We start from the raw sequence: 55,728 nt of genomic DNA on the forward strand, positions 1-55,728 counted from the left end.
GCCTTGTGATTGTGCATACCACTGGGTCTTTGGATCGAACCAAATGGCAATATTCCCACGATTAATGAGAGCTCGGTTATATGCGGGCCAATTGGTTGTGCGGTAGATTTTGTGTGTAGGCTTCTTCATTTGAAAATTATATCGCTGAAGAAGCCCTTAAGAATAGCTTTGTGCAACAAAGCCGTATTACGCTGACCGCATGGATGTGTGGAGCAGTCTTTCAGGTCTTTGTGCTGGCAATTCGCAAAAAACAAAAGCAATTCGAATTCCAAAATCTGATCTCAAAATAAGATCAGATTTTGACAACAAGGCTATTCACGGTAACGGATCAATTTGGCAGGATTACCCGCGACAATCTGTCGTTCCGCTACCGATTTGGTCACCATGCTATTCATACCGACAATAGCTTGATCTGCAATGTTGACGCCATCTTTGACCCCCACATGTGCCCCAAGCCAAACATCTCGCCCAACCTGAATACCTTGCGAACGTACCGCTTGCTGATAAATCGGTTCAGCCAAGTCCATGCCATGATCAAATGCATACAAATGACAATACGCAGCCAAACGTGCCTGATCACCCAAAGTAATGCCCGCACGTCCACCATCTAAAATACAATGGTGATTAATCGCCACTTCATTGCCAATGGTTAAGGGGCCGTGCAAGGTACAATCCGCAGCAATAAAGGTATTGTCCCCAATCGTGATTTTTCGTCCTAGTTCGGCAAAAATATGCGCTTGTGGGGAAATAAAACAGTTCTGACCAATTTCAACAGTTTCCATATCCATCAGGTAAGCCTGATATTCACGCTGCCACTGCTCCGCCCATTCACGATGTTTCGGCTTTAAACGCCAGTACAACCACGGCATATAGTTGAGGCGCTGTTTATGCTGTTCACGATATTTGAGTAATGGATCATCAGCCTGCATCTTGCTGTTGCTCCTCTAAAATACGTAACTGTTCACGTCCACGGGTTACATCCTGAATTTTTTTGGCAAGCCCTTCAATTTGATGAACCTGTAACTTTGCTAAAATTGCAACACCTTCAGCGGTATAGTCTTCTTGAAACTCAATCTCTTGTTGTTGTAGCTCATATTGAAAGATTGCCCATTCACTAAATGAACAGGAAAATTTCACCTGTTTTTTTTCAATCAGTTCGATCTTCTCAGCCAAGAGTAAACATTGACCTGCTGCGCCGCCATAAGCACGAACCAAACCGCCTGTCCCAAGTTTAATTCCGCCATACCAGCGATTAACCAACACCAAAACATTGGTCAGTTCATTACCCTCAATGGTCGCTAAAATCGGTCGTCCTGCTGTGCCAGATGGCTCACCATCATCATTAAAACGGACATGATGCCCAATTTTCCATGCCCAACACTGGTGGGTGGTGGTAGTATCTTTATACAAAGCCAAAAAATCCTTCACATCCTGTTCGGATTCAACAGGTGTGGCAAATGCCTGAAAACGGCTTTTCTTAATGTCTTCTTCAAAACTCACCAATGCTGCAATGGTAAATGGCATAACCCTGTTTCTATTCCCAATCTTAGGAGGCATATCATAAAAGGTCTGATGGCATAAGCAAATGTGCTTTTGCAACTTTCCCTCAGTAAAGATTAAAGTAGTAGCTCTTGCCGTCCTGGGGTATTAGCAAAACCTAACCCACCAAGCGCTTGTAAATAAGGCTGGGTTAAATATTCAGCTTGACCATTTAACTGATGTAACAGCGTAATTGTTTCTTGGTTATCAGGCTGTTGTAAATATGCCGCTTCACACCAACGCACGGCTTGCACATAGTCAAAATATTGTGGACGATTAACCTGATCCAAGCATTGCCGCAACTTGACGCTGATTGGCAATCACCAATAAATACTCAATCACAACAGAGGCAATATCAGGATAATAGCTGTATTGAAATAATCGCTCTGTATAAATACGCCCAATATCATCGACTAAAAACTGATAACTGCCATAGCGTTTTTTTCAAGCGCTGCACAAATACCACGGCACTGTTCCAAATATTCAATATGTTTTTGCAAATACCATTTAGGTTGCTGTTCTTCAGGCTCTAGTGCTTTATTTAGAAAATACACCCCCATATTAAACAATGCTGAAGGATGTCGCTGCGCTACGGCACGTTTGGCATACAGAAGCTCTTTATCTGGATCAAAATATTCACTGTCTTGTTGAGCATAAATATAGCCTGCTAAAAAAGACGGATAGACATAGCCTAAATGACTGGCTGCGACAAGCAAATCTAAAATGATGGCATAATCCTGATGCTCACTAAATACTTCTGTGACTTGATAATATGCACAATGTGCCCCTTCAGGATAAGCTCGTGGAGGTTCTAATGGAATTGCATATTCATACCATGAGTAGGCAACCAACGGATTTTTCTCAACCCCTGACCAACCATGCTGACATAAAAAACCATACAGCACAGCCGCAGTCGCCTGATACTGTCGGGAATGGTAAGCAATTTTCCCTAAAAAATCTGGAGATCTGGCATGCAGATACCAATAGCTGATGGCTTGATTAATATGCTCAGCTTCAAAGACAGGAAATGCTGCTGCATGCTGATAACATGCCAAAATGTGTGGCTGATAATCTTCACCATCTTCAAGCAAACCATATAGATGAATCAAATATAGTCCAACACGTGCACGATCCTGCTCTCGGAGCGGACGCTAATATAAAGCTTGAGCTTTATGTAAACTACGGCGAATATCCGTTTGCTGCTCAGCCGTATAATACTGCTCGATCTCGGCAAACCATGCCACAAAAGCCAAAGTATTTTTTGCAAGTTCTGAGAAATCCTGACAATAATCCGAATCGCAGAATTCTATAATCTCAGTTAGGTCATGCCCCCATTGTGGCAGTAAAAACTGACAATAAATGCGACACAATCCCAAAGCATATTGGCGTGGCTGTGCATAAATTTTTAGCCAGAATAAAGGCGCTTCCACCTCGTCCCATTGCTGCTTATTTTGCAAATAACAAGGAATCTGCTCAGGTAAATCAATTTTCAAATGCGGATGTAAACTGCTACGCTGTGCCAAGCTCAGATCTTCACTACGAATTTTATGCTGTAAATGAAAAGAGCGTTGCTTGATATACCACTCACGCCACCAACTTGGCATATTGAGTTTAATCACGCTTTGCAGCAAATATACACAAACGACACTTGCCTGTTCCGAGCGCTGGAAGGCCTGCATAGCATGGGCAAATAGCTGTTTTTGAGTTTCCCGAGCACAACGCCAATGGCTGTCATCAACATCAACTGCCCATGCATTGCCCCGATATTGCTCACCCCACATAAACCAGTAAAAACAACTGATCCAGTGGGGGTAAAAACTTTCAGGATAAGCCCGTTGCCAAGCATCTAGACATTGCAATGCATGTTCAGGATTGTGTAAAAACTGATGACGGAACATCTGCTCAGGCGTGATTAAACACAACTCTTCCCATGCAAAGGCTGGAATCTGCTCACGGCGTTGCCACAGATCCGTAAAATATTGCTCTAATTCATCAAACTGATGCTGAGCTAATAGATCTTGTGGGAACTGGCGCTGTTTACGCAAAAATTCATGGACATATTCTGCATGGATCATTATTAGGCTGCCTGTTCAAGTTGTAATTCTTGCAAGAAAGACAGATCCCATGCCAAATAATCCCAGTTATTCTGATGATGTTGCAAATAACGTGATACATCAACGGTTGCTGAACGGTCAATATTTTCATCATGCGACGTTAAAATCAGTAAAATTAACTCGCGCCCCTTGACATAAGCATCCCCAAGAGATTCCCAGTTCGAACAACAATCCTGAATAATTTGAGCAGATGCAAAAATATATGACCACGCTACCTGTTCTGAAAACTGATAAAACTGAACCAATAAGCGCATTAAGAAAATCTTTTGAATATGGTCAAATACAATCATGTCACGTAAATGCTGATGGGCTTTGGCATAACTCAATTGATAGATCTGATCCAACTGATCCGTCACAAAGTAATCTTTAAGAAATTTTAAAAGCTGTCGTTCCTGATGAATCGGACTATTCGATTTGATTTCCAGCATTCGGTTTAAATGACTTAAATATTGTGTTTTATTCTGTTCAAATACCTCAGACTGCAATTTTTCAGAAGTGACTTCCTGCAATATGCCCTGACGATAATAAATTACATCGCCCGTTGCCAGTGCCCAACGCTGTGCTTCATAACCTGAATTCCGAAGGGATACCACCAAGCGATAACAATATTTGGTTATTCCATAAAAACAGCCTTTAATGATTGGAATACGGCTTAACATCGCCCAAAATAAAACCCAAAGCATCAGATACAGCATCAACATGCGTCTAGCAAAAGATGGAGCTTGCGTCGCTTTAAACTGAAATGGCAAATTAAAATAAGGAAATTGCTGCAAGCTGTTTAAATCTGAAGCTCTGACCTGTTTCTGATACTGGCGCACTGCCTGCACGATGCTATGCTCTGTTGGCTGCTGCGGTAGTTCAGTGTCTTGTGTTGCGCGACCTGCCAGTAAAATCCAGTTTAAACATGCAGTTTCTACAGGAAAACGTTGTAACAACCAAGGATGCTCAAAAACAATACTCTCTACGGCCTGTTCATGCTTGAGTTCATGAAAATAAAAATATAAATCGCCTGTTTCTTGCTGTAGCTGTTGATCTTGCTCAAGCTCAGGTCGGTACACAATCCCCATATTTAAACAGTCAGGATTAGATTCGGAACTCGGCGCAAGAAAATTGAGTAAACTCAGCACGTCATCGGCATATTTGGCAATTGGAACCGCATTTTGTTTGCCTTTAATTTGCTCAATTCGCCAGCCTGTGCCTGTCATATCTCGTTCTAGACTCAAAGTTACATGAGGCTTGTTATGGGCATCACGCAAGCTCAACAGGCGCAACATCCCCTCTTCTTTTTCAGTCGCGTAATATTCAGCATACCCGCCTGTTAAAACTTCAAGATCTTCAAACTGCCCTAGACAGTGCTGCATATGCCATGACTCATACGCTAGCTCCTGCCGCAATAACTGTCCTCGCGCTACGATTTTCAACAAACTGTCCAGTTTCAACCGAAAGTATCGGTTGAATGGCTTATAAGTTGCTTGCCCATTGCCCTTTTTCCAAGCGTTTTTTCATGCGCTCATGGTCTTTTTGCCACGCTTGCATGACTTGCTCATAGGTCATTTTCATAAATTTTCGGGCAAGTGGCGTATGCAAATGTGCATTAAAAAATTCTAATAATGGTTTTTCTAACTGAGTAATCTGCTGATGGTACGGATCGATATATAACATTTCAGCATGTTGATCATCCAGTTTAAGCCTAAACCACTGTGGGACAGGTTGCGGTAGCTGACACATTTGCCATGCTTGTAAGGAATTAATGCGTGCTACAGGCTGAAATTGCTGAATTAAATGCTCAAAGAATTTTTTCTCTAGCCATTGAGTAATTTCTGGAGCATCTTGGCGCTGTTGGCTACGTTGTACAATACTGTTTTTTAATTGTGGTGCATTGACAATATCACGGGTCATTTTCATTTTTAGATCAACTTGTTATTAATATATTGTTGTATTTTAGAAATATTCATTTTTGCTAAAAATAGGTCTGTTGAATCAACCAAAACCAACCGAAAAATTGCAAAATCAAAAAGGCAACCTGCCAACGTACCAGCATCAAACATCCCCGTAAACGCTGTGACCATGGGCGTCCTAATTTTTTCTGATCAGCTAAACCGAGTGCCGCAAGTGCTTGATCCATCTGCTCAGTTTGCCATGATAACTCCACCTCTGAAGATTGGGTCAGCTGATGCAACAATGCCGCATCAAATTGAACACGACTGTGCAGATAAATTTGTACCAGTAATAAAGATGAAATCCCCACCATATAAAAAATCAGACTCCATGCACGCAACCCCACAAAAAGTGCGATGAATAAACTCAAGGCAAAAATGGTATAACTGGCAAAAATAAGATGCCGACATGAACGCAACAACTGCGCCATGATTTGAATTTGCTGTAACATATTATTTTAACTCATGATTAAATTTTTTAAGTTCTAAAATTTGTTGTTGTTTCAGGACAATCCACGGTCGTGCCTGCTGAATCATGGCAATCGCTTGATCGGTCTGCTCTGCCCAACCTTTCTGCAAAATCCATGCCGCCAAAACTGTACTGCTGCGCGAGTAGCCCAAAGCACAGAACACCACAATATGCCGAATATGATGGTATTGGCTTTCTTGGTAAAGTTGCTCAAACACCTTAACCGCTTGCTGTAGTTGCTGCACTTCCAATACAGTCAAATCCAAACTGACATACTGTGCATAAACCATATGTGCAGCAACAGGCAACTCGGCACAACAGTCCATCCATGCTTGTGTGTTTGGTTGTGGTTGGCTCGGAATGCGCCCCAACTCTAGCATGATGCCATGCTGCGAAAGATGAAGTACCAATGAATTTTCAGGGTGTTTTTGTGTCCAAATTCGGCTATTGATCCATGCACAAAACAGATAAGGTAAAAATAATATCCATGCCGCAGGCGTTAAATTACCTTGTGGAGTCTTCTGCAACCAATGTACACGCACTAAGGCATAAGCCAAACTGAGTAAGGCAAAACTCAATGCAGGGTAAATTAACCAAAGTGCCCACGATCTAAGCCAACAGGCCAAAACCAATAAAATGATGGCTGGAATGGCATAAAGAATCGCCATTTTGATGTGTTTGCTTTGATGCTGCTGCAACGGCTCACTTGCAAATGGAGATTTGACCTGCAAGGGAAACAGCCACAGACACAATGCTCCCACCAGTAGACCTGTGGGCAGATCAATAAAATGATGTTGCCACGTGGTCAATACCGATATGCCGATTAACCCTGACCACAGATGCACCAACCAACGCCATGCTGTGGCGACATGTCTACGATAAAAATCCCAAAGAATCAGTAGTAAAACAATATGCAATGAAGGTGCCTGATTATAAGGACGATCAAAGCCCATCAACACATCAAAGCACCAGCCAAAGAAGCCATGCAGTTCAGGTCGTTGCTGACTAAACATCAGTGGAAATGCCAAAAAGCAGCCGATACTGATCAATTGCGCGGTCAGCAAACGTAAAGCATGTCGATTCAGTTCAAAACGATTCCAGCACAGCAGCAAGGACAAACCGTAAAACAAATCGATTGACCAGTACGGCACTATTGTCCACGGTAAAAGTGGAATATGCCGTTCCCATGCAAAGACAATACTGGGCACATGGGACAGACTTTCCGCATAATGATTGGCAAAACCATAGCTTAAAAAGAAAAACGGCGCGAGCAGGCACAAATACAGCACGCCATAACGCCATGTGCCTGCCTGTTTTTCAGTGAGTAAATCTCGCACCTTAAAGCTTTTTCGCAACAGACACGGTAAAAATACCGAATTCATCAATACATTGATCGACTTTACTAAAACCTGCCTGTTCAACCAAGGCATCCATTTCCGCTTGGCTACGCAGACGCATCACCCATGCTTGCCCTTCACGATGTGAGGTGAGCGCACGTGCAATAAATTCTTGTTGTGGATGCCAGATTTGCCCTGTGTAAATCAGATAACCGCCTTGTTCCATCGCCAAGTTTAGGCCTTGTAGCGATTGGCGCAGCGCATCATTATCGGCAAACAGTTCATATAAACCTGAAACCACAGCCAAATTGGCTTTTGGCTCAATCGCAGCCAGTTCATCTCGGTTAAAGGCATCGCCCAATTCAAACTTGGCGATTTTTTCTAAACCTCGCTGCTCAATCAATAACTCCCCTGCCGCGACATTCAAATCACTATAATCACGCAGTAAGGCTGAGCTTGGTGGTGTCTTCAGCTGAGCAATCGCATCTAAAATATAACGCCCATGACCTGCCGCAATATCCAGAATTTTCACGGATTGCTGATCATCTTGTAAACGCTTGGCATATTTGGCAAGTAACTGCTCAATATGCTGTTTACGCACACGGATCCCTTTCCAGCCAATCGCATTTAAATATTGATGATCAATCACTTTACCCAGTAAGTGCTGACTTTCTGTCTGATTGCGATAGACAAAATCGAGGGTACTACCCGAGTCATAACCTGTATCTTCGCCGATTTTTAAGGCTTCAGACCAGCGACTTCCCAGTTTCAGGTTGCCCTTGGTGAGTTTCCAGAACCAGTCTTTGACTGAATGTTTCGGCAAATCAGTTGAAAGTCGTTCCGCCTGCGCACAGCTTGCCCCGATTTTATCGGCATTTAAAAGTTGTGGCGCTTGATAAGGCTATGCAAAGCACTGCTGAATAAAACGACGAATTTTGGCAATTGCCAGTTCACGGTTTTTTTCGCCTAAAGTGTCATGAAAAAAACCTTCCAAAACATGAAACTCTTTTTGTGGATGTGCCAAGCGGGTATAAAATTGACGCTGTGGTGGTTGTTCCACCACAAAATCTGAACCTGAGCAAAGCACTTGCGTCGGCACATAAATATTTTTGGCATCATCAACGATGCGTTCCGCAGCAGTAGATAAGCCAAGTAACATACGCACAGAAATGGCTTTAGCAATCAGAGGATCACGCTCATAGCTTTTGGCGCGTTCTTCATCGTGGGTCAACATTTTGGCTTTGACATAACTTTGAATGAAAAAGTTACCGCGTACCTGACTCAGTAAATTCAAACCCGATTTGGCAAAAGGCACATATAACTTGATCTCAAATGCAGGTGATGCTAGACAAAGTGCCCGCAGTTTCGGCGCATAATCATGTACCCAAGTCGCAGCAATCACTGCACCAACACTCTGCCCAATCACAGCGATATTTTCGCTGGAAATCTCATATTTCTTTTGAATATGCTGTACAAAATACTGTAAGTCTTGCACACATGCTGAAAAACTCGGTGCATCACCACGTTGACCTGGCGATTTTCCATGTCCTCTTGCATCTAGAGCAAAAAAATCATAATCAGGTAAATCCAGCTCATTGACCAAATGTGACATTCGTCCCGAATGCTCATGCCCTCGATGCAGCAAAATAATCGCCTGTTTTACAGGTTGCTTGTGATTGCGCCAAGCCTGATAAAACAGAGAAGCACCATCATGGCTGTTAAAATATTGCTGCGTATTGTTATACATCGTTGTTACCCCAAAGTGTGCACTACAGTGCTTTTTTAATTCGATTAAAAATCGTGATAAATAAACAAAATAAGATAATGATTAAAATACTATTACAAGAAAATTGCACGATTTTTTCGGTCAACCAAGCTTGGCAAGCCACCACGAGTGCCAAAATACTAAAGGCAAATGCTCGGTCACTTTTCCCCATTGGTCCATCGTATCGGCGGTCGACTCCAACCAATGGCGCCATGACGCCTGCATATTCACTCAATATCGCCAGAAAAGTAACAAAAAGTAAAAGTTCAGTCTGAATTTGTGTGACTACGATAAAACAGACATATAAGGCACTATCTGCAACCACATCACACAATTCATTAAGATATGCACCAAGCTTAGATTGTTGTTTAAACTCACGTGCCAACATACCATCAATTGCGTTAAATGCCATCCGTAGCAGCATCCATACGGGAATGAATACAAAACTCCACGCATGGACTGTATTCAAGTTATAAAAATAAACTCCACAGGCAAGCAGTACAGACAACAACATAGCTACGAGTGTGACTTGATTGGCTGTGACACCATGTGCATATAAAAACCGAACACTTGGTCGTAAACATCGTTGAAAAGCTGGTTTTAATTGATAAATTGATGGCATTATTATCTAAAGTATTAAAATTATTGCGTAAACTCTAACAATATCACGGACAAGAAGAATATTGTTTTTTGTGAAATTATGATCAAAATCACGCAATTTTAAAGTTAAATTAAAATTACTATGCAACAATCCAGTCGAAATATACTACAGGATCTAAGACAGTGAGCATACATACTCAAGCTATTCAATATCAATACCAAAATCAACAATTAGAAGGTTATCTGATTTATCCATCACCTTATATTCAACCACTTTCTGGGCTATTAATGGCACCCAACTGGATGGGCATTAAAGATGGTGACATTGAAATGGCAAACGAAGTAGCAGCTCAAGGTTACTGTGTCTTTGTACTGGATTTATATGGTCAAGGTCGCCGCCCGAAAGATGCTGCCCAAGCAGGTGAATGGGTTTCTAAAATTAAAAATACCGAACACGAAGTGGGTTTACTCCGTGCAGCACATCAAGCATTCTTAGAACAAGAGTTTTGCAAAATTGATCCGAACCACATTGCAGCATTTGGACTCTGCTTAGGTGGACACAATGTCTTGGAATATGCGCGTAGTGGAGCAGACATTAAAGCAGCCGTTTCATTCCACGGCTCACTCGATCAATCGGGTTTATATAACATGCAGCAGTTTAAAGGCTCGGTTTTAGTGCTAGATGGTGCGTGTGATCCACTGGTTCCTCGCCAGCAATTACAAGATTTTAGCGAAGAAATGAAAAAAACTGAACTCGACTGGCAGTTAATCAGTTATGGTAATACCTGCCATTCTTTTACTGAAAAAACAGCAAACAATCCAGGCATCCAAGAATATAACGAAAAATCATCAAAACGTGGCTTTCAAGCCATGTATGAACTCTTAGAAGACGTTTTCCAATAACCCTGAAAAAAAACAGGATATTCATTCATGTACACCTTATGGATCGGCAATAAAAATTATTCATCATGGTCATTGCGGGCATGGCTCAGCCTACGTGCTCTAGAGATTCCTTTTGAAGAACAACTCAGTACATTGAATTTGGGGAGCAGCAGTTACCTCAAATTCAAAGCATTCTCACCTTCAGGTAAAGTACCTTGCTTAATTGATGGTGAGTAAGTGGTTTGGGATTCACTGGCGATTATTGAATATGTTGCTGAACAATATCCTGTTTTACTCCCTCAAGATAAAACTGCACGTGCATGGGCGCGTTGTGCGATGGCAGAAATGCACTCAGGCTTTATGGAGCTTCGCTCACGTTGTCCTATGAACTGCTCACTGACTGGCATTGAAATTGAACACACGCCTGCGCTCGCTCACGATATTCAACGACTGGATGAACTACTTCAACAAGGTCTAACTCAATTTGGCGGAGCTTAGTTAACAGGTGAAAAATTTACGGCTGTCGATGCTTTCTTTGCACCAGTCGCGTTACGTGCCCGCAGTTACAGTCTTAAATTTTCTGATAGCGTACAACAATGGATGCAGCAAATTTTGCAACATCCTGCTTTACAAGAATGGTGTCAGCAAGCTGAACAAGAAGACTTTTAAAGTTCTTTTCGCCAATAAAAAAGCCTGTGAAAACAGGCTTTTTTATTTTGATCTTTTAACAATTATGCTTCAGGTGCAGTCAATTCAGTCATTGGCCAACGTGGAGTTGTGGTCACAGACAATCCATCACACGCGCCTGCTTTTAAACGCTGATAACCTGCAAATGCAATCATCGCACCGTTATCTGTACACAGTGCTGGTTCAGCGTAATACACTTGTGCCTTAATTTTTGCGAGTTTCTGCTCCAAGCTCTCACGCAAACGCAGATTGGCACTGACACCACCCGCAATCACCAAACGTTTTAAACCAGTTTGCTTTAAAGCTTTCACTGATTTTTTCACCAAAGTATCGACAATCGCTTCTTGGAAAGATGCAGCAATATCGGCATCACGATTTTCCTCACCCAGTTTTTTCATTTGCACTGAAACCGCAGTTTTTAAACCACTAAATGAAAAATCCAGACCTTGATGCAACATTGGACGTGGAAATTCAAAGGCTTCAGGATTACCACTCAACGCCAACTTGGCAATATTCGGCCCACCTGGATAAGGTAAACCCATCATTTTGGCGACTTTATCAAATGCCTCACCCGCAGCATCGTCAATCGACTCACCGAGTAACTCATACTGACCAATGCCATAAGCTGCCATTAACTGAGTATGTCCACCAGACACAAGCAAGGCGACAAATGGAAATTCAGGCGGTGTTTTAGAAAGCAGTGGCGCAAGCATGTGCCCTTCCATATGGTGCACACCAATCGCAGGCTTATTTAAAGCAAATGCCAAAGTGCGACCAAACAATGCTCCTGTCATTAACGCACCCATTAAACCAGGCCCGCGGGTATAGGCAATCGCATCGATTTGGTTTTTCTGAACGCCACTTTGCTGTAACAGTTCATTTAATAAAGGAATCAGTTTACGCACATGGTCACGCGATGCCAGCTCAGGTACAACACCACCATATTCGGCATGTAGCTTAATTTGACTGTACAATACTTGACCTAAAAGACCCTGTTCACTGTCGTAAAGCGCCAGTCCTGTTTCGTCACAAGATGTTTCTAAGCCTAAAACAATCATTTAAATGCCTATTTTTCACTATCCAAATTACAGCCATCGCTATTATAGACTTGTGATATGAGATGTAAATGAGTAAAATACTGACCTTCACTTGTCAGCCATGCACAGTGCACGGCTGTTACCCATAACTTAATGAGGATTATTCATGCCACAAGTTAAATTGAAAGAAGGCGAACCAGTAGACGTAGCTATCCGTCGTTTCAAGCGTTCATGCGAAAAAGCGGGTGTTTTAGCTGACGTTCGTAAACGTGAATTTTACGAAAAACCAACTCAAGAACGTAAACGTAAAAAAGCTGCTGCTGTTAAACGCTATCAAAAGAAATTGACTCGCGAATCAGTACGTACTACTCGCCTTTACTAAGATTAATTTGTGATTGATTGACTCACCTGGACAAAATAAATGACTACTTTAAAAAACCAAATCACTGATGTTTTGAAAGCCGCAATGCGTGCTAAAGAAATGGACAAGTTGACGGTGATTCGTAGTCTACAGGCAGCAATCAAGCAAATCGAAGTCGATGAGCGCATAGAGCTTGACGATACTCAGGTTCTTGCGGTCATTGAAAAGCAAGTCAAACAACGTAAAGAATCGGTTAAAGCCTTTGAAAGTGCTGGCCGAGAAGATTTAGCTAGTAAGGAACAAGCCGAAATTGAGGTGTTATCCCAGTTTCTACCAGAAGCTATGACTGAGGAAGAGCTTGATTCCATCATTGCACAGACCATTACTGCGCAAGAAGCTACTAGCATGAAAGATATGGGTAAGGTGATGAACTCTCTACGTCCGCTCATAGCCGGGCGTGCCGATCCTGCACTTGCATCTGCAAAAGTAAAAGCAAAACTCGCTTAATACTGCAAAACTCCAAGTCAAAAACACACCCTCTCCAAAGTTTATTGCACAGCATCATCGATATACTGTGCAATCAGAAAATTTTTTATATCAAATTACAATTTAACTGTTTCAGACTCAAACCTGCTCTTGTCGAAATCATGGCTTTTAACTGCTCACGTGTAAATGTACGCTTGTCAGGTTTTAATAAATCACGATTTTGATCCATCAGATTATAAAGATTATTAAAATAAATCTGTGTAATATGGCAAGCTCTTTGGCTTTGTTGAGGCGTGATCTGTTTTGCAGAAGGATCGATTGTTTTAAGTAGCTCATCACGGCTTTGTATATATTGGCGCTTATATAGCTCCATTTTCTGATCCATTTCCGCCACATTGTGTACTTTCAATGAACTCGCCGCAAAGCAAGATAGACTCATTAAACATCCCAAAAGTAAAGTTACAATCATTTTCTTCATCAGTTCTTCACTCTAATTTTTTATTTATCGGTTATGATTTTAAATTTGGCATAATAATATCAACGCCCACATTATGCCAAAGCGTTAGTTTAACTTGCAGTTCACTCCCATTTTTTGCAGACTTTGATAATCAGGTGCTGCATAAACTGCCTGTTGAATAAATTCAGCCTTGGTTAAACTTCGATCTTCTGCTGCCAATACATCACGATTTCGGTCTAATACCGCATACATATCATTAATTAAACCTTGAGTAATCTGGCAAAAACGTTGCGACTGTTTTTTGGGTAAATTGAGTTGCTTTAGGATCAATTGATTTCAAAAAATCCTGCATTTCTTGATCATGTTTTTGTGTTGATTGATCAAGTTTTTGCTCTAATTCTTGTTGATTATTGACTTTCAAATCATCAGTCATTGCAGCAAAGCTTGAGCAACTTACCCATCCCAAAATAATAATACCAACCAATTTTTTCATATATTTCTCTAAATTTATGTCACTTTTATAAAGTAAATAGGCGCTCTGCCTGCATATATTTTAAACGCTGAGCAATCGTTGCAGATAATGATACATTATCTTTTGCTAAACGCTGTGCATGTAATAAGGATTTAATTCCCTCTTCTTCATGACCCGACCAAAACTCAGCTTCGGCACGATAACGGAGTACCTGTATTGCTTGCACAGGAGATGCTTCATCAAGCACTGCGGCACGCTGCATCAAATCCCACCCGAGCACATCTCTAGGATTATCACGCAATATTTTATTGACCAAATTAAAAACAGGTGCAGGCTGATTTTTACGAATCAAAACTTCAGCCAATTTATAGGTTAAAGCCCGATTTTCTGGCATGATTTGCTGCTGTGCCAAAATCGTCTGATATGCCTGTTCAAACTGATGCTTTAAAAGAAAAATATCTGTCTGCAATAATGTTGCCAATATATTTTGCTCAGTTTTCAGTTGAGCAGTATTCAGTGCTGTTTGTGCCTGCATAGCATCGCCTTGTTGCACATAAAATGCGGTCAGTGCCAAAATTGCAGCTTGATTATGCTGCGTTTGCAAGGCTTTGAGTTGCTGCTCGGTGACATCGTTAGATAACACTGCTGCATATAATTTCACCAACTCATAATCTGGATCACTGATATTGGATTTAACATTTGGATATTGCCTTGCTCTAAGGCGTGCTTCACTCATACGTGCTGTTGTCAGTGGATGTGTCATCCAAAATTCAGGCATAAAACTCAGTTGAACCGATGAACGTTGCATTCTCTCAAAAAAATCAGCCATTGCATTGGGATTGTAACCCGCTGCAACTAGATATTGCATCCCGATACGATCCGCCTCTCGTTCCTGATCACGACTATAACTGAGTTGTTGACTTACCAAGGCTGCCTGTGTACCAAGCATAACCGCCGAACCTGCTCCAGCATCAGACTGGGTTGCAATGGCAGCCCCAACCAAAATCCCCGCAAGTGCCAACAAACCTTGTCCTTTAAAGGCTTCTTGTGAACGGCTGTAATGTCGCTGAGTCACATGCGCCACTTCGTGCGCCATCACACTTGCCACTTCATCACGGTTTTTTGCCAATTCAATCAAGCCTGTATTTATCGCAAAAACACCACCTGGCACAGCAAAGGCATTGACTTGTTTATCTTTAAGAATGAATAAACCAATAGGCGCACCCAAATTGGTTTGGCTGACAATATTGTGAAAAATACGATTAAGCTGATCTTCCAACCACGGATCTTGAATAACATTCAGATGGGCATGAATCTCACGATAAACCTTTTCACCTAAAATCTTTTCATTTTGCTGATCAATCACCCCGACACTTACCCCACCAATATTAGGAACATCAAGGGCTTCAGGACGATAATGCTGCTGTGAAAAGTCATCATCTGCTGCATGACTCGCTGTCATTAAGCCCATGCAACAGATCAATGAATAAAAAAAAGATGCCCCCATCCGCATATCAAATGCACCTACGCAGGATTAGGAAAAATTAGGATTCACAGCATAACGAGGTTGATGCTGCTGCAATGCATCCACCAGATTTTGATAAGCAAGCTCAGCCATTTTTAGACGTGTTGCCTCAGTTGCAGAACCCAAATGTGGTAAGGTAACGACATTTTTCAGATGAAATAACTCAGACGCTTGTAGCGGCTCTTTATGGTAAACATCTAACCCTGCTGCAAAAATCTTTTGTGTTTTCAATGTTTCAATCAATGCTGTTTCATCAATCACGGAGCCACGGGAAATGTTCACCAAAACAGCATGCGGCTGCATTTGGTTCAACTCTGCTTGCCCGATCAGTGCTTTAGATTCGGCATTTAAATCTACTGCAATGACCACAAAATCAGAGCGTTGTAATAATTCATTTAAACCACAATATTCGGCATTTAAAGGTTGGGCTGCTTCAATTTTCTCACGGCGATTATGGTACAAAATATTCATGTTAAAACCATAAAAACCACGGCGTGCAATAGCTGCACCAATATGCCCGAGTCCAATAATTCCTAAAGTTTTCCCAAAAATATCCTGACCAAATTGTGCAGTCCCTACAGTACGTTGCCATTGTCCCTGCTTAGTCCACTGATCTAGCTCAGGCACGCGACGCGCTGCACTCATGAGTAAGGTAAATGCTAAATCTGCGGTGGTTTCTGTTAAAACATGTGGGGTATGGGCAAGCCAAATTTTCTTTTGATTTAAATAATTTATATCGTAATTATCATATCCCACGCTTACGCTCGAAATCACTTTTAAGCGCTGTGCAGGGGCTAAATTACTTTCATTGAGCAAACGACCCGCACCAATCATGCCATCTGCATCAACCACATGCTGCCTGATTTGTTCATTTATATCGCCCTGCTTCGGGTTAATCTGCACAACATCATAATCTTGCTGAAGTCGTTTCAAAATTTCTGGAGCGATTTGACTAAAAACCAGTACTTTTTTTGGCATGAAGTGATCCTAGAGTCTTAAAGGTTGAATCAGTTTCCATAATTGTTGTTTTAACAATGGCTGTTGTAGCATATCAGCTAAACTTGCAAGCTGTTGATGTTCAAGTGTCAAACCTGCTGGCAAGCTCCCAAAACAAAAAATTGTTTTTTCAGCAGCAACCACATCAAGAAACCCTTGTACATAATCGCCCAAACCTGCTGTATCTTGCAAGTTGGCTAAAGGAAACGGCCATTGCAATCCAGCATCCTGCAAAGATAATGCAGCCTGAATATTTCGCCAAAGCGTTAAAGTTTCCGTGTTTAAATTCAATTGGTCTGTGAACAGCACAAATTTCTCGGCAATCAATGCCTGTAGCTGAAAAGCTTGAACTGGCTGAGTTTGCGCCGTCACAACAACTGAAGTTGCTTGAGAAAGTACCTGTTTCTGAACAGGCTGCTGAATTTCTTGCTTGATGGGTTGAATGACTTTTGGATCTTTGATCTCAATCTTTGCTGTGACAGGTTGCACAGAAATTGAAGGCGTTTGATCCCTGCTAATATCTTGATCTCGCCAGCACGTTGCAGAACTTGGCAACGTACGCGCAGCCATCTGCCGAGGAATCCAGACATCAATTCCCATCATGGCAAGTTGTTGGCGCTGCTGCTGAATCATGTTCTCATCATCTTTCAAAAGTTGGAATAGTGTAGGCGATTTTCTCAGGAAACCGAACTATATTTGCCGATTTGCTACACGATCATAATGCTGTTTTTCTTCATCACCTGATCAACGATCTCATCTGTTTCAAAACCAAGACGCCAGTACAGCAATTGCAAGACATCCAGTTCATCTTGGGTAATGACTCGATCATTCCACAAACACTCTTCTGCAATACTCAAAATCCGCAAACGATCTCGCAGTAGCAAGCCTGAAATATCTTGCAAAATCTCACCTAAATCAATCGGTTCATCAGATAAATCTTGGTAATGCTGCCAGTCTTCAGGTCGTATCAATTTTCGGATTAGATTTTCTCGAATCTCCAATTGATTACTGGTATTGAGCTGTTGAACATGCAATAACGCATCCATTAAACGAATGATCTCAGGCAATACATCTTCAAATGCTGTCGGCATGTGTGTGGGTAATAAATTCAGTTGATATTTCACCCGCTCTATCAATAGACCATCGAGTAAGCCAATTTCACCATCTGCCTGTGCAATCAGCGCCAGTTTGGTTAAAAACTGCCGTGATGCGCTCAGTGGCATACGCTGAATGTTCTGACATGCCAAATAGAAAATCTGAACATGTTGCCGACCATCAATACTGAGCAAAGCATCAACAATCGCTCGACTGACCTCGGCATTTTTGGGCACAAACTCACGGTATTGACGAATCATTAAAATCGCAACAAGTACCTCGCGTGAGCCTGTTGCTGTTTGCAAAGCACGATCAATTTGTTCAGGGCGTGCCATTTTAACCCGTATTTTTGGATTAAGTGGCTTAATCGCATCTTTAATGGTAAAGCTAATCGGGGATAAGCGCAGCAAAGGTAAAGGCTGTGGCGCAGACCATGTAAAAGCAACCTCATGGGTTTCATCACCAAAAGGACGAAATAAACTAAAGAGTGGTTGAGTTTTGATTTTTCTCAGGTTTTCAAGACGAAGATCTTCAAGCAAGTTTGGATTGAGTTTATAAATTCGACGCTCAATATCGGGATGGATATTCAACCAACTCTGGCGACTTAAAGAATTTGCAAAACACATATGCGCAATCGATTCTGAGTAGGCACTATGAATCTGAGAGCCTGCATGATGCACATAAATCCGTAGCAAGGTTTGAATATTGGCATCATTAGCAACCAACTGTGTCGTCCTCACATCATTTTTGAAGGTACGTCCTGTTAAGGTAATAAATTTAATAAAACGCGAGATCAGCAAGCCAAGACTTCCCATCAGCCAAATCACACCGCCCACAGCCACCAAAATGGTCTCGAACTTATTTTGACGCTTACTGTGATAAGGCTTGAAACCATGCCGTGCCACTTTACTGCCTAACTGGCTAAATGTGGTTAAACTACTAAACAAGATTTTTAAACGGGTATTCTGATAGGTTTCCCCTGTTAAAATCTGATTAAAGGCATTTCCAAATAAACCATAAAGTTCAACTTCATCTAGGTTTTGCAAAGCCCCCCATGTAATCACGATCACAGTATCTTCAGGATGAACTCCTGCCGTTAATGCATTAACTCCAACCTCATCAGGAAGCACATATACCGCAGGAACATCGACCCCATATTGCTTGGCAAACTGCTGTGTAATTTTAATGGCGACTTTTTCTTCAGGGGTACTCTCTACAGGATTGAGAAATCGCGCTCGTAATTGTTTTGCTAATGAATGTCCACCTTCACGAAAAACATAGACCTCATAAAGCACCGAACCAAGCATGATCGCCAAGATCACCAAAAGCACAATTGGGCTATACTGATACCAAAACACGGATTGAGTTGGATCGATATAGTGCATCACTAGACCAAAGGATAGGTTAAGCACCACCAAAGTCAGCACAATTGCCAATGAACAAATGGTCGTTGACCAAAACAAACTTTTCTGATGTCCTGAAGATGAAGAAAGTGTTTCCATGACTCAATAACAGCCTCAATGCATACCTGCGCTTTCAATCATAAAATAAAAAAGCGGGGAAATCCCGCTTTTTCACTGCGCTGAGTAACAGGATTATTCTTCTCGAATACCCGTCAAATCAACCGATGCTGCATCGATATTCACATCAATGTAACCATCTTTTTTCTTTTTGGCATTGTCACTACGACTACGCTGCAAGTTATCCAAATAGGCTTCATCAATATCGCCAGTGACATAAACACCATCAAATACTGAACAGTCAAATTCACTCACTTCAGGCACTTTTGGAATACGAATGGCTTCTTTTAAATCTTCCAAGTCTTGGAAAACCAGACGATCTGCACCAATGATTTCACGAATTTCTTCAACGGTACGATCAGAAGCAATCAGCTCAGTTTTTGCAGGCATATCAATACCATACACGTTTGGATATTTCACCATCGGCGCTGCTGAAGCAAAGTAAACTTTCTTCGCACCAGAGTCACGTGCCATTTGAATGATTTCGTTACAGGTTGTGCCACGTACAATCGAGTCATCCACTAACAAAACGTTTTTGCCTTTAAACTCAAGCTCAACAGGATTCAGCTTTTGACGTACTGATTTTTTACGTTGTTGCTGACCTGGCATAATAAAGGTACGTCCCACGTAACGGTTTTTCATAAACCCTTCACGGAACTTAATCCCCAAAATATTTGCAAGCTCAAGTGCAGATGTACGGCTAGTATCTGGAATTGGAATAACCACATCAATACCGTGATCTGTACCCCAATCTTTTAAGATACGATGCGCCAGTTTTTCACCCATTTTTAAGCGGGCTTTATACACTGAAATCCCATCAATCGTTGCATCTGGACGTGCAAAATAGACATATTCAAAAATACATGGGAAGTATTTTGGATCTGTTGCACATTGTTTAGTAAACAATTCGCCTTCAGCATTGATATAAATTGCTTCACCTGGTGCAATATCACGCTCAACTTTAAAGCCGAGTGCGGTAATCGCAACCGATTCAGAGGCAATGATATATTCAGTTTTGCCTGCATCGTTGATACGTGAACCGTAAATCAATGGACGAATACCATTTGGATCACGGAAACCCACCAAGCCTTGACCAGTAATCATGGCAACAACACCGTAAGCACCGCGGCAACGCTGATGTACACGATGAACTGCATAAAAGATATCTTCTGGGGTCGGATGCAAGGTTCTGAGTTTTTGCAACTCATGTGCAAAGACGTTCAATAGAACTTCAGAGTCTGAATCCGTGTTCATGTGACGCAAGTCAGTTTCAAACAGGTCTTGACGAATGTCATCTGCGTTGGTCAAGTTACCATTGTGCGCCAATGTAATCCCGTAAGGTGAGTTTACATAAAATGGCTGCGCTTCTGCACTGCTTGATGAACCTGCTGTTGGATAACGAACGTGACCAATCCCGTAGTTCCCTTGCAAAGCACGCATGTGGCGAGTGTGGAATACATCACGTACCAAGCCATTGTCTTTACGCAAGAATAAACGCCCATTGTGACAAGTGACAATACCTGCCGCATCTTGTCCACGATGCTGCAACATCGTCAAAGCATCAAATAACAATTGGTTAACTGGCGAATGACCAGCAATCCCAACAACTCCACACATAGTAACCTCGCAGACAAGCTTGGATTAATTAAAAGGGTTTTTAGTCGAATGTTCTGAGCGATTCCCTAGAGAAGACTCGCGCTCAGATGCGTTATCTGAAGCTTGAACTTCAGTCTGACTCTGATGATGATTCATATGTTTAATTGTATCACTGGCAAGATCTTTCGATAGATCGGTTGCAAGCGGTGCATAAGGCAAAAGTGCCTGAACAAATAAGGAATGCTTCCATGAGTCGGCACGATGTAACCAAGGTGCCAAACTCTGCATAATAATGAGAACGATAAATAAGCTTTTCAGTGTACCAAAAGCCCCGCCCGCTAGGCGGTTCAAAGGATCAAGTTTTAAAGTCTTGACCATGCTATTGAGCACCCCTGTCACCAGCCATGTCAGCACAATGACCACCAATGCTACGCAGGCGAAGGCAGCCACTTTTTGTACCATGACACTATGACTGACCCCAGACATTAATGGTGCAAGCGTCGCAGAACAACGACTCGCAATAAACAAGGCCAAGATCCAGCCCAATAAATTCGCCAAAGCACTGAATAGTCCTTGTCGTAATCCATTGATACAGCTAAATGCCAAGATGACTAAAACAATAATGTCTAAGGTATTCATAAATTTATGTCATAGCATGAATACTATCTTGCACCAAGTCTGGACCTGTATAAATCAAACCACTGTAGATCTGAACCAAACTTGCACCTGCTTGTTGTTTGGCATGTGCATGCTCACCTGCCAAAATCCCACCAACACCAATCAGTGGAATCTGATTTTTTAACACAGCAGCAAAAGTTTTTAAACAGGCTGTACTTTTTTCAAACACTGGCGCACCCGACAAACCACCTGCTTCATCACCAAAAGGTAGATTTTCCACCCCTTCACGTGACAATGTCGTGTTGGTCACAATCAGTCCGTCAACTTTAAAGGCCAATAATTGCTTGGCAATAAAAGCAATATCATCTGTACTTAAATCAGGTGCAACTTTCAGTACCAAAGGCACGTAGTGACCGTACTGTTCAGCAAGCTCAGCTTGACGATTTTTTAAAGTTTCAAGCAAATGGGTCAATGCTTCGCCACTTTGCAGGCTACGGAGATTTTTTGTATTGGGTGATGAGATATTCACCGTCACATACGACGCATAATTGTAAACTTTTTCTAAACAGATCAAGTAATCATCTGCTGCTTTTTCAACAGGCGTATCAGCATTTTTGCCAATATTGATGCCTAAAACACCTTTGTATTTGGCTGCTTTGACATTTTCCACGAGTTTGTCTACGCCATCATTATTAAAACCCATACGGTTAATAATGGCTTGAGCTTTCGGCAAACGGAATAAACGAGGTTGCGGATTACCTGATTGAGGGCGTGGAGTAATTGTTCCAATTTCGATAAAACCGAAACCTAGTGCCGCCAAGGCATCAATGTAGTCACCATTTTTATCTAGACCCGCAGCTAAGCCAACAGGGTTTGGAAATTCGATTCCCATACAGGTGACAGGTTTAGCAACAAACTTTGCTTGCACCAACCCCATTTTATGCGCAGTTTTCAGCCATGATAATGTAAGTTCATGCGCACGCTCTGGTGCTAACGAAAACAACAAAGGGCGAGCCAGTGAATACATCATAAAATCATCAAGTGGGTAGTTTTAAAACGGGCTTATTATAGGCATGCATCCTCAAAAACGCCATGCTTCACAACGCTTTATTTATCATATTCGTAACAGGGGTGTTGTGATTTTCATCACTAATTCTTGAGAAATCATTGAATTGCTCATTTATTATAAACAATTCAATGACAAATTTATCTTAAGCCAATGGAATAAAGCTTGCAGTTTGTGTTGATAAACCTTCAGCAATCACAGCTTGTTCATAAATTCGAGCTTCAGCAAGTGCAAAAGGATGAAAGGCAAGTTGTGTTAAACGCTCCGCAATAAAAGCCACAACATTCATATGACAGACCACCACAATCGACTCATACGGCAGTTTTGATAACCAGTCCACAGCTAAATCAGGATCATCATCAGGTTTAATGTGATCGCATAACATGACAGGCACATTTGAGAAATAGTACTGAATATGTGCCAGTGTTTCTTGTGCCCGCAATAATGGGCTAACCACAAAAAGGTCTGGCTGAACCTTATGTCGCAGAAATTCCGCGGTTTGTTCAGCTTGTAAATGTCCACGTTCGGTCAGCGGGCGTTTGGTATCATTCCCATGGACTGGAGGTGCAGCCTCACCATGACGAACTAAAGTTAATTGCATAAAATTTCCTGAAAGTGCAATCTTGAGGCTTTATACCTCAATAAAATGAAGATTTTCTTACACCTGCTGGTGTGGCAAAACAAATTCCACGTCACTACGATGCCCATTTTTCATCAATGACAATGCAATCGAAAGTGGTGGTGCTTGTTCAAAGATCACATCATATAACGCATTGGTAATCGGCATATAAACGTCCAATTCTTTGGCACGAGTACGCACTTGTACAATGGTATTGATCCCTTCTGCTGTTTGTCCTAATTCTTCTGTTGCTTGCTGCAAGGTTTTTCCCTTTCCAAGTGCAAACCCAACCTGATAGTTCCGACTCAGTGGGCTATTACAGGTTGCAAATAAGTCACCAACACCAGACAACCCTAAGAAAGTTAAAGGATTTGCTCCTAATTTTACCGCAAAACGACTCATCTCCGCCAATGCACGAGTCAAAATCATACTACGGGTATTTTCCCCTACACCATGCGCAGCCGCCATTCCCATTGCAACTGCATAAATATTTTTCAATGCACCACCTAGCTCTACACCATGCACATCATCACTGGCAAAAACACGAAACAATGCACTATGCAAAGCTTGCTGGACTGCATAACGAACCTGTTCTGAATGGCTCGCAATAACAGTACCCGCGGGCATACCCGCCATAATTTCTTTGGCTAAGTTTGGTCCTGACAATACCCCATAAGGCACTTCTGGCAATTCTTCACGAATAATTTCACTCATAAAACTAAAGGTTTTTGCTTCAATCCCTTTGGTCAATGAAATAATGGCTTGTGCAGTAATAAAGGGTTTAATTTTTTGGATAATACTGCGAAATGAATGACTTGGAATCGTGACTAAAATTAAATCTCGCTCACGAACTGCATGCTCTAGATCGGCTGTCACTTGCAAACTATGTTCAAGTTCAAAATCAGGTAAATAGCGTTTATTGACATGTGTTTGATTCATTTGTGCGGCTGTATCAGCATCTCGAATCCACAGCATGGTATCGCAGCCATTACGCGCAGCTAAATTTGCCATGGCTGTCCCAAAACTACCACCACCTAGCACAGTCACACGTAACGCTGTTTTTTTATCTACAGGCACAGCATCTACCAAATCTGTAAATTTCACTTCAGACATTTTTCTTTCTCAACTTGATTACGGTGCTGACCAATAACTGACATAATTCGACAATGTCAGTTCAGCACGTGGTGCTAATGCTTTTGCGGCTGTCCCGACATAAATAATGCCTGAAATCAGATCATGTGCTTGTAAACCCAGCGCTTTTTTCAAACTCACTGATTCAACAATAGCACCTGTGCGCCACATAGTAGCAAAACCCTGACTCTCAAGTGATAAAAGAAGGTTTTGGACAGCCGCGCCTGAACTTAAAATTTGCTCAAACTCAGGTACTTTTGGATGCTCAACAATATGAGTTAATGCCAAAACCAGCAAAGGTGCGCGCATTGGATGATTTTTAATACGTTCAATTTGAACTGGATCTATTTCAGGAAAATCTTGCTGCATTGAATTGGCAACGAGCTCTCCAAATGCAATACGTTGATTCGTTTCAATCACCACAAAGCGGGTTGGTTTTAAACGATGATGGTCTGGTGCAGTGAGTGCTGCTGCAAATGCCAACTCAAGTTGCTGTGCAGTGGGTGCAGGTTCAACAAGAAGACCGACTGACTGGCGCTGTTGAATATTATCATGAACTGCTTGTACTGTTGTATTTGCCATGAAGACTGTGATCTTTTCATCTAAACAATATAATTTAGATTAACATACTCTAAAAAATGAACTCTAGTTTTAGCAATAAAAAATACAGCAACAAAAGATCAGCAAAAAACAGCAACATGCCTATGATCACCATACACACTGCACAATATTTCTAAGGCACACTATAACTACCTTCAATCAAGTTTCCAGAGGTCAAATGAAATATTTAACATTGATCAGTAGTTTTGGCATAGCAGTCGTTCTCAGTGCCTGTAGCTCTAATCCACCTGCGACATTGGTACTACAAAACGAAAACCATCAATTTGAAGTAACAGGTTTAGGTAAAACGGCTGTGATCGCCAAAAATAATGCCATTCTTGCTGCCAATAAAACCTGCTCACGACAAACACCAATTATTCGTAACGAATCCACAAACTACAACGGTATTTTTAAAAATGTAACCGATGAACAAACTGGTCAAAGCATCACAACAGCGACGGAAGTTATTGGTGGGATTTTAGGTTACAGTCCAAAATTACAACGGGATGATGACTATCAAACCACCTTGATTTTCACTTGTCAGAACAAATAAGTATAAAAAAAGGGATCAATCATGACCCCTTTTCATCTCAATATCTTAAATTAGCAATAACCATCTAAACGTGTAAGCGGTAATTTTTGTCCAATCGCTTTTTCAATATCAGACAAATAAAAGGCATCATCTTCTGACAAGAAGCTAATACTCACACCTTGTGAACCTGCACGGCCTGTACGTCCAATACGGTGAACATAATCGTCAGATTGCTCAGGCAAAGTAAAATTCACCACATGTGATACGCCATCGACATGGATACCACGACCCGCCACATCAGTTGCAATCATGATGTTGTGCTGACCATTTTTAAACTGATCAAGCATTTTTAAGCGCTTATCTTGAGCAATTTCACCCGACAACATGACGACCTTATAGCCATCTTTTTTCAAGCTGTCATATAAGCGACGCACCTGATCTCGGCGATTGGCAAAAATCATGACTTTTTCAATCGGCTCATTATGCAAAACGTCTTGCAATAACTTGTACTTGTCTCGATTAGAAACCACATACACACGCTGTTCAACATCTGCATTGGTTTTCTTTTCTGGCTCAATTTCGACTGTAACAGGCTCAAATAACCACTGACGAGCCAAGTTTAAAACGTCATAACTAAAAGTCGCCGAGAACATTAGAGTTTGACGCTGCTCTTTACGTGGTGAGAAACGCACAATTCGTTTTACAGCAGGAATAAAGCCCATATCCAACAAACGGTCAGCTTCATCAATCACTAAAAACTCAACTTGATCTAACCAAACTTCTTTTTGTTCAGTGAAATCAATCAGACGACCTGGCGTTGCAACCAAAATATCGACAAACCCCGCATCAAGCTGTTTTCTCTGTTTATCGAAATCAACACCGCCTAGCAATGTCACAACATTTAATGAAGTGCATTTGGTTAAGTCTTTGGCATCTTGCTCGATTTGTAAAGCCAACTCTCGAGTTGGTGCTAAAATCAATGCACGCGGTTCGCCACGATAACGCTGCTCTTGAATCGGATTATTCAACAAGTCATTAATAATACTAATTAAAAATGCTGCCGTTTTCCCTGTTCCTGTTTGCGCTCGACCAATCGCATCGTGACCTGCAAGCGTAAACTTTAAAACCTTTTCTTGAATTGGCGTCATGCTGGTAAAGCCCAACGCATCAATCGCCTGTTTTAACTGAGGATGTAAATTTAAGGTTTCGAAACCAGATGACATAAACCTGTTAATCCGTTATGCGCGTAAAATAAGTCGCCATTATAAACAAAAAACGCCCCAAATGTTATGGGGCGTTTTTTTTAAGGTTAAGCACCTAAAAAGATCAGTCTAATGGCTGAACTTCTTCTGCTTGGAAACCTTTTTGACCTTGTACAACGCTGAATTCAACGCGTTGACCGTCACGAAGTGAACGGTGACCTTCGCCTAGGATAGCGCGGAAGTGAACGAATACGTCATCGCCGCTGCTACGTTGAATAAAGCCGAAACCTTTAGTGTCGTTGAACCATTTAACTACGCCTTGTTCACGTACTGTCATTAGTTAATCCTCTGTGATTAAAAAAAAGGATCACCCGGTGTTGCAAACAGTAGAGCGACAAGGTTTAAAAATAGTTATTATTTTTAAGCTTGTGATCATTCTGTAAAACTATTAACAAAATCCGGTTATATCCACATTGTCATAGGTTTTTTGCGAAATTGCATCCTACATACGGTTCCGAGAGTAGCATGCCTTTCAGTGAATTGATACAAAAATTTTTCATAAATATAGCATTTTATCAGCGCATGATTTTTCTTACATTTAGATTGTTTTTTACCACACCTTTCCTCTTTTTAAGATCTAGGCTTTTTGTTAGTATCTAGGGCTTTATTGAGTTTAGAACCCAGCTTTATGTCCGATCCTAAGGCAACTTTCATTGAAATTGATGCGATAGGCAAACCTTGCCCTATGCCGCTATTGATGTTGAAACGCGCAATAAAATCTGCACCTGCTCAACAAAAATTCTGCTTAAAAGCATCCGACCCCAACAGCGAAATCGATATTTTACGTTATTGTCAGATGCAGCAACTGAACTGTCAAACGATCAGAATTACTGAACATGAACTACACTACATCATTGAATCTGAATGAATAACACATGTACAGAATTTGAAGACACTGGCATAAAAGTTTACATTTCGCTACCCTTTTTGCCTTAATTCTGCTTCTAAAGCAGATTAAGATAAACACATTGATTTTGACTAGCTCATCCCTATAAGGAGTTTTCATGACTGACAGCAGCAATCAATTGATGCCCCTGTCATTGTCTGCACCCGGTGTGAACCTAGGCGCATACATCAGTACTGTCAATCAGATTCCAATTTTAACTGCCGAACAAGAAAAAGAGTTGGCAGAACGCTATTACTACGACCAAGATCTTGATGCAGCAAAAATGCTGGTCATGTCTCATCTACGTTTCGTTGTACATATTGCACGCACTTATGCAGGCTATGGCTTGCCACAAGGCGACCTGATTCAAGAAGGCAACTTAGGCTTAATGAAAGCCGTAAAACGTTTTGACCCAAATATGGGCGTACGTTTAGTGTCTTTTGCAGTTCACTGGATTAAAGCAGAAATTCACGAATATGTGATTCGCAACTGGCGTATTGTCAAAATTGCCACAACCAAAGCTCAGCGTAAGTTATTCTTTAATTTACGTAGCTTAAAAAAATCCAGTAAAAAATTGACGCTTGAGGAAGCACAATCAATTGCCAATGACCTGAATGTCACGCCAGAACAAGTTCTGGAAATGGAAGGTCGTTTAACTGCATACGATGCAGCCTTTGAAGCACAAAATGATGACGACGAAGAAGGTTCAACCCATGTTGCACCTGCATTGTACTTAGAAGATAGCCGTTATGACCCTGCACGTTTGGTCGAAAATGAAGACTATGAAGAACAAAGTACCTCTGCACTGCACGATGCTATGAATCAGCTTGATGATCGCTCTCGTAATATTTTACAGCGTCGCTGGTTAGACGATGACAAATCAACCTTGCATGAGCTTGCAGCCGAATATAATGTTTCCGCGGAGCGTATTCGTCAGCTTGAAAAAAATGCGATGGAAAAAATTAAAGTTGCGATGTCATCCAACTAATTTTTTCGTTCATGAAAATGAATAAATTAGGCTGATTCTTCAGCCTTTTTTATTGCCCAAGTTTCGTGCAAATAATCTTAACCCTGCCAAAAATTATGTTATGGTATAGCGCAAATTCTTGACGGAATAGCACAATGTGGCTTGCAATCTCTGCGTTAAATCTTGCGCTTGCAGTGATTTTCGGTGCCTTTGGTGCACACGGTTTAAAAGCTCGGGCAACCATTGACCAACTTTCTTGGTGGCATACTGCAACCGATTACTTTTTTTATCATGCGCTTGGATTATTAGCCCTTGCGATTTTGGCAAAAGTGTCACCACAGTTTCCAATTAAAGTCAGCTTTATTTGCATTCAAATTGGGATTGTATTCTTCTGTGGTTCACTCTATGTCATGGGCTTAGGTTTACCCCGTATTTTAGGGGCAATTACTCCAGTTGGTGGAATCTTCATGATTATTGGCTGGTTAGTCTTGGCGTGGAATGCCATGAAATTTGCAAAATGAGGACAGCATGCAAATCTTTTTAAATGGCGTGGCGACTGAAACGTCCTGTGAAAATCTACTGGCATTGGTTCAATCTCTCGCTTTGGAGAATAAACGCTTTGCAGTTGAACTCAATGAAATGATTGTGCCGAAATCAAAATTAGAGCAAACACAGATTCAGGCACAAGACCATATTGAAATTATTCATGCCGTTGGTGGTGGTTAATAGGACATAATTATGCAAGACGCTCAATTTAAAGATTCCCCTTTAATTATTGGTTCACGTACTTTTCAATCCCGCCTATTGGTTGGCACAGGCAAGTACAAAGATCTCAATGAAACAGATTTAGCGATTCAAGCCAGTGGCGCAGAAATTGTGACTGTTGCAATTCGCCGTGTGAATATTGGTCAGCATCCAGATCAACCGAATTTACTTTCTGTTGTTCCGCCTGAGAAATATACAATTCTGCCAAATACAGCAGGCTGTTTCGATGCCAATAGCGCAGTTCGTACCTGTATGCTGGCGCGTGAACTGCTTGATGGTCACAATTTGGTGAAACTTGAAGTCTTGGGTGATGAAAAAACCTTGTACCCAAATATCACTGAAACGCTGAAAGCGGCACGGACCTTGATTGACGATGGTTTTGAAATCATGGTCTATACTTCAGATGACCCAATTGTGGCACAAGAGCTTGAGAGCATGGGCTGTGTCGCCATTATGCCTTTAGGCAGCTTGATTGGTTCAGGTTTGGGCATTTTAAATCCACATACCATTTCCATCATTAAAGAAAATGCAAAAGCTCCAGTGTTGGTTGATGCGGGTGTGGGTACAGCCAGTGATGCTGCGATTGCAATGGAATTGGGTTGTGATGGCGTGCTGATGAATACTGCGATTGCCAATGCACAACACCCGATTTTAATGGCATCTGCCATGAAAAAAGCAGTTGAAGCAGGTCGTGAAGCCTTCTTGGCAGGTCGTATGCCACGCAAGCGCATGGCAAATGCCAGTTCACCTGAAACGGGTTATTTCTTTAAATAATTCAAATGTATGCATAAAAAAGCCAAGTTAAACTTGGCTTTTTTATTACCAGCGAAACTTGTCCCAGTTGTCTGGGTTCGCCCAAAACTTCGAGTTAAACCAATCAGGCACATGTTTGTAGGTCAAAATATTAAACTGCCACAAGGTCAGACTGCCCTGTTGCTGGGTTTTATCTAACATTTGAGTTAAGCCCAAAGCGCGCATCAATTGCGTATCCTGATGTGGACACACCACTACCAAGCGTTTTGCCATGAGATCACGCAACTTCACCAAAAGTCGTGACTTCTCGGTATCGGTTAAATTTTGCATTTCTGGGGTGTCGAGCAAAATGAAACCCAAATCATAGCGACGGGTAAAAGGCAGACTTAAAAAATCAGATACGTTAAAATATTGCCAGTCAATTGAGTGTTGTAAGCCGTGTTGGCAAAGATCCTGTCCAATACACAATGCAGTTTCAATGGGCTGCTCCTGACATAAATCGTCTAGCATTGAAGTGATGACATTTTGTTCAGCCATAAACTGCACCTTTATCTGAGTTAGAGAGAAATTGATATGGAATTACAAGGCATTTGCCATAAAATGCATGCCGATTTAGCCAACCATAGTGTAACCGAACAGAACACTCAAAAAGCGCATGTTGAATACAGCTTTATTCTAGACCAATCTCAGATCAATTTACCCTTTACTTTAGGCCAAGAGCTTGAAATTGAATGGACTGGGAAGATTTTCTGCGTCTCTTGCGGTGCAAAAACACCTAAATCCTATTCACAAGGTCACTGTTTTAAATGTTTTAAAACTAAAGCGTCTTGTGACATGTGTATCATGAAGCCTGAAACCTGCCATTATCATCTTGGAACTTGCCGCGAAGATGAGTTTGCCCACAGTGTCTGCTTTCAACCGCATATTGTCTATTTAGCCAACTCAAGTGCCTTAAAAGTCGGCATTACCCGCATTAGCCAAATGCCAACACGTTGGTTAGATCAGGGTGCAACCCAAGCCTTGCCGATTATGCAAGTCGGTTCACGGCGCTTGTCAGGACAACTCGAAATCATGTTTGGCGAACAAGTCGCAGATAAAACTGACTGGCGTAAATTACTCAAAGGTGAAGCTGAACCGCTGAATCTGATTGAAGTTCGCGAACAACTGGTCGAAGAATTTGCACCTAAAATTCAGCGTATTCGTGAAGAATTCAGTCAAAATCTGGAGTTTGATGAAGGCATTCAACTGCTTGATGACGAAAAAATGCGGGAATTCATCTACCCAGTCGAGCAATATCCTGAAAAAATCAAATCGCATAATTTGGATAAAACCCCAACCATCCGTGGTGTTTTACAAGGCATCAAAGGTCAATATCTGATTTTAGATACGGGCGTGATCAATATTCGTAAATATACAGGTTACGAAATCATTATTCGCACCTAAATTTAAAATCATCAAAAAGGCAGGAAATTCCTGCCTTTTTCAATTTTAAAATAGACTTAACGTGCTGCCAATAATTGCAAAATCGCGTGTACAGGATCTTCAGTATCTCCTGAAATCAATTGCTTATGCATCGTCAAATGCTGCATCACTTGAATTTGTGCAGTTTCAACATTCATTAACTTTTCAATTTCCGTAGCCAATGCTTCAGGTGTTGCCTGATCCTGAATCAGCTCTTGAATGACTTTTTTACCCGCAATAATATTCGGCAAAGAATAATATGGAATTTTGACCATCAAACGCATAATACGATAGGTCAACCAATGTAACTTATAAAATGTCACCATTGGACGATGCAATAACATTGCTTCGAGTGTCGCTGTACCTGAAGCCAAGGCAATGATATTACTTGCGTTCATGACTAAACGTCCAATTTTCGACTCGGTATGCTGATTGTCAAGAACATGAATTTTGGCACGTAAACTTTCAGGATAATTTGCCAAAATCTGCTGGATTTGCGTTAAACGCTGCTCATTAATTGCAGGAACCAGATATTCATACTCAGGGTATTTGGCTTGTAAAATCTGTGCAGCGCCAAACACCAAGGGGGCTAGTCGTTCCACCTCACCACGGCGGCTGCCTGGCAATAAAGCAATGTATTTGGCTTGTTCAGGAAGATTAAGCGCCTGTCGTGCTTGCTGAATATGATTGTCTAATGGCAACTGTTTTGCCAGTGGATGCCCCACAAAAATCGCAGGAACTTGATATTTTTGATAAAACGCTTTTTCAAATGGAAATAGACACATCACCAAATCAATATTCTTTTTAATCCCAAAGACACGCTTTTGTCGCCATGCCCATACCGAAGGACTGACATATTGTACGGTCTTAATCGGTAACTGTTTTTGTTTGATGCGTTGAGATAAACGTAAATTAAAGTCAGGTGCGTCAATCCCAATAAAAATATCAACAGGCTTTTTCTGCCAACGTTCAACCAGCCCATCTCGTACTGCGAATAATTGTTTAAGCTCTTTTAAAACTTCAACTAGCCCCATCACGGACAAAGTTTCCATCGGATAAAAACTTTGGAAGCCTTCAGCAATCATTTGTGGGCCACCGATTCCCTCAAATTCAACATCAACACCTTGCGCTTTAAAGCAACGCATCAACTCAACACCAAGAGTATCTCCTGAAACCTCACCAACCACGATGCCTATTCTGAGTTTACGATTTTGCAAGAATGTCTTCCTTTGGGCTTTATCATCCACAATATTATAAGAGATTTTGTCGCTTTACTTCATGTAAGTCATACAAACAACGAGATTTTCTGTATTCAGCTTTGCATTTTCCTCACAAGACAAACCCAAGAATGATACTCATTCATGTAATTTTTTGTTGCATCAGACCTCATAATAGTTAATCATATTGCGAATCATTTTCATTATTTCTAATATTTGGAATAACGATGTTTAAGCCGAATGCTCTCTTCCTCGCCATCCTCAGCATCACTGCAACCTCAGTCTATGCGAAAGATGATCAAACACTCCCAACCATTACGGTTTCAGCCGACAAGACTGCAAGCAGTTCTGAAAAGACCAAAGCCTATACGGTCAAAGACAGTAGCAGTGCCACTAAACTCAATATTCCAGTCCAAGAAACACCTCAAACCGTCAATGTTGTGACGCGCCAACAAATGGATGACTTCAATCTGACCACGACCCGTGACATTTTGCGAAACACGCCTGGGGTTACAGTGACAGGTTTAGAAACCAACCGTACCACTTATACAGCGCGTGGGTTTGATATTTCCAATATTCTGGTGGATGGTGTCGGTATTCCCCAAGTCGATAGCTACAACTACAGCGGTAATGACCCCGATGGCTATTTCTATGATCGTGTGGAAGTGATCAAGGGTGCAGAGCCTTGACCAATGCTTTAGGTGACCCTGGAGCAACGATTAACTATGTGCGTAAACGCCCTACTCAAGAATTTCAGGCAAATGCAGGGATTAGTTATGGCTCTTGGGATACTCAACGTTATGAAGCCGATATTTCAGGTCCACTGACTCAAGATGGTCGAGTACGTGCTCGCTTAACTGGCTATGAAAAAGCAGGCAATTCTTATATTGATCGTTATTCTGAAGAGAAAAATGGTGTTCAAGCCATCATTGAAGCAGATTTAACAGATTCAACCACCGCATCTGTTGGTTATTCCAAAGTTCACCAATTTAGCAATGGCTCGCAGTGGGGTGCTTTACCCCTGATTAACCGTGCAGGACAACAACTGAGCTATTCGCGTAGTTATAACTATGCACCGCCGTGGACATATTATGACTGGTCGATTGATAACTACTTTGCCTATATTGAGCAGAAACTCGGTGGCGATTGGAAAGCCAAGCTGAGCTATGATGAAAAAGCATCTACCCTGAAAGATAAAATGCTTTATCTTGGTGGTGCACCTTCTGCAACAGATAACACTTCTGGCATTACCCTCTATCCAGAAATTTACAATCAGAAATTTCGTGAACGTACTATCAATTTGAATTTCAATGGGACTTATGGGCTATTTGGACAGCGTCATGAAGCTAACTTTGGCTACGCATGGTCAGATTATAATGTGAAAAGTTATTATGCATTAGGTGATAGCTATGGTGTGACCACAACAGATTTAGCCAGTTGGACACCAACAACTCAATCATGGGGCAGCACCTACTCTGTAGATGATGTAAATATCATGATTAAATCGCTATATGGTGCAACACGTTTGCATCTAACCGATGATTTAAAAATGATTTTAGGCGCAAACTACACCGAAATTGACAATAAAAATACTTATCAAAAAAATAAAGTATCGCCTTATGCAGGCCTGACCTATAACTTTACCCCAGATTACACAGGCTATGTCAGCTATACCTCAATCTTTAGACCTCAAACCATTATTAACAATGCCACAGGTAAAGTTTCTGATCCTGTTGAAGGCAAAAGTTATGAACTGGGTTTAAAAAGTGCATGGCTGAACAACCGTTTGACGGGTTCGATTGCTGTGTTTAGAACAGAGCAAAGTAACTTCCCACTTAACTCAACCTATAACGCAACCGATTTTAAATACTACTCGGATTTAGGCACAGTACGCTCACAAGGGATTGAATTGGGGCTTGCAGGTAAAGTCAGTCAAAATCTAGAAGTGTCGATGGGCTATAGTAAATTTAGCCTGAAAAATATGGAAACTGGTGTCAATCCTCGCCAATATAATCCGACCCAAACCTTTAATATTTTAACGACTTACACCGTTCCACAGTTACCAAAACTTAAAGTGGGTGCAAGTGTACAATGGCAAGATGCGATTAGTGATCCAGCGACCAGTAACGGTTATGGCTTGATTAAACAAGGTAGCTATGCCCTGCTCAACCTAATGGCAAGTTATACCTTAAATGATCACGTCAGCTTCCAAGTCAATGGTAACAACGTGACCGATAAGAAGTATCTAACTGGTTTATATCAGGGTCAAGGCTATTACGGCGCACCTGCCAACTATACGGTTGCGGTTAAATTTAAATACTAATTCATTCTCTAATATTTTCACCTTCCTCTTAAAGCCAATCCTTGTGATTGGCTTTTTTAATTATTTTAATAACAAAAATAAATACTTAAAAAATAATTAAGTTTTTATGTGTTTTCTGACTTGACGAAAAAATAATATAAGATGTATTTTAAATATATCTTACAAAGCCATGCGAGCAATCCATTATGTTAAGCCAGCATCAAATCGACCTCATCAAATCTACTGTTCCTGTTTTACGTGAAAATGGTGTTGCGCTAACAGATTATTTCTACAAGCGTATGCTGGGGAATAACCCAGAGTTAAAAGAAACATTTAACATGGGACATCAACGCAGTGGCGCACAGGCAAAAGCGCTGGCAGGCGCAGTATTGGCGTATGCTGAAAATATTGAAGATCCAAGTGTCCTCGCACCTGTTGTAGAACTCATCTGTCACAAACATGTCAGCCTGAATATTCAAGCACCTGAATATGACATTGTGGGTGAGAACCTGTTGCATTCCATTAGTGAAGTCTTAAATATTCCGATGGAACATGAATTGATTGAAGCATGGGGCTTGGCATACGGACAACTGGCTGATTTATTTATTCAAACCGAACAAAAAATTTATTTAGAGCATCAACAAACCCAAGGTAGTTGGCTTGGCTGGCGTGATTTTATTATTGCTAAAAAAGTCAAAGAAAGTGATGAAATCACCTCTTTTTATCTGGTTCCTAAAGATGGTGGTGCATTACCAAAATACAAAGCAGGTCAATATGTGACTGTACGTGTTCTCGTCCCTGAACTTGGCATTAAACAACCTCGCCAGTACAGCTTGTCTGATTGTGCTTCTGGTCAATATTTACGAATTTCAGTCAAACGTGAAGATGCCAAAGTTGAAGGACAAGATCCTGGCTATGTTTCATCGACTCTCCATCAATATTTAAATGAACATGATGTCGTTGAGTTATCTGCACCAACAGGTAATTTCTTCTTGGTCAATCCTGAAAAAACCAATGTACTCATCAGCGCAGGTGTGGGCTTAACCCCAATGGTTGCCATGCTCAACCAGTTGCTGACTGAAAATACAGATCCAAATGAAAAATTATCATTCTGGCAAAAAGTTAAAGCTCAGTTTAGCCATGCACCAGAAAAACCTGCGATTCATTTTATTCATGCTGCTCGTAACTCACGTGTGCATGCCATGAAAAATGCGATTCAGGGCTTGGCTCAACAACATGACAATTTAAATGTTTTTGTTGCTTATGAGCACCCAGAACAACAGGACAAATTAGGGCAAGATTATGACACTCAAGGTCGCTTAGACTTATCCAAACTTGATAAAAAATGGTTTCCTGAACATGCCGACTATTATTTGTGTGGCCCAATGCCATTTATGCAAGCGCAGCATCAAGCATTACTTGCACGTGGCATTCCACAAGAAAATATTCACAGTGAAGCATTTGGTACAGGTGGCGTTACACTTTAATCCCTAAAAGTTAGCTCAACCTCTAAAGCCATTCCTTTCAAGGAGTGGCTTTTTTATTGCTGCTTACAAAACAATTTAACTTGCATCTCTCAACACAATACGCAATCATATTGCGAATAATTTTCATTAGCATAAACTGGTCATATTCTATGCTTGCTTGGTCATATCGTTGGGCTGTTGCCTACCGCTTTTTAGTGGCGTTTGTCATGGGCTATGCTTGCACCAGTTTATTCATGTTAGTTCTTCTTAAAGTCTTTCAGCATTTCCTTGCCCAAGCTGAATCTGTGTATTTATCTGCCTTTATTGCCATCATTTTTTATGCCGTATTTGTTCTGAGCAGTTTCTGTATCCACTCATTGTTCAAGCTCAGTAGTGTTGCACTGATTCTATGTACCTCATTTTTTCTAGCTTCGAAATTTATAGGTTAAATGATGCATAAATCTATTCGACAATCGATGGCATGGCTGCATTCATGGCTTGGATTAATGCTTGGTTGGGTGCTGTTCTGTATTTTTTTACTTGGAGCAACATCCTACTACCGCCAAGAAATCAATGCGTGGATGCAGCCTCAGTTTAATCATACTGAAATTAATCAACAGCAAGCCATTCAAAATGCATGGGAATATTTAGAAGAAAATGCTCATGATGCCAAATCATGGTATATCAGCGTTGCCAATGCTCAACATCCCCCCAGCAATGTCTATTGGCAAAAGTCCGATGGTAGCTATGCCATTAAAAATTTAGACCCTGTTACAGGTCAGGAAATTCAGGCAGCGACAACGCAAGGCGGCGACTTTTTTTATAACTTCCATTTTCAGTTATTTGGTGTGCCCTACATGATCGGGCGACTGATTGTCAGTTTTGCTGCTTTTATTATGCTCATTGCGTTGATTTCAGGCGTGATTACCCATAAAAAAATCTTTACCGATTTTTTTACTTTCCGAACCTTTAAAGGGCAGCGTTCTTGGCTAGACTTTCATAATGTGGTTTCTGTGATTGCCCTGCCTTTTTTTCTGACCATCACCTTTACGGGGCTGACCATTTTCTTTAACTTGTATTTGCCTTATGGCATACAGCAAGTCTATTCACCCAAGCAAAGCTTACAATTTTTTGAAGAGATTAACTCGACTCAACCAATCAGTACAGCGCAAGGTCAATCCACAGCCATGCTCACGTTTGAGCAACTGAACCATAAAATACAACAACAATGGCCCAATCAGCCTGAGATCAATACGATTGAGATCAAAGCTCCCTATACATCTTTGGCACAAATTCAGATTAAACAGTTAGAAGATCATAGCATTAGCTTAAAACCTGAACAGCTTTCAATTGCAGGTTCAACAGGGCAGATTTTGCCTGACTTTCGTAATTACAGTCCTGTCGCTACGCTTTATTCAGGTGTTTATGGTTTACACATGGCACCATTTGCTCAACCACTATTACGTCTTGGATTATTTTTTAGCGGACTTTTGGGCTGTGCCATGATTGCTTCAGGACTACTGCTCTGGAGTCTCAAACGTCAATTACATGCAAAATCTCAAAGCTTTCATTTTGGGCATTATCTGGTAGATCGAGGGAACCTTGCTTGTTTTGTCGGATTACCCATCTCAATGCTGGTCTATTTCTATCTCAATCGACTCGTTACACCATACATACATGGCAATAATTATGAGATTCAGGGCTTTTTTCTGACATGGCTCATCAGCTTGGTTGCTGCTCTTTTCACAAAAAAAGCCTATCTCTGGCGTAGCCAATTGACCATATTGATTGCTTTAGCAACACTGTTGCCACTGGTCGATTACTATAGCCTCTATCAACAGCATCTTTTATTTAGCCAAAGTTATTGGACATATTTACGTGTTGATTTATTTTTCTGGTTATTTGCAGGTTTAGCTTTCTTGATCTATCGCAATATCCAACCCATTCAGCAACAGGCTCATCAACGTATACAGCGAAAATCATCCTTGAACTCAGAACTTGAGGCAAAATCATAATGCTTATTGTCATTTTATTTGTCCTGATTTTTACAGGCTTTTATCTCTTGTTCCTGCTGAGTGAAAAACAACTCAAAAAAACTGCTCAGTCGCGTTTTCAGATCATCTTAAAATATCGTAAATTGACACGTTTCAGTGCCTATCTTTGCTTTCTTTGTGGATTTTATCTGAGTATTTCCATGTATGGATTTTCCATTGGTTTTATTAGTAGCTGGATTTTCGCTTCGCCCATCATTTTTGCACTGATTTTATGCAACAACCGTTTAAAAAAACCTCTAAAACTATAAATTTCAAGATTTAAGGCGTTTATTCATTTTTAGAATAAGCAAATCATATTTTATGACTACATTTTTTCATAAAAACTCCTAAGATATGCACAAATTTATATAATGGCATACACTCATGATTGATGCAGTTCAGTTCATTTTAGCAGGCATGCTTGTTGGTTTTTGTGTGGGCATCACTGGTGTTGGCGGCGGCTCACTCATGACGCCTATATTGATCGGTTTATTTAAGATCGAACCCCACATTGCGATTGGTACTGACCTGATCTACGCCTCAATTTCTAAGCTTTGCGGCTCGGCAGTACATGCCAAAAAATTGAATATCGTTTGGCCAATCGTTATTTGGCTGTCTGTTGGCAGTATTCCTGCTTCCTTTGCGACGCATTGGGTTCTTGAGCATTATTTAAGTCAGTCCGCACAATACAAAGCCTTACTGACCATGGTGTTAGGTTTTATGTTAACCATCACAGGACTTTCTATTGTTTTTCGCTCACAAATCGAGAAATTCTTTAAGCGCTTCCGTGACCAACAATCTCCATCAGATGAACTATCTTTTACGGGGAAACGCCGTATTTATATCATCATCATGGGGGCAGTCTTAGGAATATTTGTAACCTTGTCTTCAGTCGGTGCAGGGGCTTTTGGGGTTATGGCGCTGATTCTACTGTTCCCAAATCTTCCAATGATTCGTATCATTGGTTCAGATGTTGCCCATGCCGTGTTACTGACTTTTGTTGCTGGTATGGCACATATGAGTTCGGGCAATGTCGATTTTCACCTTTTAGGTTGGTTACTCATCGGTTCGATTCCTGCAATTATTTTTGGCACACTCATCAGCTCGAAACTGCCAGAAAAAATGATTCGTAAAATTTTAGGCATTACCTTATTTTTATTGGGGATTAACTTCATCTTACATCCAAGCAAAGAAAAGCCAAAAGCCAAAGCTGAAACTGCAATGTTGATTCAGCCTGCAAATTCAACTCAACAGCATGTTTAATGCTGTTGAGCATTAGACTAATAGACGTTTTAAATCCAAAGTTTTAGTGCAATCACGCTCCTTTGTTTCATAAAGCATGCTATAGTCAGATTCATCCTGATGATCGTATTTTTTAACCAGTGAAGGCAATGAATAGTTTACAGTCCCATTCTATTACCTCAGCCGATATTGATGACATCAATATCCAAAGTATCCAACCGCTTGTTACTCCAGCACAATTAAAAGAAGAACTTCCTCTTTCTGAGCAAGCCTATCAAACTGTGCTCAAAGGACGTGACACGATTCGTAAGATTTTGGATGGTGAAGATAAACGTTTATTTGTGGTGATTGGCCCATGTTCAATCAATGATCCAAAAGCTGCACATGAATATGCTGAACGCCTTAAAGCACTCAGCGAAAAAGTCAAAGATACGCTTTACTTGGTTATGCGTGTCTACTTTGAAAAACCGCGTACCACGATTGGCTGGAAAGGTCTGATTAATGACCCAGACATGAATGACTCATTCAATATCGAAAAAGGTCTGCGTATTGGACGTAAATTATTACTCGAGTTGAATGAAGTCGGTTTGCCGTGTGCGACTGAAGCACTTGATCCAAACTCACCACAGTATTTACATGATTTAATTTCTTGGTCTGCAATTGGTGCACGTACTACAGAAAGCCAAACTCACCGTGAAATGTCTTCAGGTTTATCCTCTCCTGTAGGCTTTAAAAATGGTACAGATGGCGGTTTAACTGTTGCAACCAATGCGATGCAAGCTGTAAAACATGGACATAGCTTCTTGGGTCTCAATGAAGATGGTCAAGTTTCTGTGATTCGTACCAATGGCAACCCTTATGCCCACGTAGTACTCCGTGGCGGTAACGGCAAGCCAAACTACGATGCAACGTCTGTTGCAGAAGCAGAGCAAGCTTTGGCAAAAGCAAAAGTGAGCAATAAAATCATGATTGATGCTAGCCATGCCAACTCAAACAAAGATCCATACCTACAACCATTGGTTCTTAAAAATGTCACTGAGCAAATTCTCGATGGCAATAAGTCAATCGTTGGGTTAATGGTTGAAAGCCACCTTAAAGGCGGTCGCCAAGATATTCCAGACAACTTAGCTGATCTTGAATATGGTAAATCCGTGACTGATAGCTGTATCGATTGGGATACAACGGAAAAAACGCTACTTCAAATGCACGATGCATTAAAAGACGTCTTACCAAACCGTTAATTGTTTTACAATACGCCATCATGATGATGGCGTTTTTTATGATTGATCACACATGAACAATTTAGAACAAGCGCTTAGCCAGACCCTCAACTTTCAATATATTCATGAACGTCTTTTGAGTTCAGGGCAGCCAACCGTTGAAGAGCTTAAGCTCATCAAAGCCTATGGTATTAATACCGTCATTAATTTGGCATTGAGTGATGCCAGCAATGCGCTTGAACATGAAGATAAAATTTGCCTTGAATTGGGGCTAAACTATATTCAACTTCCCATTCACTGGGAACTTCCCGATCCAGAGCAAGCTCTCTTTGTTCTCGATACCCTGAACTTTCTAGTGAAAGAACAAAGTATCTGGATACATTGCTCTAAAAATTATCGGGTGAGTGCATTGATGTATTTATATCGCCAGTACTATATGAACAACGATATTGAACAGGCGCAGCATTATTTACACCAAATTTGGGAGCCTAATGATACGTGGACAGGTTTGATCCACAATGTTGCTTTACAACTTCAAGGACGTAAAGCAACATTAGAGCTTCAACAAGCCCTGATGGGAAAAGCATTTTCATAATGCCTGTTCTTAGCTTGCTGCCACCAACAATACGGTGGCAGTTGCCAAAATTCCTTCCTGACGTCCAGTAAAACCTAACTTTTCAGTAGTTGTCGCTTTAATACTAATCTGTGAGACATCTACATCAAGCACATCTGCAACACTTTGACGCATATCTAAGTTGTATTTTGCCAATTTTGGACGTTCACAAGCCACGGTCATATCAGCATTACCGAGCATATATCCCCGATCTAAAATCAATTGATAGACGTGTTGCAACAGTTTACGACTATCTGCTCCCTTAAATTCTGGATCAGTATCTGGAAAATGCTGCCCAATATCACCGAGTGCCAATGCACCTAGCAAAGCATCACACAGTGCATGCAAGACCACGTCACCATCGGAGTGTGCTTTTAATCCTTGTGTATGTGGAATTTGAACACCCGCCAATGTGACAAATTCACCATCTTCAAAAGCATGTACATCCATACCCTGCCCAATTCTAATTTTTGCAACCATGGTAAACTTCCTTCTAAGACTTGTGTTTGTTATTGCGGATTCGCTATAGTTAGCGCTAGCATCATATTGTCAAAGTATAAGCGATCATGTCGTTGAATTTTAATCTTTATAGCAATAAAGCATTCGGCTGTATGGTTATCCTCAGTGTATTTGTGTGTATCCAAAGTTCTGCTGAACAACCGCTATGTCATTCAAAGTTGCATCAATCTCGCCAACTCTACTGCCATACTCAATATCAATCCCAAGTGAATCAGATTAATCAGCTTTATCTCAATTCCAACTTAGTTACAAATGCCCCCTTACAACTTTTACACGACACACAAAATATGTGGCAAGCTCGCCTTGCTCAATGCAAAAATAAAAATTGTCTAGAACAACAATTTGATTTGCGTAGTGAAGACCTCAATGCTTATAGCTCACTCAATCAAAGTCTGACACAACATTTTATTAAATATCATCATGGTCAAATTGCTCAACCGCAGACCTATTTACAAATTCACCAATTAGAACAAGACAAAATTAAAATTGAAGGCTGGGTCTATCGCAATCCAAATACCAGTCTCGATAAACTTAGTTTTGCTTTTCTGGCATACTTGAATAATGCAGATAAAAGCAAGGTGACCAACAATGAAACTGCATGTCAATATCAGTTTAATTATCAAAAAGCAGTCTTGGTCGTAAGCAGTACTAATCACGTCAACAAGAAAAATTGCCAACGCTTTACAGGCACATATCGCTTATATGACTAATTCAAAGTACAGCTCAAGTTAATTTGCTAATTGTTGAGCAGTTAAAATAAGTTCAGCCAACTGTAAATCTTCAGGGTAAGTTATTTTAATATTGTCAGAACGCCCATGCACAACAATCACAGGCTGCTGGGAAAACTCCAATGCACTTGCTTCATCTGTAATATTGATTCCAGCAGCCAAAGCATGTTCTATGGCTGCTTTTAATACAGAGAATTTTGCGATTTGCGGTGTTTGCGCCTGCCATAAAGCTTCACGGCTCACCGTAGTTTCAATCTGATTCTGATCAACCACACGCTTTAAAGTATCACGCACAGGCGTTGCTAAAATCGCACTACTGTTATGCTGCTTTGCCTTTTCAACTAAATCTTGTAATGATTTCAATAAAATACAAGGGCGTGCTGCATCATGTACCAGCACATAATCATCATCTGCTGCAAATGCTTCTAAATACTTCAAGGCATTGAATACTGAGTCAACACGTTCAGCGCCACCCAAACAAAAATGAGCTTTATCAGGAAAAACTAAAGGGAGTTTTTGTGCTAGTTGATCTTCTGGACTAATCGCCAGAACATAACCTGCTAAAGGAAGTTGATTCAACCGTGCCACACTATGTTCAAGCACGGTCTGATCCAAGATGTTTTGATATTGTTTTAATTCATTTTGTGAAAATCTGCGGCCTGAACCCGCAGCAGGAATAATAGCCCAAAGCTTAGTGCATATCTGGGCTGTCTTCATCTTCATTCGTACCTACATCTTGTTGCTTATTCGGATCAACATAAGTCGATTGATACTGCGTTGTAATTGTACTCATCTGTACAAAAGTTTCATTCGGCTTAATTAAACCCAAGTCCAAACGCGCATGCTCTTCAATCGCTTCTGCACCATTTTTCAAATCATAAACTTCTGCACCCAAGATTCGGTTACGCTCTTTTAACTCTTGGTTAACTTCCGTTTGTTGCTGGATTTGTTGCATGAGTTTTTGATGATCATAATAACCACCCTCACCAAACCAGAACATATATTGAAACCCTGCGACCAAAATGATCGCAAGGCACAATATGATGCGACTTGAAAAAGAATTGAAGGTTTCTTTCCAAAACATCAACATAAAGCTTAGTTCAAACCTTTGAATTCAGCTTTACCGCGATAAATCGCTTGCGTCAATTCTTCAATACGAAGCAATTGGTTATATTTTGATACGCGGTCAGAACGGCACAGTGAACCTGTTTTGATTTGACCCGCAGCAGTACCAACTGCTAAATCAGCAATGGTTGAATCTTCTGTTTCGCCAGAACGATGTGAAATCACAGTCGTATAACCATTTGCTTTAGCAAGGTAAATTGCATCTAGAGTTTCAGTCAAGGTGCCGATTTGGTTGTACTTGATCAAAATTGAGTTTGCAACGTTTTGGTCAATACCACGTTGTAAAATCTTCGGATTGGTTACGAACAAGTCATCACCCACCAACTGGATTTTATCACCCAAGATTGAAGTCAAGTACGCCCAACCGTCCCAGTCAGATTCATCTAGACCATCTTCGATTGAGATAATTGGATATTGTTTTACCAAATCTGCAAGGTAGTCAGCAAACTGGTTGCTTGTGAATGCTTTATTGCCTTCACCTGCAAGGATGTACTGACCATTTTTGTAAAATTCTGAAGATGCACAGTCAAGTGCAAGCATAATGTCAGAACCTGCTTTATAGCCTGTTTGACCGATTGCTTCCAAAATAACCGTGATTGCTTCTTCGTTTGAACGCAAGTTTGGTGCAAAACCACCTTCATCACCAACAGCAGTGTTTAAACCTTTTTTGTTTAAAACTGATTTTAGGGAATGAAAGATTTCAGCACCCGCACGCAATGCTTCAGCGAATGAACCAAAACCTACAGGCTCGATCATAAACTCTTGAATATCAACATTATTATCTGCATGTGAACCACCATTTAAGATGTTCATCATTGGCACAGGCATAGACAATGTTGTTTGACCACGCAAATTTGCGATGTATTGGAACAAAGGAAGTTTTTGTTCAGTTGCTGCTGCACGCGCTGCTGCTAGAGATACAGCCAACGTTGCATTCGCACCCAATTTAGCTTTGTTTTCAGTTGCATCAAGCGCAATCATTTGTTCATCAAGTGATTTTTGCTCAAATACGCTTTGACCAACAAGCAAATTGCGAATATCGCTATTTACATTTTGAACTGCAGTACGTACGCCTTTACCTAAGTAACGTGATTTATCACCATCACGAAGTTCAAGTGCTTCACGAGAACCTGTTGAAGCACCTGACGGTGCACATGCACGACCAACAACCCCAGAATCTAAAATAACATCTGCTTCGATGGTTGGGTTACCACGAGAGTCCAAAATTTCGCGCGCACGAATGTCAACGATTTGGCTCATGAACAATTCCTCTGTTAATTAATAAGCTAATGCATTCAATGCATTAGTGTGTGTCTAATTTTTCAAATCCTTTGACCAACGTATCCAACTCTTTAAGCTGAGCCAAGAATGGTTCAAGTTGGGATAAACGTAAGGCACATGGACCGTCACATTTCGCTTCATCTGGATTTGGATGAGCTTCTAAAAATAAACCTGCCAGCCCTGTTGCCATACCTGAACGGGCAAGCGTGGTAATTTGAGCACGGCGACCACCTGCTGAGTCTGCTCGCCCACCTGGTGTTTGTAATGCGTGAGTCACATCAAAGAACACAGGAACATTCATCGCTTTCATGGTATCAAAACCTAGCATATCAACGACAAGGTTGTTATAACCAAATGCAGAACCACGCTCACATAAAATCAACTTGTCATTGCCCGCTTCCAGACATTTATTCAAGATATGACGCATTTCATGTGGCGCTAAAAACTGTGCTTTTTTGATATTAATAATGGCATTGGTTTTTGCCATTGCTTCAACAAGGTCAGTCTGACGACTTAAAAATGCAGGAAGCTGAATAATGTCTGCAACTTCAGCCACAGGAGCCGCCTGATACGGCTCATGCACATCGGTAATGATTGGCACATTAAACTGTTTCTTAATGTCAGCCAGCCATTCAATACCTTTTTCCAAACCTGGTCCACGGAACGAGTACAAACTCGAACGATTGGCTTTATCAAAGCTAGCTTTAAAGACATAAGGAATGTCTAAACGCTTACAAATATCGATATACGTTTCTGCAATCTCAAATGCAAGATCTTTAGACTCAAGTACATTCATTCCGCCGAATAGTACAAATGGCAAATGATTTGCCATTTGTATATCGCCTAAACGTACAATCTCTTGTGGTTTTAATTGTGACATTTAAACTTTCCAAAACTGGAGTAATTTAGTTTTTACCTTTTTGATACTGTTTTTTCGCAGCATCAATAAAGCTTGCAAACAACGGATGTCCATCACGTGGCGAGCTTGTAAACTCTGGGTGGAATTGAACTGCAATAAACCAAGGGTGCGCAGGAATTTCAACCGTTTCAACCAAATGTTGTGCAACAGAATAACCTGAAATTTTCATACCAGCTTCTTCAAGTGGTGCAATAAAACGGTCATTCATTTCATAACGATGGCGGTGACGTTCTGTAATTTCAGCTTTACCATACACTTCACGTGTTTTCGTGCCTGCAACCAATTCAGATTTTTGAGCACCCAAACGCATTGTGCCGCCCAAATCAGACTCAACACTACGTTGTTGTAATTCGCCGCGCTCATCTAACCATTCAGTAATCAAACCAATCAATGGATATTTTGTAGCACGATTGAATTCTGTTGAAGTCGCTTCTGGTAATCCTGCAACATGGCGAGCATATTCAATGACTGCAAGCTGCATACCCAAACAAATGCCCAAGAATGGAATTTCATTTTCACGAGCGAACTGAATGGCTTTCATTTTCCCTTCAGTACCACGTTCACCAAAACCACCTGGAACTAGAATTGCATCGGCATCTTTGAGTTCAGCCGCAACATCTTTTGATTCAAGTGCTTCTGCATCAACATAATCGATTTGCACTTTAACGCGGTTTTGAATACCCGCGTGCAATAACGCTTCGTTTACTGATTTATAAGCATCTGGAAGTTCAACATATTTACCCACCATTGCCACACGTACTGTGTACTCTGGATTAAATAATGCTTCACAGACCTGATCCCAGTCAGACAAGTCCGCTTCTGGTAAATCATTGTAACCAAAACGTTCACAGATCAAGTCATCCACGTTTTGTTCATAGAAATTACGCGGGATTTGATAAATGGTTTTTGCATCTTTACAAACAACAACTGCACGCGCTTCTACGTTAGTGAAGAGTGCGATTTTGCGTTTAGTGTCTGCATCAACATCATGTTCAGTACGGCAGATCAAAATATCTGGCTGAATACCAATCGAAAGCAATTCTTTTACAGAGTGCTGCGTTGGTTTAGTTTTGAGTTCAGCAGCAGATTTGATATATGGCAACAACGTCAAATGCATGAGCATGCTACGTTTGTGGCCAAGTTCAACCAATAACTGACGAACAGACTCCATAAATGGAAGTGACTCGATATCCCCAACTGTGCCACCGATTTCAACGATCGCAACATCGTAGCCTTCGCCAGCGCGAAGTACACGTTCTTTAATATTGTCCGTAATATGCGGGATAACTTGTACCGTACCACCAAGATAATCACCACGACGTTCTTTGTTCAGGACGTCTTGATATACTCGGCCACTGGTAAAGTTATTGAGCTTGGTCATTTTCGCACGACGTAAGAAACGTTCGTAATAACCCAAGTCTAAGTCTGTTTCGGCGCCATCTTCGGTTACGAAGACTTCACCGTGTTGAAAAGGACTCATTGTCCCTGGATCGACATTAATGTATGGATCCATTTTAACCATGGTTACTTTTAAACCACGAGCTTCTAAAAGTGCAGCAACTGAAGCAGCTGAAATACCTTTACCTAGTGATGATACAACACCACCAGTAACGAAAATAAAATGGGTCATTCGGTTTCTCGTACAATCAAGCCTAAATCGGCATGCAATGCTGGGCAATTTTACTTTACTCTGGCCCTATAAAGCAAAGTCATTCCACAGGTATTCACATAACAAATTACAATTGCCTATTTTACCACCATTTTTGATGCAATATGGTGACATATCTGTACATTTGCAATTGAATTTTTATTGCTATAATGTCGCATCTTTATTTAAATCAATTTTGTTACGCGATGAATAAGAAACTTCTGCTCTGCGGTGCGATCGCCGCTGGTCTACTTCTTGTAGCTTGCTCGAAAGAAAAAGAACCTTCTCAAGATAATCAACCTGCACAATCTGAGCAACCAACAAATCCTGCATCTGAGCAATTCCACTCTATTAATGAAACTACTGCTCCAGCAGCGTCTGAAGTTGCACCGCCTGCACCTCCAACCCCAAAGGTAGTGACCATTCAGCGTGAAGAAACTGAACATACCACCACAGAAATTCGTCGTGAAACGAAAGACGTAACTGCTGATACAGCAACTACGGACAATACCACAGCACCAGCAACCAATAGTTCAACTACTACAACAGAAAGTAGTGCAAATGCAAGTAATAGCCAAGCTGTTACCGAGAAAAAATCGACTCCAAGCAAAAAAGCACATTTAACTGAAGATGATGCTGTTGCTGCTGCAATTGCTGCCGCAAAACCTGCACTAAACAACTAAGATCGTCTGCTTAGCCATAAAAAAACCAGCACAATGCTGGTTTTTTTTATTTACAAAGAGTTAAATCGTTGCTGCGAGTTCAGCACCTTGGCGAATTGCTCGTTTAGCGTCGAGTTCACCTGCTTCTTTAGCGCCACCAATCAAATGAACAGACTTGCCTTGTGCCAGTAATTCATCATACATTGCTGTATACGATTCCTGCCCTGCACAAATCACAATATGGTCAACTTCCAGTAATTTATGCTGTTCATTCACAATAATATGTAAACCCTGATCATCAATTTTTTCATACGTAACGCCTGACAACATCTGTACATGGCGATGTTTAAGACTAAGTCGATGAATCCAACCTGTGGTTTTCCCTAGATGTGCGCCAACTGCACTATTTTTTCGCTGCAATAAAAATACTTCTCGGGCAGCCGATTCGGGGCGGGCTGCTTTTAGCCCCCCTGTATGTTCATAGGCTGGGTCAATCCCCCATTCATCATAAAATTTTTCTGGCACAATACTGGCGCTGGTTCCTGACTGGGTTAGAAATTCTGCAGTGTCAAAACCAATACCGCCCGCCCCAATAATCGCAACCCGTTGTCCTACAGGTTGTTTCTCCTTTAAAACCTGTAAATAATTGAGAACCTTTGGATGATCAATACCCTCTATATCGAGTTGTCTTGGGGTGACACCTGTCGCAATCACAATTTCATCGTAATCAGCTTGTTGCAAGCGATCACTATTCACGCGTTGATTTAATTTGAGTTGAATGTGTTCAGCATATAATTCAATTTGACGTTGAAAATAACGCAGTGTTTCATAAAATTCTTCTTTGCCCGGAATGGTTTTGGCAATATTAAATTGTCCACCTATTCGGCTTTCTGCATCAAATAAATCAATCTGATGCCCACGTTGTGCTGCATAAATCGCAAAGCTTAAACCTGCTGGCCCTGCGCCAACAACAGCAATTCGTTTTTTCTGAGTGGCTTCTTTAAAAATCAGCTCGGTTTCATAACATGCCCGTGGATTGACCAAGCAAGATGCAATTTGCATTGAAAAAATCTGATCTAAACAGGCTTGGTTACAGCCAATACAGGTGTTGATTTCATCAGAACGCCCTTCACTGGCTTTGAGTACAAACTCAGGATCAGCAAGCATCGGGCGTGCCATAGAAACCATATCCGCATGACCAGATGCCAAAACATGTTCTGCCATTTCTGGGGTATTGATACGGTTTGACGTAATCAATGGAATCTTGACCTGACCTTTGAGTTTTTGTGTGACCCACGTAAATGCAGCGCGAGGCACTTTGGTGGCAATCGTTGGAATACGCGCTTCATGCCAGCCAATGCCTGTATTTAAAATGGTTGCGCCAGCTTGTTCAATTTTTTTTGCCAGATCAATCACCTCAGCTAAGTTAGATCCACCTTCAACCAGATCTAACATCGACAGGCGATAAATAATAATAAAGTTTTTACCTACAGCTTCACGCGTACGACGGACAATCTCTAAGGCAAAACGAATACGGTTTTCATACGTACCGCCCCATTCATCATCCCGATGATTGGTGCGTGCAGCGATGAACTCATTAATCAGATAACCTTCAGACCCCATAATTTCCACGCCATCATAACCTGCATACTGAGCCATTTCGGCACAGTGAATAAAGTCATGAATGGTTTGCTCAATCTCCTCAGCACTTAATGCATGAGGTTTGACAGGGTTAATCGGCGCTTGTATTGCCGAAGGTGCAACAATGTTAGGTTGATAAGAATAACGCCCTGTATGCAGGATTTGCATGGCAATTTTACCACCTGCCTCATGTACAGCTTCAGTAATTTGGCGATGCTTTTCTGCATCTTCCTGATTATCGAGTTTTGAACCGCCCAAAAATGTCACGCCTGCTGCATTGGGGGCTATTCCTCCCGTGACAATTAAGCCTACACCACCACGCGCGCGCTCAGCATAAAAGGCTGCCATACGTGCATAGCCATTTTCTGCTTCTTCCAATCCCACATGCATTGAACCCATCAACACACGGTTTTTTAATGTAGTAAATCCCAAATCTAAAGGGGCAAATAAATGCGGATAAGTCGACATTTCGGACTCCTGCGAGCATCATGCTGGCGTTATTATGCAATTTGTTGCATTTAGTTATAGTCAAGTTTCTTTTTCAATGCAACTTGTTGCATAATCTATTCAGTCACTTTTTGTTATCCTGTCAAAATTATGTCTTTAGCCCATGTTTTACTCACCAGTTTATTGGAAAAGCCAAGTACAGGCTTTGAATTGGCACGGCGCTTTGACCGCTCTATGGGCTATTTTTGGAATGCAACTCATCAACAGATTTATCGCGAGCTAGGACATATGCTCAGCAAAGGCTGGATTTCCACCGTAGATGAGGCTCAATCTTCTCGTAAAAAAGTCTATCAAGTGGAACAGTCTGGTCGAATTGAACTGGCTGACTGGCTCAGTAAACAAAGCCCCCCCGCCCAACTTCGTGAAGATTTGATGGTACGCCTTCGCGCAGAGGCAAAATTGGGTGGAAATTTGATTTTGCCTGAGTTACAACGCCATTTAACCCTCCATCAGGAAACGCTCAACATTTATCAAAGCATTTATCAAAAAGATTTTGGGAATCATATTCCACTACAACGGACGTTATATATTCATAAAATGATTTTAGAATTGGGCATACAGCTTGAGCTGGAGTGGATTAAATGGTTACAACAATTAATTCCCGTCTTGGCAAGATTAGAAGAATAAGGTGAGCTATGCCATTTTATGTCATGCGTGACCAACAATCTCTTTTTGTACGTGAATTTGGTCAAGGACAACAGGTTGTCATCGTGCTTTCAGGTTTAGGAATGAAAAGCTGGCAATGGCTACCTTTTTTATATCAGCATCGTAAAAAATTCCGTTTTATTATTCCTGACTGGCGCGGTTTTGGGCATTCCCGACACTGTGAAATTCCTCAAGGTTTAGATGCCATTTCGAGCCATTGGCAAGATTTAAGTGATGTTATTCAGCATAAACATCTTGAAAAATTTATCGTGATTGCATACTCAATGGGGGCAACAACCGCTATGCATGGTATGGCACACGGCGATTTAACGACTTATCTGCAAGCCTATTTACATATCGATCAAAGCCCCAAAATTGTAGTCGATGCAACATGGTCACATGGACTTTTTGCTGAACAACAACAACTTTTTAAACAGCATTTGGCTCAGCTTTCTCAGTTATTACACACCTATCACCCTCATCGCTACATTCAAGAGCTGTCAAGCCATGAGCGTTTTCATCTGATTGCCATTTGGCATCAACTTCTTGAATTTCAAAATAGTAATGATTTATTTCCACGTTTGTTTAAAGTGGCGCAACGCCATCATATGCTGCAACCGATTATTTTACCCATGCAGCGTTTAGATTATCTTGCTTGGTATGTCGATACATATTTACAGCATGATCAGGACTATCGTGTCGCTTTACAGCAACTGAACTGTCCAAGTACATTTTTTATGGGCACACGCTCTAAACTGTATCCAATTGAAGGACAACGCCTGATTGCCGCCAATATGCAGCAACAAGCACATTGTGTTGAATTTGAGCGCTCAGGGCATACCCCTTTGGTTTCTGAACCCAAAAAATTTGCTCAGGCACTTGCGGCTTTTTTACGACGACATCATCAACACTCAGGAGAATAATATGCAAAAACTGGTGATCTTTTCTGGCGCAGGAATGAGTGCTGAAAGTGGTATTGATACCTTTCGTGACAGTAATGGCTTATGGGAAAATTATGCCATTGAGGATGTTGCCACACCTGAGGCATGGGCGCGCCAACCTGAACTGGTCCAACGCTTCTACAATCAACGGCGTAAACAGATCTTGGCAGCACAGCCCAACCTTGCTCACCAACTGATTGCATTATTACAAGCTTACTTTGAGGTCAGCGTCATTACGCAAAATATTGATGACTTACATGAACGTGCTGGCAATCAGCACGTGATACATTTGCATGGCAATATTCGACTTGCAAAAAGTTCTGCACCAAATACATGCAAAGCATCAGAACATTTCTACCCAATTGATGGTTGGGAACTGCGTTTAGATCGTGATTTTGCTGAGGATGGTTCACCTCTGCGTCCACATGTGGTGTGGTTTGGTGAAGCAGTTCCCGAATATGAGCATGCTCAGCAGATTGTCCGTCAAGCTGATATTTTTATTGTGATTGGCTCAACTTTACAGGTTTATCCTGTCGCGGGTTTGATTCATCACATCCCAAAACATTGTCAGGCATTTTATATTGACCCTAAAGCCAGCCATGCCGCTGTACCCAAACAATATCAATTGATTCAAAAGACTGCGACACAAGGTATGGCTCACCTTTTTGCACAACTGATTTCCTCCTAAGCAGACACCAAGTTATTCAACCAATTTGCAAATAAAATCAGTGCTTAAGCATATTAAATTCATTCGTAAAAAAAGCCATCCGAAGATGGCTTATACACATTCTTCGTCATGAACAACCACAATTTCAGAGACTAAATTTTCAAATTTAAAAATATCATTGAGTTGCTCTTGAGTCAGTAAACCCCGCTCAAGTACAACTTCAGGAATGGTTTTATTCTCTACAACATATTGGTCTAGTCAACTCCGCATTATCATAATCGCTGCACTGGTAAACCAAATAAATTTGCAATCATCATTTTCGCAAGAGGTTTATGAGCATTATGTTTTTTAAATGCCAATTTTGAAAATTTTTTTAAAAATCGGCTAAAAATTAAACCACAAATAAAATCTGATTGCTTTTACCTTTGTATCAAGAGCTCAAATTCCTCTAAAATGAATGCCTTCTTGCTTATCACGTGATTACATCGTAATCCTAAGGACGTATCACTTATGACTGTATTTGTATATACAGCACTCCCCACAACCTGATTGGCTTCACATACTGTACTTGCTAAATATTCGCTTTTGATGAATTTTTAGCCTCGATTATTTCATTATTACTTTTGAATTTCCCTCTAAAAAATACCCTGATTATAGTGAGTTATTCGGTAATTATTCTGTAATTATAGATTTAATTCACTTGCTGAACCGCAACACACGGACCGTTTTTTAGACAGGATGATCTATGAACTATACTAATCCGACCGTTATTACCTTTATTCTGTATATTATTGCCATGGTTTGTATTGGCTTATATGCATACCGTTCAACCCGCGACTTTTCTGACTATATTCTTGGGGGGCGTAGCTTAGGCAGTTTTGTCACTGCATTATCCGCAGGCGCTTCTGACATGAGTGGCTGGTTGCTTATGGGGCTACCAGGCGCTATTTATGCCGCAGGACTTTCTGAAGCATGGATTGCCATTGGCTTGACGATTGGGGCTTGGCTCAACTGGCAATTTGTTGCTGGTCGTCTACGCGTCCACACTGAAGTCCAAAATAACGCACTCACATTACCAGATTATTTCACCAACCGTTTCAATGACTCAAAACGTGTCTTGCGTATTGTATCTGCATTAACGATTTTGATTTTCTTCTCAATCTACTGCGCTTCAGGTATGGTCGCAGGCGCACGCTTGTTTGAAACCATTTTCAATATGGATTACACCACTGCGTTATGGGTCAGTGCAATCGCAACGATCAGCTATGTGTGTATTGGTGGTTTCTTGGCAATTAGCTGGACGGACACGTTCCAAGCTGCAATGATGCTGTTTGCCTTGTTTTTGACCCCCGTATTTACCTATTTAGCGATTGGTGATGGTCAAGCACAATTCACGCAACTGGTTGAAACGGCACGTCCACACGCCTATGACATGTTCTCCAATTTGTCTAAGATTGCCATTCTTTCTTCAATGGCATGGGGCTTAGGCTATTTTGGTCAACCGCATATTCTTGTCCGCTTCATGGCGGCTGACTCGGTAAAATCAATTCCTGCTGCACGCCGTATTGGCATGTCATGGATGATTTTATGTCTTGCTGGTGCGGTTGGTGCGGGTTTCTTTGGAATCGCATTCTTCCAAGCACACCCTGAGTTTGCAGGCAAAGTCGGCACAAACTCTGAATTGGTGTTTATGGAATTGACTCAAATTCTATTTAACCCATGGGTTGCAGGAATTGTGATGGCTGGGATTCTCTCTGCTGTCATGAGTACATTAAGCTGTCAGCTTTTGGTGTGTTCGACCACACTGACCGAAGACTTTTATAAAGCATTTATTCGTAAAAACGCTTCACAAAAAGAGTTGGTTTGGGTGGGTCGTTTAATGGTGCTTGCGATTGCAGTTTTCGCCATTATCTTGGCAAGTAACCCTGACAGTAAAGTTTTAGGCTTGGTGTCTTATGCATGGGCTGGTTTTGGTGCTGCATTTGGCCCACTGATCATTTTCTCTTTATTCTGGAAACGTATGACTTTAAGTGGTGCGGTTGCAGGGATGGTTGTTGGTGCTGTGACTGTCATCTTGTGGAAAAACATGTTTGCTGCTACAGGCATCTACGAGATTATTCCGGGCTTCATTTTTGCTACATTGACCATTATTGTGGTGAGCTTAATCAGCAAGCAGCCTTCTCGTGATGTTGTAGAACGCTTTGAACACGCTGATGAAATCTATCGTCGTGAACATTAAGATCGACAGATAAATCAAAAGGCATGCTTTGGCATTAATGCCAGTCAGTTAAGCAAAAAAAGATAAATTGCTGTAAAAATGAGTGTATGCAAATACACTCATTTTTTTTATGAATTTATCACATCATTTAGATTTAACACTCCAACAAACATTACCCTCACTCTCACATTTCAATGAACTCATTGATTTAAATTGGATCGAAGCTTGTTTAAAAGAAACAGGCAAGGCATCTATCCGAAAGAGAAAACTCCCTGCTGAACATGTGGTATGGCTGGTGATTGGTCTTGCCTTATTTCGAGATCAACCCATTTGGTATGTTGTTCAACAGTTGCAACTTGTCTTTGGTACAACACAATATTGTGTTCCCAGTGCATCTGTACAAGCTCGACAACGTTTGGGATTGGAGCCCTTGCAGGCACTGTTTTCCACGCTTAGCCAAGCATGGTTTCAAGATTCACAGCAACAACATTCAGATTTTCATGGTCTTCGTATATGTGCAGTTGATGGTATTGTCTGGTCTATGCCACATACACAAGAAAACTTGAATCACTTTGGCTCATCGAAAGGTAAAAACGCTT

At 41.1% G+C, this 55,728-nt stretch carries 60 protein-coding genes and 3 pseudogenes; 26 read left to right on the plus strand and 37 right to left on the minus strand.

Annotation, left to right across the window (positions count from 1 at the left end):
- The 12 genes and pseudogenes from GBN19_RS05795 to GBN19_RS05850 form a co-directional block, all read right to left on the minus strand.
- Window positions 1-129 (minus strand): annotated as a pseudogene (locus tag GBN19_RS05795) (IS5/IS1182 family transposase); the annotation flags it as partial.
- Between the two features lie 182 nt (window positions 130-311).
- Window positions 312-929, minus strand: coding sequence for a DapH/DapD/GlmU-related protein (locus tag GBN19_RS05800; protein ID WP_151777484.1), 618 nt, complete (start codon window positions 927-929; stop codon window positions 312-314).
- Window positions 919-1,524: an IMPACT family protein gene (locus GBN19_RS05805; RefSeq protein ID WP_151777485.1), complete on the minus strand. Its 606-nt coding sequence runs from the start codon at window positions 1,522-1,524 to the stop codon at window positions 919-921. The genes GBN19_RS05800 and GBN19_RS05805 overlap by 11 nt, the downstream gene beginning before the upstream one ends.
- A gap of 92 nt (window positions 1,525-1,616) precedes the next feature.
- Window positions 1,617-1,829, minus strand: coding sequence for a hypothetical protein (locus tag GBN19_RS05810; RefSeq protein ID WP_151777486.1), 213 nt, complete (start codon window positions 1,827-1,829; stop codon window positions 1,617-1,619).
- A gap of 123 nt (window positions 1,830-1,952) precedes the next feature.
- Window positions 1,953-2,648 (minus strand): sel1 repeat family protein, encoded by a 696-nt coding sequence (locus tag GBN19_RS05815; RefSeq protein WP_151777487.1) that lies wholly within the window; start codon window positions 2,646-2,648, stop codon window positions 1,953-1,955.
- 42 nt (window positions 2,649-2,690) lie between these two features.
- Window positions 2,691-3,614: a DUF4034 domain-containing protein gene (locus GBN19_RS05820; protein ID WP_151777488.1), complete on the minus strand. Its 924-nt coding sequence runs from the start codon at window positions 3,612-3,614 to the stop codon at window positions 2,691-2,693.
- Between the two features lie 2 nt (window positions 3,615-3,616).
- Window positions 3,617-5,074, minus strand: coding sequence for a DUF1266 domain-containing protein (locus tag GBN19_RS05825; RefSeq protein WP_151777489.1), 1,458 nt, complete (start codon window positions 5,072-5,074; stop codon window positions 3,617-3,619).
- Window positions 5,075-5,114: 40 nt separating this feature from the next.
- The gene (locus GBN19_RS05830; RefSeq protein WP_151777490.1) at window positions 5,115-5,558 is read right to left on the minus strand and encodes a hypothetical protein; all 444 of its coding nucleotides are present in this window, start codon (window positions 5,556-5,558) and stop codon (window positions 5,115-5,117) included.
- A 55-nt stretch (window positions 5,559-5,613) separates the two neighbouring features.
- Complete coding sequence (locus GBN19_RS05835) at window positions 5,614-6,042, minus strand: hypothetical protein (RefSeq protein ID WP_151777491.1); 429 nt, start codon at window positions 6,040-6,042, stop codon at window positions 5,614-5,616.
- Window position 6,043: 1 nt separating this feature from the next.
- Window positions 6,044-7,396 carry a phosphatase PAP2/dual specificity phosphatase family protein gene (locus tag GBN19_RS05840; RefSeq protein WP_171494439.1) on the minus strand — a complete coding sequence of 451 codons (1,353 nt, stop codon included), beginning with the start codon at window positions 7,394-7,396 and terminating at the stop codon, window positions 6,044-6,046.
- 1 nt (window position 7,397) lies between these two features.
- Window positions 7,398-9,143, minus strand: a pseudogene (locus GBN19_RS05845) (bifunctional alpha/beta hydrolase/class I SAM-dependent methyltransferase).
- 22 nt (window positions 9,144-9,165) lie between these two features.
- Window positions 9,166-9,783 carry a CDP-alcohol phosphatidyltransferase family protein gene (locus GBN19_RS05850; RefSeq protein WP_151777493.1) on the minus strand — a complete coding sequence of 206 codons (618 nt, stop codon included), beginning with the start codon at window positions 9,781-9,783 and terminating at the stop codon, window positions 9,166-9,168.
- A gap of 161 nt (window positions 9,784-9,944) precedes the next feature.
- Here GBN19_RS05850 and GBN19_RS05855 point away from each other — a divergent pair, with 161 nt between their 5' ends.
- The 3 genes from GBN19_RS05855 to GBN19_RS16085 are packed head-to-tail and all read left to right on the plus strand — an operon-like array spanning window position 9,945 to window position 11,141.
- The gene (locus tag GBN19_RS05855; protein ID WP_171494440.1) at window positions 9,945-10,664 is read left to right on the plus strand and encodes a dienelactone hydrolase family protein; all 720 of its coding nucleotides are present in this window, start codon (window positions 9,945-9,947) and stop codon (window positions 10,662-10,664) included.
- A 27-nt stretch (window positions 10,665-10,691) separates the two neighbouring features.
- Window positions 10,692-10,880: a glutathione S-transferase N-terminal domain-containing protein gene (locus GBN19_RS16080; RefSeq protein ID WP_228271219.1), complete on the plus strand. Its 189-nt coding sequence runs from the start codon at window positions 10,692-10,694 to the stop codon at window positions 10,878-10,880.
- The gene (locus GBN19_RS16085; RefSeq protein ID WP_228271220.1) at window positions 10,881-11,141 is read left to right on the plus strand and encodes a hypothetical protein; all 261 of its coding nucleotides are present in this window, start codon (window positions 10,881-10,883) and stop codon (window positions 11,139-11,141) included.
- A 233-nt stretch (window positions 11,142-11,374) separates the two neighbouring features.
- Here the strand turns inward: GBN19_RS16085 and tsaD are convergent, their stop codons facing one another.
- A complete protein-coding gene (gene tsaD / locus GBN19_RS05865) occupies window positions 11,375-12,388 on the minus strand; it encodes a tRNA (adenosine(37)-N6)-threonylcarbamoyltransferase complex transferase subunit TsaD (RefSeq protein ID WP_151710745.1) in 1,014 nt (337 codons plus the stop codon).
- A 145-nt stretch (window positions 12,389-12,533) separates the two neighbouring features.
- On the opposite strand from tsaD, the gene rpsU reads away from it, so the two are divergent.
- Window positions 12,534-12,749 carry a 30S ribosomal protein S21 gene (gene rpsU, locus GBN19_RS05870; RefSeq protein ID WP_004652785.1) on the plus strand — a complete coding sequence of 72 codons (216 nt, stop codon included), beginning with the start codon at window positions 12,534-12,536 and terminating at the stop codon, window positions 12,747-12,749.
- Window positions 12,750-12,788: 39 nt separating this feature from the next.
- A complete protein-coding gene (locus tag GBN19_RS05875) occupies window positions 12,789-13,235 on the plus strand; it encodes a GatB/YqeY domain-containing protein (RefSeq protein WP_151710744.1) in 447 nt (148 codons plus the stop codon).
- Window positions 13,236-13,320: 85 nt separating this feature from the next.
- Here GBN19_RS05875 and GBN19_RS05880 read toward each other — a convergent pair whose 3' ends face one another.
- The 13 genes from GBN19_RS05880 to GBN19_RS05935 form a co-directional block, all read right to left on the minus strand.
- Window positions 13,321-13,692, minus strand: coding sequence for a hypothetical protein (locus GBN19_RS05880; protein WP_151777495.1), 372 nt, complete (start codon window positions 13,690-13,692; stop codon window positions 13,321-13,323).
- An 84-nt stretch (window positions 13,693-13,776) separates the two neighbouring features.
- Window positions 13,777-13,923 (minus strand): hypothetical protein, encoded by a 147-nt coding sequence (locus tag GBN19_RS16090; protein ID WP_228271221.1) that lies wholly within the window; start codon window positions 13,921-13,923, stop codon window positions 13,777-13,779.
- A 4-nt stretch (window positions 13,924-13,927) separates the two neighbouring features.
- Window positions 13,928-14,164, minus strand: coding sequence for a hypothetical protein (locus tag GBN19_RS16095; protein WP_228271222.1), 237 nt, complete (start codon window positions 14,162-14,164; stop codon window positions 13,928-13,930).
- 25 nt (window positions 14,165-14,189) lie between these two features.
- Window positions 14,190-15,605, minus strand: a complete 1,416-nt coding sequence (locus GBN19_RS05890; protein WP_228271223.1) for a M48 family metalloprotease — start codon at window positions 15,603-15,605, stop codon at window positions 14,190-14,192.
- A gap of 72 nt (window positions 15,606-15,677) precedes the next feature.
- Window positions 15,678-16,646 carry a 2-hydroxyacid dehydrogenase gene (locus GBN19_RS05895; RefSeq protein ID WP_151777497.1) on the minus strand — a complete coding sequence of 323 codons (969 nt, stop codon included), beginning with the start codon at window positions 16,644-16,646 and terminating at the stop codon, window positions 15,678-15,680.
- Between the two features lie 9 nt (window positions 16,647-16,655).
- On the minus strand, window positions 16,656-17,297 hold the full coding sequence (locus tag GBN19_RS05900) for a hypothetical protein (protein WP_151710739.1): 642 nt from the start codon (window positions 17,295-17,297) through the stop codon (window positions 16,656-16,658).
- 74 nt (window positions 17,298-17,371) lie between these two features.
- On the minus strand, window positions 17,372-19,261 hold the full coding sequence (locus tag GBN19_RS05905; protein WP_151777498.1) for a peptidase M48: 1,890 nt from the start codon (window positions 19,259-19,261) through the stop codon (window positions 17,372-17,374).
- Between the two features lie 93 nt (window positions 19,262-19,354).
- Window positions 19,355-20,896 (minus strand): amidophosphoribosyltransferase, encoded by a 1,542-nt coding sequence (gene purF, locus GBN19_RS05910; protein ID WP_151777499.1) that lies wholly within the window; start codon window positions 20,894-20,896, stop codon window positions 19,355-19,357.
- 24 nt (window positions 20,897-20,920) lie between these two features.
- A complete protein-coding gene (locus tag GBN19_RS05915; RefSeq protein WP_151777500.1) occupies window positions 20,921-21,514 on the minus strand; it encodes a CvpA family protein in 594 nt (197 codons plus the stop codon).
- 4 nt (window positions 21,515-21,518) lie between these two features.
- Window positions 21,519-22,523 (minus strand): quinone-dependent dihydroorotate dehydrogenase, encoded by a 1,005-nt coding sequence (locus GBN19_RS05920; RefSeq protein ID WP_151710735.1) that lies wholly within the window; start codon window positions 22,521-22,523, stop codon window positions 21,519-21,521.
- A gap of 181 nt (window positions 22,524-22,704) precedes the next feature.
- Entirely contained in the window at window positions 22,705-23,160 is a 456-nt protein-coding gene (locus tag GBN19_RS05925; protein WP_151777501.1) for a SixA phosphatase family protein, read from the minus strand.
- Window positions 23,161-23,217: 57 nt separating this feature from the next.
- On the minus strand, window positions 23,218-24,291 hold the full coding sequence (locus tag GBN19_RS05930) for an NAD(P)H-dependent glycerol-3-phosphate dehydrogenase (RefSeq protein WP_151777502.1): 1,074 nt from the start codon (window positions 24,289-24,291) through the stop codon (window positions 23,218-23,220).
- 18 nt (window positions 24,292-24,309) lie between these two features.
- Entirely contained in the window at window positions 24,310-24,891 is a 582-nt protein-coding gene (locus GBN19_RS05935; RefSeq protein WP_151710732.1) for a nitroreductase family protein, read from the minus strand.
- Window positions 24,892-25,087: 196 nt separating this feature from the next.
- Here GBN19_RS05935 and GBN19_RS05940 point away from each other — a divergent pair, with 196 nt between their 5' ends.
- Window positions 25,088-25,462 (plus strand): hypothetical protein, encoded by a 375-nt coding sequence (locus GBN19_RS05940; RefSeq protein ID WP_151777503.1) that lies wholly within the window; start codon window positions 25,088-25,090, stop codon window positions 25,460-25,462.
- A 50-nt stretch (window positions 25,463-25,512) separates the two neighbouring features.
- Here the strand turns inward: GBN19_RS05940 and rhlB are convergent, their stop codons facing one another.
- Together rhlB and GBN19_RS05950 are read right to left on the minus strand one after the other, a co-directional pair.
- A complete protein-coding gene (gene rhlB, locus GBN19_RS05945) occupies window positions 25,513-26,664 on the minus strand; it encodes an ATP-dependent RNA helicase RhlB (protein ID WP_151777504.1) in 1,152 nt (383 codons plus the stop codon).
- A 103-nt stretch (window positions 26,665-26,767) separates the two neighbouring features.
- Complete coding sequence (locus tag GBN19_RS05950) at window positions 26,768-26,980, minus strand: cold-shock protein (RefSeq protein WP_151710954.1); 213 nt, start codon at window positions 26,978-26,980, stop codon at window positions 26,768-26,770.
- 351 nt (window positions 26,981-27,331) lie between these two features.
- On the opposite strand from GBN19_RS05950, the gene GBN19_RS05955 reads away from it, so the two are divergent.
- The 5 genes from GBN19_RS05955 (at window position 27,332) to GBN19_RS05975 (ending at window position 30,095) form a co-directional block, all read left to right on the plus strand.
- A complete protein-coding gene (locus tag GBN19_RS05955; protein WP_151777505.1) occupies window positions 27,332-27,571 on the plus strand; it encodes a sulfurtransferase TusA family protein in 240 nt (79 codons plus the stop codon).
- A gap of 136 nt (window positions 27,572-27,707) precedes the next feature.
- Entirely contained in the window at window positions 27,708-28,577 is an 870-nt protein-coding gene (gene rpoH, locus GBN19_RS05960; RefSeq protein ID WP_151710952.1) for an RNA polymerase sigma factor RpoH, read from the plus strand.
- Window positions 28,578-28,711: 134 nt separating this feature from the next.
- Window positions 28,712-29,077 (plus strand): DUF423 domain-containing protein, encoded by a 366-nt coding sequence (locus GBN19_RS05965; RefSeq protein ID WP_151777506.1) that lies wholly within the window; start codon window positions 28,712-28,714, stop codon window positions 29,075-29,077.
- 7 nt (window positions 29,078-29,084) lie between these two features.
- Entirely contained in the window at window positions 29,085-29,282 is a 198-nt protein-coding gene (gene thiS / locus GBN19_RS05970) for a sulfur carrier protein ThiS (RefSeq protein ID WP_004751558.1), read from the plus strand.
- Between the two features lie 12 nt (window positions 29,283-29,294).
- The gene (locus GBN19_RS05975) at window positions 29,295-30,095 is read left to right on the plus strand and encodes a thiazole synthase (protein WP_151777507.1); all 801 of its coding nucleotides are present in this window, start codon (window positions 29,295-29,297) and stop codon (window positions 30,093-30,095) included.
- Window positions 30,096-30,140: 45 nt separating this feature from the next.
- On the opposite strand, the gene GBN19_RS05980 is transcribed toward GBN19_RS05975, so the two are convergent.
- Complete coding sequence (locus GBN19_RS05980; protein ID WP_151777508.1) at window positions 30,141-30,611, minus strand: DUF6231 family protein; 471 nt, start codon at window positions 30,609-30,611, stop codon at window positions 30,141-30,143.
- Between the two features lie 36 nt (window positions 30,612-30,647).
- On the opposite strand from GBN19_RS05980, the gene GBN19_RS05985 reads away from it, so the two are divergent.
- Window positions 30,648-31,517: a DUF2797 domain-containing protein gene (locus GBN19_RS05985; RefSeq protein ID WP_151777509.1), complete on the plus strand. Its 870-nt coding sequence runs from the start codon at window positions 30,648-30,650 to the stop codon at window positions 31,515-31,517.
- 56 nt (window positions 31,518-31,573) lie between these two features.
- Here GBN19_RS05985 and lpxB read toward each other — a convergent pair whose 3' ends face one another.
- Complete coding sequence (lpxB, locus tag GBN19_RS05990; RefSeq protein ID WP_151777510.1) at window positions 31,574-32,752, minus strand: lipid-A-disaccharide synthase; 1,179 nt, start codon at window positions 32,750-32,752, stop codon at window positions 31,574-31,576.
- 227 nt (window positions 32,753-32,979) lie between these two features.
- Here lpxB and GBN19_RS05995 point away from each other — a divergent pair.
- The 7 genes and pseudogenes from GBN19_RS05995 (at window position 32,980) to GBN19_RS06030 (ending at window position 41,610) form a co-directional block, all read left to right on the plus strand.
- Window positions 32,980-35,075 (plus strand): annotated as a pseudogene (locus GBN19_RS05995) (TonB-dependent siderophore receptor).
- Between the two features lie 185 nt (window positions 35,076-35,260).
- Window positions 35,261-36,541, plus strand: coding sequence for a globin domain-containing protein (locus GBN19_RS06000; protein ID WP_151777511.1), 1,281 nt, complete (start codon window positions 35,261-35,263; stop codon window positions 36,539-36,541).
- A 149-nt stretch (window positions 36,542-36,690) separates the two neighbouring features.
- A complete protein-coding gene (locus GBN19_RS06005; protein WP_151777512.1) occupies window positions 36,691-36,969 on the plus strand; it encodes a hypothetical protein in 279 nt (92 codons plus the stop codon).
- Between the two features lie 3 nt (window positions 36,970-36,972).
- On the plus strand, window positions 36,973-38,535 hold the full coding sequence (locus GBN19_RS06010) for a PepSY-associated TM helix domain-containing protein (RefSeq protein WP_151777523.1): 1,563 nt from the start codon (window positions 36,973-36,975) through the stop codon (window positions 38,533-38,535).
- Window positions 38,536-38,937: 402 nt separating this feature from the next.
- Window positions 38,938-39,816, plus strand: a complete 879-nt coding sequence (locus GBN19_RS06020; RefSeq protein WP_151777514.1) for a sulfite exporter TauE/SafE family protein — start codon at window positions 38,938-38,940, stop codon at window positions 39,814-39,816.
- A gap of 128 nt (window positions 39,817-39,944) precedes the next feature.
- Entirely contained in the window at window positions 39,945-41,036 is a 1,092-nt protein-coding gene (locus tag GBN19_RS06025; protein WP_151777515.1) for a 3-deoxy-7-phosphoheptulonate synthase, read from the plus strand.
- 52 nt (window positions 41,037-41,088) lie between these two features.
- Window positions 41,089-41,610 (plus strand): protein tyrosine phosphatase family protein, encoded by a 522-nt coding sequence (locus tag GBN19_RS06030; RefSeq protein ID WP_151777516.1) that lies wholly within the window; start codon window positions 41,089-41,091, stop codon window positions 41,608-41,610.
- Window positions 41,611-41,619: 9 nt separating this feature from the next.
- Here the strand turns inward: GBN19_RS06030 and ispF are convergent, their stop codons facing one another.
- Window positions 41,620-42,108: a 2-C-methyl-D-erythritol 2,4-cyclodiphosphate synthase gene (gene ispF / locus GBN19_RS06035; RefSeq protein ID WP_151710495.1), complete on the minus strand. Its 489-nt coding sequence runs from the start codon at window positions 42,106-42,108 to the stop codon at window positions 41,620-41,622.
- A gap of 86 nt (window positions 42,109-42,194) precedes the next feature.
- Here ispF and GBN19_RS06040 point away from each other — a divergent pair, with 86 nt between their 5' ends.
- Window positions 42,195-42,857, plus strand: a complete 663-nt coding sequence (locus GBN19_RS06040; RefSeq protein WP_151777517.1) for an A1S_1983 family putative colistin resistance protein — start codon at window positions 42,195-42,197, stop codon at window positions 42,855-42,857.
- Window positions 42,858-42,875: 18 nt separating this feature from the next.
- Here the strand turns inward: GBN19_RS06040 and ispD are convergent, their stop codons facing one another.
- Genes ispD through GBN19_RS06065 form a run of 5 tightly spaced genes read right to left on the minus strand, consistent with a single transcriptional unit; the run spans window position 42,876 to window position 47,830 of the window.
- Window positions 42,876-43,598, minus strand: coding sequence for a 2-C-methyl-D-erythritol 4-phosphate cytidylyltransferase (ispD, locus tag GBN19_RS06045; RefSeq protein ID WP_151777518.1), 723 nt, complete (start codon window positions 43,596-43,598; stop codon window positions 42,876-42,878).
- On the minus strand, window positions 43,567-43,965 hold the full coding sequence (gene ftsB, locus GBN19_RS06050) for a cell division protein FtsB (RefSeq protein ID WP_151710492.1): 399 nt from the start codon (window positions 43,963-43,965) through the stop codon (window positions 43,567-43,569). Before ftsB ends, ispD begins: the two co-directional genes overlap by 32 nt.
- Before the next feature lie 5 nt (window positions 43,966-43,970).
- The gene (gene eno / locus GBN19_RS06055; protein WP_151777519.1) at window positions 43,971-45,260 is read right to left on the minus strand and encodes a phosphopyruvate hydratase; all 1,290 of its coding nucleotides are present in this window, start codon (window positions 45,258-45,260) and stop codon (window positions 43,971-43,973) included.
- Window positions 45,261-45,303: 43 nt separating this feature from the next.
- On the minus strand, window positions 45,304-46,161 hold the full coding sequence (gene kdsA / locus GBN19_RS06060) for a 3-deoxy-8-phosphooctulonate synthase (protein WP_151710490.1): 858 nt from the start codon (window positions 46,159-46,161) through the stop codon (window positions 45,304-45,306).
- Window positions 46,162-46,186: 25 nt separating this feature from the next.
- The gene (locus tag GBN19_RS06065) at window positions 46,187-47,830 is read right to left on the minus strand and encodes a CTP synthase (RefSeq protein WP_151710489.1); all 1,644 of its coding nucleotides are present in this window, start codon (window positions 47,828-47,830) and stop codon (window positions 46,187-46,189) included.
- Between the two features lie 224 nt (window positions 47,831-48,054).
- On the opposite strand from GBN19_RS06065, the gene GBN19_RS06070 reads away from it, so the two are divergent.
- Window positions 48,055-48,531: a hypothetical protein gene (locus tag GBN19_RS06070; RefSeq protein ID WP_151777520.1), complete on the plus strand. Its 477-nt coding sequence runs from the start codon at window positions 48,055-48,057 to the stop codon at window positions 48,529-48,531.
- Window positions 48,532-48,591: 60 nt separating this feature from the next.
- Here the strand turns inward: GBN19_RS06070 and GBN19_RS06075 are convergent, their stop codons facing one another.
- The gene (locus tag GBN19_RS06075) at window positions 48,592-50,619 is read right to left on the minus strand and encodes an oxidoreductase (protein ID WP_151710487.1); all 2,028 of its coding nucleotides are present in this window, start codon (window positions 50,617-50,619) and stop codon (window positions 48,592-48,594) included.
- Window positions 50,620-50,748: 129 nt separating this feature from the next.
- Between GBN19_RS06075 and GBN19_RS06080 the strand changes: the two genes are divergently transcribed.
- The 5 genes from GBN19_RS06080 to GBN19_RS06105 form a co-directional block, all read left to right on the plus strand.
- The gene (locus GBN19_RS06080; protein WP_151710486.1) at window positions 50,749-51,285 is read left to right on the plus strand and encodes a PadR family transcriptional regulator; all 537 of its coding nucleotides are present in this window, start codon (window positions 50,749-50,751) and stop codon (window positions 51,283-51,285) included.
- 8 nt (window positions 51,286-51,293) lie between these two features.
- On the plus strand, window positions 51,294-52,226 hold the full coding sequence (locus tag GBN19_RS06085) for an alpha/beta fold hydrolase (RefSeq protein ID WP_151710485.1): 933 nt from the start codon (window positions 51,294-51,296) through the stop codon (window positions 52,224-52,226).
- A 1-nt stretch (window position 52,227) separates the two neighbouring features.
- Window positions 52,228-52,932 carry an SIR2 family NAD-dependent protein deacylase gene (locus tag GBN19_RS06090; protein WP_151777521.1) on the plus strand — a complete coding sequence of 235 codons (705 nt, stop codon included), beginning with the start codon at window positions 52,228-52,230 and terminating at the stop codon, window positions 52,930-52,932.
- A 724-nt stretch (window positions 52,933-53,656) separates the two neighbouring features.
- The gene (gene putP / locus GBN19_RS06100; RefSeq protein ID WP_151777522.1) at window positions 53,657-55,150 is read left to right on the plus strand and encodes a sodium/proline symporter PutP; all 1,494 of its coding nucleotides are present in this window, start codon (window positions 53,657-53,659) and stop codon (window positions 55,148-55,150) included.
- A 109-nt stretch (window positions 55,151-55,259) separates the two neighbouring features.
- Window positions 55,260-55,728 (plus strand): transposase domain-containing protein (locus GBN19_RS06105; RefSeq protein ID WP_171492559.1); only part of this gene is annotated, 469 nt, incomplete at its 3' end.

This window comes from Acinetobacter brisouii, assembly GCF_008993995.1.
Taxonomy (GTDB): domain Bacteria; phylum Pseudomonadota; class Gammaproteobacteria; order Pseudomonadales; family Moraxellaceae; genus Acinetobacter; species Acinetobacter brisouii_A.

Coding starts and splice junctions, on each gene's coding strand:
- GBN19_RS05800 (WP_151777484.1), bottom strand. CDS start 929: ATGCAGGCTGATGATCCATTACTCAAATATCGTGAACAGCATAAACAG.
- GBN19_RS05805 (WP_151777485.1), bottom strand. CDS start 1,524: ATGCCATTTACCATTGCAGCATTGGTGAGTTTTGAAGAAGACATTAAG.
- GBN19_RS05820 (WP_151777488.1), bottom strand. CDS start 3,614: ATGATCCATGCAGAATATGTCCATGAATTTTTGCGTAAACAGCGCCAG.
- GBN19_RS05830 (WP_151777490.1), bottom strand. CDS start 5,558: ATGAAAATGACCCGTGATATTGTCAATGCACCACAATTAAAAAACAGT.
- GBN19_RS05835 (WP_151777491.1), bottom strand. CDS start 6,042: ATGTTACAGCAAATTCAAATCATGGCGCAGTTGTTGCGTTCATGTCGG.
- GBN19_RS05850 (WP_151777493.1), bottom strand. CDS start 9,783: ATGCCATCAATTTATCAATTAAAACCAGCTTTTCAACGATGTTTACGA.
- GBN19_RS16080 (WP_228271219.1), top strand. CDS start 10,692: ATGTACACCTTATGGATCGGCAATAAAAATTATTCATCATGGTCATTG.
- tsaD (WP_151710745.1), bottom strand. CDS start 12,388: ATGATTGTTTTAGGCTTAGAAACATCTTGTGACGAAACAGGACTGGCG.
- rpsU (WP_004652785.1), top strand. CDS start 12,534: ATGCCACAAGTTAAATTGAAAGAAGGCGAACCAGTAGACGTAGCTATC.
- GBN19_RS05875 (WP_151710744.1), top strand. CDS start 12,789: ATGACTACTTTAAAAAACCAAATCACTGATGTTTTGAAAGCCGCAATG.
- GBN19_RS05880 (WP_151777495.1), bottom strand. CDS start 13,692: ATGAAGAAAATGATTGTAACTTTACTTTTGGGATGTTTAATGAGTCTA.
- GBN19_RS16090 (WP_228271221.1), bottom strand. CDS start 13,923: ATGTATGCGGTATTAGACCGAAATCGTGATGTATTGGCAGCAGAAGAT.
- GBN19_RS16095 (WP_228271222.1), bottom strand. CDS start 14,164: ATGAAAAAATTGGTTGGTATTATTATTTTGGGATGGGTAAGTTGCTCA.
- GBN19_RS05890 (WP_228271223.1), bottom strand. CDS start 15,605: ATGACAGCGAGTCATGCAGCAGATGATGACTTTTCACAGCAGCATTAT.
- GBN19_RS05895 (WP_151777497.1), bottom strand. CDS start 16,646: ATGCCAAAAAAAGTACTGGTTTTTAGTCAAATCGCTCCAGAAATTTTG.
- GBN19_RS05900 (WP_151710739.1), bottom strand. CDS start 17,297: ATGATTCAGCAGCAGCGCCAACAACTTGCCATGATGGGAATTGATGTC.
- GBN19_RS05905 (WP_151777498.1), bottom strand. CDS start 19,261: ATGGAAACACTTTCTTCATCTTCAGGACATCAGAAAAGTTTGTTTTGG.
- purF (WP_151777499.1), bottom strand. CDS start 20,896: ATGTGTGGAGTTGTTGGGATTGCTGGTCATTCGCCAGTTAACCAATTG.
- GBN19_RS05915 (WP_151777500.1), bottom strand. CDS start 21,514: ATGAATACCTTAGACATTATTGTTTTAGTCATCTTGGCATTTAGCTGT.
- GBN19_RS05920 (WP_151710735.1), bottom strand. CDS start 22,523: ATGATGTATTCACTGGCTCGCCCTTTGTTGTTTTCGTTAGCACCAGAG.
- GBN19_RS05925 (WP_151777501.1), bottom strand. CDS start 23,160: ATGCAATTAACTTTAGTTCGTCATGGTGAGGCTGCACCTCCAGTCCAT.
- GBN19_RS05930 (WP_151777502.1), bottom strand. CDS start 24,291: ATGTCTGAAGTGAAATTTACAGATTTGGTAGATGCTGTGCCTGTAGAT.
- GBN19_RS05935 (WP_151710732.1), bottom strand. CDS start 24,891: ATGGCAAATACAACAGTACAAGCAGTTCATGATAATATTCAACAGCGC.
- GBN19_RS05940 (WP_151777503.1), top strand. CDS start 25,088: ATGAAATATTTAACATTGATCAGTAGTTTTGGCATAGCAGTCGTTCTC.
- rhlB (WP_151777504.1), bottom strand. CDS start 26,664: ATGTCATCTGGTTTCGAAACCTTAAATTTACATCCTCAGTTAAAACAG.
- GBN19_RS05950 (WP_151710954.1), bottom strand. CDS start 26,980: ATGACAGTACGTGAACAAGGCGTAGTTAAATGGTTCAACGACACTAAA.
- GBN19_RS05955 (WP_151777505.1), top strand. CDS start 27,332: ATGTCCGATCCTAAGGCAACTTTCATTGAAATTGATGCGATAGGCAAA.
- rpoH (WP_151710952.1), top strand. CDS start 27,708: ATGACTGACAGCAGCAATCAATTGATGCCCCTGTCATTGTCTGCACCC.
- GBN19_RS05965 (WP_151777506.1), top strand. CDS start 28,712: ATGTGGCTTGCAATCTCTGCGTTAAATCTTGCGCTTGCAGTGATTTTC.
- thiS (WP_004751558.1), top strand. CDS start 29,085: ATGCAAATCTTTTTAAATGGCGTGGCGACTGAAACGTCCTGTGAAAAT.
- GBN19_RS05975 (WP_151777507.1), top strand. CDS start 29,295: ATGCAAGACGCTCAATTTAAAGATTCCCCTTTAATTATTGGTTCACGT.
- GBN19_RS05980 (WP_151777508.1), bottom strand. CDS start 30,611: ATGGCTGAACAAAATGTCATCACTTCAATGCTAGACGATTTATGTCAG.
- GBN19_RS05985 (WP_151777509.1), top strand. CDS start 30,648: ATGGAATTACAAGGCATTTGCCATAAAATGCATGCCGATTTAGCCAAC.
- GBN19_RS06000 (WP_151777511.1), top strand. CDS start 35,261: ATGTTAAGCCAGCATCAAATCGACCTCATCAAATCTACTGTTCCTGTT.
- GBN19_RS06005 (WP_151777512.1), top strand. CDS start 36,691: ATGCTTGCTTGGTCATATCGTTGGGCTGTTGCCTACCGCTTTTTAGTG.
- GBN19_RS06010 (WP_151777523.1), top strand. CDS start 36,973: ATGCATAAATCTATTCGACAATCGATGGCATGGCTGCATTCATGGCTT.
- GBN19_RS06020 (WP_151777514.1), top strand. CDS start 38,938: ATGATTGATGCAGTTCAGTTCATTTTAGCAGGCATGCTTGTTGGTTTT.
- GBN19_RS06025 (WP_151777515.1), top strand. CDS start 39,945: ATGAATAGTTTACAGTCCCATTCTATTACCTCAGCCGATATTGATGAC.
- GBN19_RS06030 (WP_151777516.1), top strand. CDS start 41,089: ATGAACAATTTAGAACAAGCGCTTAGCCAGACCCTCAACTTTCAATAT.
- ispF (WP_151710495.1), bottom strand. CDS start 42,108: ATGGTTGCAAAAATTAGAATTGGGCAGGGTATGGATGTACATGCTTTT.
- GBN19_RS06040 (WP_151777517.1), top strand. CDS start 42,195: ATGTCGTTGAATTTTAATCTTTATAGCAATAAAGCATTCGGCTGTATG.
- ispD (WP_151777518.1), bottom strand. CDS start 43,598: ATGAAGATGAAGACAGCCCAGATATGCACTAAGCTTTGGGCTATTATT.
- ftsB (WP_151710492.1), bottom strand. CDS start 43,965: ATGTTGATGTTTTGGAAAGAAACCTTCAATTCTTTTTCAAGTCGCATC.
- eno (WP_151777519.1), bottom strand. CDS start 45,260: ATGAGCCAAATCGTTGACATTCGTGCGCGCGAAATTTTGGACTCTCGT.
- kdsA (WP_151710490.1), bottom strand. CDS start 46,161: ATGTCACAATTAAAACCACAAGAGATTGTACGTTTAGGCGATATACAA.
- GBN19_RS06065 (WP_151710489.1), bottom strand. CDS start 47,830: ATGACCCATTTTATTTTCGTTACTGGTGGTGTTGTATCATCACTAGGT.
- GBN19_RS06070 (WP_151777520.1), top strand. CDS start 48,055: ATGAATAAGAAACTTCTGCTCTGCGGTGCGATCGCCGCTGGTCTACTT.
- GBN19_RS06075 (WP_151710487.1), bottom strand. CDS start 50,619: ATGTCGACTTATCCGCATTTATTTGCCCCTTTAGATTTGGGATTTACT.
- GBN19_RS06080 (WP_151710486.1), top strand. CDS start 50,749: ATGTCTTTAGCCCATGTTTTACTCACCAGTTTATTGGAAAAGCCAAGT.
- GBN19_RS06085 (WP_151710485.1), top strand. CDS start 51,294: ATGCCATTTTATGTCATGCGTGACCAACAATCTCTTTTTGTACGTGAA.
- GBN19_RS06090 (WP_151777521.1), top strand. CDS start 52,228: ATGCAAAAACTGGTGATCTTTTCTGGCGCAGGAATGAGTGCTGAAAGT.
- putP (WP_151777522.1), top strand. CDS start 53,657: ATGAACTATACTAATCCGACCGTTATTACCTTTATTCTGTATATTATT.